We start from the raw sequence: 43,985 nt of genomic DNA, 5'->3' as shown, positions 1-43,985 counted from the left end.
CCTAATTTAATTTTACTATCTAATTCCCATAACGCAGTTTTATTACTATCATATCTAAGTCTTTTTAATGCAGTTTTATAATCAACCCATTCATATTTTGTATGCTCTTGAGACAATTCCAAAATTGTTGTATTCATCCTAGCAGCAAATGTATATTCAGGAATAACCAAACAATTTTCACCCCATATTTTTCTTGCTTCTTTAAAACAGTATGTTGGTATGCTATTTTGTGTATCAAGCACAGAATATTTACAATCCATACCTATGTTTGCTTCTTCATATGCCTCTCGTTTTGCAGATATTATTATAGTTTCATCCTCATCTTCTCCACCACCTGCTATAAATTGCCATACTTTCATATCATTTCTTTTAAATATGCAATATTTTACATTGCCGTTTTCAATATGATATGGAATGACTAATACCTGATATTTTGCTCTTGCCAATATATGTTCACCTCCCTAAATTTTAATTTATCATCTACCCAATTTTCTATTTTATACACAGTGCCATTAGTGTTTTATCACGCCATACTCGTGTTATTATATTTCGCTCAACATTTATACAGCTATATTCTACCATATCTATAATCAAATTGATATTTCATTATTTTATCAATTACAAAATTTCAGTTCAAATTATTTAGAATATTTGTGTCCAATTGACATCTCCTCAAAGCAGATGCACCCGCCAATACAACATTTGAGATATGGAGGTTTTAGGATTCTTCCTAACAAGAATGTATTTGTATATACAAATGCGTATCTTGCAATAGAACCAACCTCATTTTTTAATCTACTTTTGATAACCTGGAATTAATACTTTTCTTCTTTTAACAGATACGAGATACGCTATGCATATCTCGCATCTGATTAGCGGTCGGCAAATGTTCATTCATGCAAGCCTGATGACCACTTGCCTCGTCGCTATAACAAAAAGGGAACCATACTTTAAAAGTATGATTCCCTGATTATTTTTATCAAACCGTAATCGTTACGTTGATGTCTTCCCATTTACCCGCTTTTTTCATGTTTTTATCGAACTTTTTGTACTCTTTCAAGTAGTCCTTAGAAACTGTGAAATTGCCGATGTTTAGGGGCTTTTGACACCATAAACGATTATTTCCCACTTTCTGCGATAGCTGCCTGAGCTGCTGCTAATCTAGCAATTGGTACACGGAATGGTGAACATGATACATAATCAAGACCAATCTTATGGCAGAATTCTACTGAAGATGGATCTCCACCATGTTCTCCACAGATACCTACGTGAAGGTTAGGGTTAACCGGCTTACCAAGTTTGATAGCCATTTCCATTAACTTACCAACACCAACCTGATCTAACTTAGCGAATGGATCATTTTCAAAGATCTTAGCATCATAGTAAGCATCTAAGAACTTACCAGCATCATCTCTTGAGAATCCGTATGTCATCTGTGTTAAATCGTTTGTACCGAAGCAGAAGAAGTCTGCCTGCTTAGCGATTTCGTCAGCTGTAAGAGCTGCTCTAGGGATTTCGATCATTGTACCTACCTGGTATTCAAGTTCAACACCTGCTGCTGCGATTTCAGCATCAGCTGTTGCTACTACGATATCCTTAACATACTTTAATTCCTTAGCATCACATGACAATGGAATCATGATTTCAGGTTTAACTGTCCAATCACTGTGCTTCTTCTGTACATTGATAGCAGCACGGATAACAGCCTTAGTCTGCATCTTAGCAATTTCAGGATATGTAACTGCAAGACGAAGTCCTCTGTGTCCCATCATAGGGTTGAATTCGTGAAGTGAAGAAATAATTGTCTTGATTTCTTCTACTGTCTTACCCTGAGCATCAGCAAGTTTCTTAATATCATCTTCCTCTGTAGGAACGAATTCATGAAGAGGTGGATCTAAGAATCTGATTGTAACTGGGTTTCCTTCAAGAGCTTCATAAAGAGCTTCGAAATCTCCCTGCTGGTATGGAAGAATCTTTTCAAGAGCTGCTTCTCTTTCTTCAACTGTATCTGAACAAATCATTTCTCTGAAAGCTGCAATTCTGTCTTCTTCAAAGAACATATGCTCTGTACGGCAAAGACCGATACCTTCTGCACCAAGTTCTCTAGCTTTCTTAGCATCAGCTGGTGTATCAGCATTTGTTCTAACCTTAAGTGTTCTATATTTATCAGCCCATCCCATGATACGTCCAAATGTGCCTGCGATTGTAGCATCAACTGTAGGGATGATACCATCGTAAATGTTACCTGTTGAACCATCAATTGAGATGTAATCTCCTTCGTGATATTCTTTTCCAGCTAATGTGAACTTCTTGTTAGCTTCGTCCATAGCGATATCACCACAACCTGATACACAGCATGTACCCATACCACGAGCAACAACGGCTGCGTGAGATGTCATACCACCACGTACTGTTAAGATACCCTGTGAAGCCTTCATTCCTGTAATGTCTTCAGGAGATGTTTCAAGACGAACTAAAACAACCTTTTCTCCCTTAGCATTCCATTCAACAGCATCATCAGCTGTAAATACAACCTTACCACAAGCAGCTCCAGGTGAAGCTCCAAGTCCCTTACCAGCTGGTGTAGCAGCCTTAAGAGCAGCAGCATCAAACTGTGGGTGAAGTAATGTATCTAAGTTTCTAGGATCGATCATAGCTACAGCTTCTTCTTCTGTTCTCATGCCTTCATCAACAAGGTCACAAGCAATCTGTAAAGCAGCCTGAGCTGTTCTCTTACCATTTCTTGTCTGTAACATATATAATTTTCTGTTTTCAACTGTAAATTCCATATCCTGCATATCTCTGTAATGGTTTTCAAGTGTTTCACAAACCTTTACAAAGTCAGCGAATGCTTCTGGGAATTCCTGTTCCATCTGAGCGATTGGCATTGGTGTTCTAACACCGGCAACAACGTCTTCACCCTGAGCGTTCTTTAAGAACTCACCCATAAGCTTCTTCTCACCAGTTGCTGGATCTCTTGTAAATGCAACACCTGTACCACAGTCATCACCCATGTTACCAAATGCCATTGACTGTACGTTAACAGCTGTTCCCCATGAATAAGGGATATCGTTGTCACGACGGTAAACGTTAGCACGTGGGTTGTCCCATGATCTAAATACGGCCTTAATAGCTCCCATTAACTGTTCCTTAGGATCATCTGGGAAGTCTTCACCGATTTTTTCTTTGTATTCAGCCTTGAACTGTGCTGCTAATTCCTTTAAGTCATCAGCTGTGAGTTCTACGTCCTGCTGAACACCTCTATCAGCTTTCATCTTGTCGATAAGTTCTTCAAAGTATTTCTTACCAACTTCCATAACTACGTCAGAATACATCTGAATAAATCTTCTGTAGCAGTCCCAAGCCCAACGAGCATTTCCTGACTTTTCAGCAATTGTATTAACAACTGTCTCGTTAAGACCAAGGTTAAGGATAGTATCCATCATACCCGGCATAGAAGCTCTAGCTCCTGAACGAACAGATACGAGGAGAGGATTTTCCTTATCTCCGAACTTCTTACCTGTGATTTCTTCCATTTTAACGATGTATTCGTTAATCTGTCCCTGGATTTCATCATTGATTTCTCTTCCGTCCTCATAATACTGAGTACAAGCTTCTGTTGTGATTGTGAATCCCTGTGGTACAGGAAGACCTAAACCTGTCATTTCTGCAAGGTTTGCACCTTTACCACCGAGGAGCTCACGCATGTTAGCATTACCTTCGCTAAAAAGGTACACCCATTTGTTTGCCATCTGTTCTTCCTCCTAATAAATAATAAGTATTGTATGTCATGAGCTGTAGAATGGCATTCCTTACCAGCTCATACAATCGATTTTTGGTGTTGCCCTGTTTTCCGGATAAAATATGTTCAATAAATGTCTCTTTCTATGTAGTCACGCAGAAAAAGGGCGCACTAGCACCTACGGAACAATTATAACATACAGCGCCTTATAGTCAAGAGAGAACGCTGTTTTTAGTTTAAAAGCCATAGGTTTTTCCTAATAAAATTCTTATCTGTCTCCACAATAAATGTTGTTATTGAGTGTGGAGGTACTTCTGTATTAATTCTTTTTCCGTCAACTGTAACTGCCAGTTTGTGTACTCTGCTTAGTTCGCTTTGAACCACAACCACTGTATTCATTCGGAAACTATAATAATCTCTTAATTCATACGGGTCTAATTCCTTCCAAAACTCCTTTGAGCCCTATGCAGTCTGCACTACTCGCATTATCGGTTCCATGAAAATACCTCTTTTCAAAATATTTCCAAAACCTTCCAAGTTCTTTCCCGTTTGATTAGATTAATTTATATCTGATTAGAAATCCATTTTCTCCTCAAAGTATGCCTTAAGGTCTTCAATTTTTATTCTTTCCTGCTTCATTGTATCTCTGTCACGAACTGTTACGGCACCGTCTTCTTCTGAATCAAAATCATATGTTACACAGAACGGTGTTCCTATTTCATCCTGACGACGATATCTCTTTCCAATTGCTCCTCTGTCATCAAATTCGCAGTTATAATACTTGCTAAGCTGTGCGAATACTTTTTCTGCTCCTTCGTTTAACTTCTTTGACAATGGAAGTACACCAATCTTTACAGGTGCAATAGCCGGATGGAAATGTAACACAGTTCTCATATCCGGTTTTTCTTCTGTACCGATGTTCTCCTCGTCATATGCTGAGCAAAGGAATGCCAATGTGACTCTATCTGCACCAAGTGACGGCTCGATAACGTATGGAACATATCTTTCATGCTTTTCATCATCAAAATATGTTAAATCTTCTTTTGATAAATTCTGATGCTGAGTAAGGTCATAATCTGTTCTGTCTGCAATGCCCCAAAGTTCTCCCCATCCAAATGGGAATAAAAATTCAATATCAGTTGTTCCTTTTGAGTAGAAACATAATTCTTCAGGTGAATGATCTCTAAGTCTCATTTCATCTTCTTTAATACCAAGGTTTAATAACCAGTCACGGCAGAAACCTCTCCAATACTGGAACCAGTCAAGGTCTGTTCCCGGTTCACAGAAAAATTCAAGTTCCATCTGTTCAAATTCTCTTGTTCTGAAAGTGAAGTTACCCGGTGTAATTTCATTTCTGAAAGACTTACCAATCTGTCCGATACCAAATGGAATTTTCTTTCTTGATGTTCTTTGAACGTTCTTAAAGTTTACGAAAATACCCTGTGCTGTTTCAGGTCTTAAGTATACTGTATTCTTTGCATCCTCAGTAACTCCCTGAAATGTCTTAAACATAAGGTTAAATTCACGTATATCTGTAAAATTATGCTTTCCACAGGATGGACAGCAAATATTATTATCTTCTATGTATGAAGCCATCTGTTCATGAGACCATGCATCAATAGACTCTTCAGCCTGGATACCATGCTCATCCATATAATCTTCAATAAGCTTGTCAGCTCTGAATCTTTCATGACATTCCTTACAATCCATTAACGGGTCTGAGAATCCTCCTAAATGTCCTGATGCAACCCATGTCTGTGGGTTCATAAGAATAGCACAATCAACACCTACATTGTATGGATTTTCCTGAACAAACTTCTTCCACCACGCCTTTTTTACATTGTTTTTAAGTTCAACTCCAAGATTTCCGTAGTCCCATGTATTAGCAAGACCTCCGTAAATTTCTGATCCCGGATATACAAATCCTCTGCTTTTTGCCAATGCAACTATCTTATCCATTGTCTTTTCCATTATTACATCTCTCCTTAATATAATTTAGATTTTATCAAATACTTTCAGTATTATTTTTAATATACAATATAACTTAAATTTTCATCAGAATCATCAGTGGTTACTATTCCATCATCATCCACACTGCAATTTGAACTGATATACTTAACATCCTCATCTAACTGAACCTTATATTTTCCTTTAATAATAAGGATATTGGCATCTTCCATAGCCTTGATTTCCTTGGTTGTGGCATCTTTTTTCTTATCCGGTGAAGTAAAATCACCTTTTATTTTGCAATCAGAATTGTCCGCTATCTTTCCCATGAAAAACTCATTGCTTTCAACCTTATTGTATTCTTTAATGTAAGTTGAAAAATCATATGTTGTAGCAAATTCAAGAACTAATGTTGCCACATCGCTTTTAACCTTGAATGTATCTACCGTAATGGCATTTTTCACGGAAGCTTTATTCCCGTCGTTATAATCTGCCACCTCTTTGTTTATGGTATCTTCAAGCTTACTTTCGTCGTAATAGTCCTTGTCAAACTTTTCCGCAACACCGTAAGATACCTTTCCATCTTCCTGTATGTAAACTGCACTCTCGCCCTTGGCAATATCCATATCACCTATTGTGCTTCCACACGCCGTAGCTCCAACAGCTACCACCAGCACAAGAAAAAGAGCTGCTAACTTTTTGTTAATATGCTTCATCTGTTCATTCCTCCTGATATTTGGCAAATACCTTATAAACAGTATCACCTAGATTACAATTTTAAACGCAAACCACCATTATTTCAATACATATTTTGCATAAAAAATTTACAAAAATTCCAACGAATTGAACTTTTTGTCTATCACTTTATCCATGTATGAACCAATAATATGTTTTAGCTGTTTCAAAACTATATCTGTAACTGTAAAGGAAAACAATTTATCTACAGGAGTAACTACAATAAATTGCAGTGCATACACCGTGGAATCTGTTATTATCTCATTATCCGGTACCTTTCCGTGACACTTTTTACATACCATTGTATTACGGTTTATATCAAAATAATCAAGTTCCTGCTTCTCTCCACAATTACCACAGGAGAAAACGTTGGGGTACTCTCCGTTTATAACCAAGGTTTTAAGCTCATATATACAACGTATTAAGTCAACAGGAATCCTGTTTTTAGTTAAAGCTTTCATTGCCATATATAAAAGTTTTAAAGTTTCAGAGGCCTCTATTCCTTCTCTTCCATAGTATCCTGCCAGTTCAAGAAAATACATTCCCATGTACATGCTGTCAATGTCTGTCATGGAATTGCTGAAATAATCGCTAATTTTCATTCCAGTAACCGTATAGGCGTTCCGTCCCCGGTATAAGGTAAATTCACCAAAAGCCATAGGCTGGCTTCCTCCTAGAAACGGACTGTTAGGTTTTCTTGCGCCACGGGCGAAAGCTGTTATTTTTCCAAATTCCTTTGTAATTATAACTAATCTCTTATCGTATTCACCTATAGCCATTGAAGATATTACCATCCCCAGCGCCGTTACTGTTTCTACCATCTTCTTTTCCTTCTGTGTCCTTTATCCTTGCAATAAAGCTTTCCCGTGCTTTATTTATTCTTCTCTCATCAGCATATTTCAAATAATCTTCAATCTTACCTGTTGCTTCAAAAACCTTCCAACTGTTTAAATTATCCATCTTATCCCTCCGTAATACTGCAATTATCAAATTGCTTTTTTCACCTGTTTAAGTGATAAGATTAGGTTCTCCCATGAGATTATTTGTATACTGATTTCTTCAAAGAAAAAACTGGAAAGACCAATTGTTAATTCATTTAACAACTACTTCTCATTTATATAACCGTAATTTTTCATAAGAAGTTCGCTGTCACGCCAATCTTTTCTAACCTTTACCCAAAGCTGAAGATTTACTTTCATTTCCAGCTGTTTTTCTATTTCATATCTGGCATTTGTTCCGATTTTCTTTAACATGCTGCCTTTTTTGCCAATAATAATGCCCTTGTGTGATTCTCTTTCACATATTATTGTTGCCTCAATATCCACAATGTCAGTCTTTGTACGCTTCTTCATTTTTTCAATAGTAACGGCAATTCCGTGAGGGACTTCTTCATTTAATGCATGAAGAGCTTTCTCCCTGATTAACTCCGCCACGATTTGTCTCATAGGCTGGTCTGTCACTGTATCTTCATCATAATACTGTGGGCCTTCCGGCAGATATTTGAAAATCTGTTCAATAACAACATCAACATTTTTGCCTCTTAGGGCTGATGCAGGTATTATTTCATCAAAATCATATATTTTTCTATATGCATCTATAAATGTAAGAATCTCTTCCTGTTTTACGGTGTCTGTCTTGTTAATAACAAGGATAACCGGAACTCCTATTCCTTTAAGTTGCTGGGCAATATGCTGTTCCCCTGCTCCAATAAAGGTGTCCGGTTCCACCAGCCACATAATTAAATCAACTTCCTTTAATGTTTTTTCAGCCACATTTACCATATACTCTCCAAGCTTGTTTTTCGCCTTGTGAATACCCGGTGTGTCTAAAAATACAATCTGACCTTCATCACATGTATAAACAGTCTGAATTTTATTTCTTGTAGTCTGTGGTTTATTTGATGTTATGGCAATCTTCTGTCCGATAATCTGATTCATTAATGTTGACTTTCCAACATTTGGTCTTCCAATAAGTGCCACAAAACCCGATTTAAACTTTGTATTCTTTCCTGAATCCATTTTATACCTCTTATCTTAATTCTTTAATTTCCTTAAATAACTCCCTAGAACCTTCTATGGCACTTTTGCTTCCCACAACGCAGATATTGTTTCTGTCTATTATCTTTTTAACCTTTGGTGCAAGATTTCTTATGTCCTCCGGTGTTGTTGCCAAAACCTTAAGTCTTGTTTTACAAAGGGACTCGTAGGGCACCCCTGCCATATAATTAGTAAATTCCCTTCCGCTTATATCAGCTGCATTTAGTGGTGTATCAAGAAGACTGATTGTGCCGATAATATACTTGCGCATTTCACGCTCATCCACGTTGAAATTTTCTATAAATTCAGGTGCCTTCTTATATACCTCAACTGACTCCTTAAGCTTCGGATCCCTGTATGAGCTAAAGAAACCGTCTCCTGTTTTTCCAATAACACAATTACATCCGTATGCTCCGCCTTTTTCCCTGATATTATTCCATAAATATTTATTTCTCATAATATTTCCCAGAACAAAAAAGCTTCCATCGTACTCTTCCTTCTCACCTTCGTCATTATAATTTCCTGCCATGGTTACATATTGAACCTGACCTGATGTTACAATGGCCTCGTTTTTCTGCTGTGGAACAAACTTCCAGCCGTCAAACTGCTCCTTAAAATCATCTGAACTGTCAAACATATTTTTCTTAAGGTCTACAGTATATTCTTTTACTTTTTCAAAGTTTTCGCCATCACCTGCAAAGTTAAGAATCATATTATCCTTAACAAACACTTTTTTCACAGTGTCATAAAGCATTGCTATAACTTTATCTTTTTTCTCATTAAAATTATCAACAATGTCACTTATAAACTCATAAAATGCCAGTCCAGCGATTTGGTCTCTTAAATAATATGCCTTTGAATAATATGACATTGCCCTAAGCCTTGCCACACTGTCACCACTGCTTACTATTCTTCTGTTCATTCTAAGTTTTAACTCTTCAAGTAATTCTTTAAGACGCTTCTCATTGTCAAACTTTGTTTTCAAAATTACTTCGTTAATGATTTCATATGCAATCTTAATATTCTCATTAAGAGCCTTGAAGTGAATTTCAGTGTTTAATTTAATTTTATTCTCACTTTGACTTACATATAAACCTGTGTCAAAGGCCAGACCACCTAAATTCAAATCTATATCCATATTTAATTCCATATAGTCTCTGTCTGTATCCATGTATGTTAAAAGATACTTCAAAAGACCAATGTATTGGTGGTACTTTTCAGGCATCCGTGAGCAGTCAAAGGCTATATCCACATATCCGATACCGTTAGTAAAAATATCACTGTGAAGCACCGGGATATTTTCCACCTGACTTTTTTTACTAATAAGAGGTCTCGGATTTTTATTAATGTCTGAAATCTCCAAAAGAGGAATAGTTTCTAATTCTTCCTGAGTAGATGGTGTCTTTTGAAACTCCTCTAATTCACGGGTTTCAGTAATTATCTTCTCAATCTCTTCCTTAGACAAACCTGCCTTTTTTGCCTGAAGACTTTCCATTAACCTAGATTCTTTTTCCTCTGTAAGCCCCTTTTTCGGTGCCAGAACCACTACAGAATGATGTGTATTATTTATAAGATATTTCGTAAGAAGTTCTTCAAAATAATTACCTTCAATATTCTTTCTTAACTCATCAAAAATTTTGTTTGTCTCTAAGTGAATAAATGGTTTCTCATCATCATAAATCCAGCTTGCCATAACATCCAGTCCCCACATAAGTCCCTTTGGAATGCTTCCAAAATCAGATTCCTTTGTGTCAAACTCAATGCTGTTAAGACCTGCAAGAAGTGTTGTTTTATCAATGCCATTTTCTACGATTTTCTCTAATGTGTCCTGAACTACCTGAAGGAACCTGTCCTTGTCATCCTTATTAGCACCCTTTACCACAATGCTGTATACAGGCTGAAGTATGTCGTCATCCATAGAGCCTGTCACTGCCTTTCCAATACCTGCATCTATAATTGCCTGTTTAAGTGGAGCTCCCTCTATATCCATTATTGCATATTTAAGTACCTTAAACGCCAGCATAAGTTTTGCGTCAAGGTTGTCTCCTATAACATAATTTGATGTAAGCATTGCACTTTCTTCTTCTATTTCATTATCGGAAATGGCATATTCCTTTACAATCTCATATGTTTTATCAAACGAACTTTGATGTTCAATACTAGAATCAATGTCCAATTTGTCATATTTTCCAAGATAATTTTCATCAATCCAGTCCAATCTTTCACTCATATCCATGTCGCCGTAGAGATAAATAAAGCTGTTTGACGGATGATAATATCTTCTATGGAAATCAAGATATTCCTCATAAGTAAGCTCCGGAATATGCTCCGGGTCGCCACCGGATTCATACTGATATGTTGTATCCGGGAACAATGATTGAGCTGTTACACGGGAAGCAATTCCGTCTATAGATGAATACACACCCTTCATTTCATTGTAAACAATGCCGTTAATTTCTAAAGGCTCATTTTCGTCATTAAGCTCATAATGCCAGCCTTCCTGTTTGAAAATTTTATCTGTTTTATAAATATTTGGATTAAAAACCGCATCCATATATATGTGCATAAGATTTTTAAAATCCTTATCATTGTAGCTTGCCACCGGATATACCGTTCTGTCAGGATAAGTCATGGCATTAAGAAATGTATTAAGTGACCCCTTTACCAGTTCCATAAAAGGATCTCTTAAAGGGAAATTTTTTGAGCCACATAAAACCGTATGTTCTATAATATGAGGCACACCTGTGTCATTGTTTACCGGTGTTCTGAAGCCTATGTTAAAAACCTTGTTGTCATCCTCATTTGACAATAATACAATTCTCGCCCCGGTTTTTTTATGTTTTAAAAGCCATGCATCAGAATTAATTTCTTCAATATACTTATTTATCACTACTTCATATGCATCTTTTTCGTATATGGATTTATTTTTTTCAATAAAATCTTTAAACATTCTTTTCTTACCTTTCATAAAAATATATAAGTCTCCCCCAAAATCATTAAAGACCTACAATATCTATATTACCATAATTTAACTTATCTATCCATAAGAAAAGCTGCTGCCTGATGATTTCATATCACCAAAGCAGCAGCTTTTTAAAACCTATTTAAAATTAATCAAAATATCTTACATATTTTTTCATTCTGTCTACAATTATTACTGCAACAATTATTTTAATTATATCAGGTATTATGTATGGGAATACGCAAAGTCCCAATGTTGCAACTAATCCGTTTTTCATTAAAATCATGAACCATATTGTTCCTATGGCAAAACATATTACATCTCCTACAAGCATTGCTAATGCGGTAACTGCGATTTTTGCCACTCCCTCTAATTTGTTAGCAGCTTTTTCAACAATTAATCCTGTAACAATTGCCGTAAATATAAATCCCACAATATATCCCCCTGTTGGTCCTGCTATAACTGACGGTCCTGATTTTACCTGACCTGCAAAAACCGGAACGCCTATAATTCCTAACAGTATGTAAACTATAACTGAGATTGTTCCTCTCTTTGACCCCAGCAATCCGGCAGTTACGAAAACTGCAAATGTCTGAAGGGTAAATGGAACCGGCTGAACCGGAACTCTTATCCATGAACATACTACTATTAAAGCCGTAAATATTGCTATTAAAACCATGTTTTGTGTTGAAAACAACTTTTCTTTTTGTGTCTGCATATTTTTATCCTCTCTTTTTTATTATTCAAACGTCACAATTTTATTTCATATAGTTCTATTTGTCAACCATTTTATTTTTTAGGTTCACATTTCTTTCCAGCTTTATTGTTTTTAAATTAATAAAATGCTATACTTAATGCATTACAACTTGCTTTTGGAGGCGAACATGAAGGTAAAAGATCAGGTATTAAAACAATTAGAAGATAATAAAGGAACTTATTTTTCAGGCAGTGAACTGGCAGCTGCATTAGGTGTCAGCAGAAATGCCGTATGGAAGGCAATTAAGTCCTTAGAGAAAAGTGGATACCGTATTTCTGCTGTTCCTAATAAAGGATATTGTCTTAACATGGATAATGACATTCTTTCATCCTGGAGCATAAAGCAGCATTTAAACCACGACGGCCTTAACATAACTGTATATGACACAATTTCGTCCACTAATGATGTTTTAAAGGAGCAGGCAGCTCAGGGGGCACCTCACGGAACCGTAATAATTTCTCAGGAACAGACTGCCGGAAAAGGGCGCATGGGAAAGAATTTTTATTCTCCATCAAAAACCGGAATATATTTAAGCATTTTAGTCCGCCCTGACATTCCGGCAGGGGAATCACTGTTTCTTACTACTTCTGCTGCCGTTGCCACTGCCAAAGCCATTGAAGATGTTTCAGATAAAAAAGCTGACATTAAATGGGTTAATGATATATATATATCTGATAAAAAAGTTTGTGGAATATTAACTGAAGCTTCCTTTAATATTGAAACGGGAAAATTAGATTATGCCATTGTAGGAATAGGAATTAACATTTGCTATCCTGACGGTGGATTTCCTGATAACATTAATGATATAGCCACTGCGGTTTTTGACAGCAATACCGATACGGTTAATAAAAGAAGTATCCTTATAGCCCATCTTTTGGATTATTTTATGGACTATTATGAAAATTTTGACAAAAAATCCTACGTGGATGAATACATTAAACGTTCCATGCTTATTGGACGAAGAATCTATATTGTAAACGGTGATGATAAAATACCTGTTACTGCCAAAGAAATCGACAGAGACTGCCGATTAAAGGTAGAATATGAAGATGGTAGCGAGAAATGGCTTTCATCCGGGGAAGTAAGCATTAAAATCAAATAAATCAGCTACCTTTAAGGCTAAATACAAAATACCGGTACGGATTTAATTACCTAAAACCATACCGGTAAAACTTTGGACCTTTTCTGTCAATAATATGCCCTACCATACAATAAGACACTTAGTATGAAATTAATATGTATACACTATAAATATATATAAGGTGTTAAAGATATAGAACTGTTGAATATAACAAAAGCCATAGGCTCTATATCAAGGAAGTATTTTTACACATTCTCCGACATAGCCTGTCGAAATGGCTGACAGAATACCGTCTAAGTTTCAATATGACAAATTAAAAAATAAAAGTATAATCCCTGGATACTTCCGGGAAATACCATAGCTCTTTTGACATAACGTCATGTTAACACGTCATCGTCAGAAAAATCCGGACTTGAAATTTAAATCCATATTTCCACCCCCTGTTCACAATATAACTGATAGGGCAATACACGCCTAAAACATAAGGAAGCATATGTACATTAGTATGTGAAATTATGTGCGCAAATCCATACCTGACATATGTTTTGAATAATACGTTGCCCGTGTTGCCTCATATCGTTATATGTATGTTAACATTTTGTATATGTGATGTCAATATATTTTGTGCCATTTTTATATTTTTTATGTTTATTTCATTGCGTAACCTCTCCGGTTATCATCCAAGGTGACGGCTGTGCAACAAAAATACTGTTTTTGTCTGTTTTTGAAACTGATATCTGCATTACTTCCGTAACATTAACTCCATGTTTTTTCATTAAGTATTTAATGTCTGCTAATATATCAAGTTCTAAGGTATAAACAATAATCTTAATGTTTGGATTAATTTTTAATAAGTTTACAATATCACTTTCAATATCCTGCTTTGTTGCTACTATAAATGCAATTCTTGGCACCGGAAGCTTCTCCAATGTTTCCACCTTTAAGTCAGAAACGATTTCAACATTGTGAACTCCAAACTTAGACGCATTCTCTTCCATGGAGCGAAGGGAACCTGCATCTCTTTCTGCTGCAATAATTACTCCTTCATATGCCACCATTGAAGCCTCTATTACTATACTTTCACCACTTACAATAAGGGCTGTGTCACTAACATCCAGCTCTAACTTATTCATAATAACAGACCTTATTTCGTGACCTACATATTTAACGGTACCTGATGAGAAGTTTTCATTTTTTATTCCAAAAATCATTGATTCTCTGGTATTTTCATTAACAATGAAAATAACCGTAGGACCTGACAACTCATCATCCATCATGTCGCTTACCTTACAGTGCTTCATTTCTCCAGGCTCATATCCCTTTCCAAAATACATTTCATAGTCACCATAGCCTGCTTCCCAGCATTTATATAACATATTAGGATGAGTTTCATCAGCAAAAATTAAAATTCTCTTATGAGTTGCTATTGTTGCAAGAACATTTCTCCTTTTTCCGCAAGTATTAAGAAGCTTGATTTTTTCAGGTGTTACCCCCTGCATATCTGCAACATATTCCATCCATTTAAGCATCTGTGATGTAGAAAATTCCACACAGGATTTTTCTATATTATTCTCCATTTTAGTATCCTCCTTGTCTCCGTTCAAACTTATAGAAATATTATATCACTAAATCAATGTGTAGCAAGAAAAAATATGCTATAATATGTAAATGATATATTTGAAAGGATTAAAAAAATGACAAAAAAACAGCTTGCTTTGGAAATTATTAATCGTTTAAAAAAGGAATATCCTGATGCCTCCTGTACCTTAGACTATAAGGATGCATGGAAGCTTTTAATAAGCGTCCGTCTTGCTGCCCAGTGCACTGATGAGCGGGTAAATAAAATCGTCCCTGATTTATATAAAAAATATCCTACTATTGATGCTATTGCTGAAGCCCCTGTAGAAGAAATAGAAAAAATAGTCCGTCCCTGTGGATTAGGGAAAAGTAAAGCCCGGGATATAAATCTTTGCATGAAAATGTTGAGAGATGACTTTGATTGCAAGGTACCTGACAATATGGAGGATTTGTTGAAGCTTCCGGGAGTTGGCCGTAAAAGTGCTAATCTTATAATGGGTGATGTTTATGGGAAGCCTGCCATTGTTACAGATACCCATTGCATCCGACTTACCAACCGTATGGGATTAGTGGATGGAATAAAGGAACCGAAAAAAGTTGAAATGGCACTTTGGAAAATCATTCCCGGCGAAGAAGGCAGCGACTTTTGTCACCGTCTTGTGTATCATGGCAGGGAAGTATGTACTGCCAGAACCACTCCTCACTGCAACAGATGTTGCCTAAATGATATTTGTAAAAAAAGGATTTAACTTAAATGAAAACCGGTAAAGTATATACATATCAAAAATATGTCACACCTTACCGGTTATTTTATTGATTAATTATTATTTTTTATTGTTACTTTTTTATTTTTAATCTTTTTGCACTTTCATTATCCCTTTCCTCCTAATAAATTTAAATAACTTATTTTCTCATAAAACTCCATACTGACGCATAAGTTCCATTCTTTTCTTTCCCATTGCTATACTGTCTATTTCTTTAGAATATCTGCTTTGTGTTTTTCTCTGTTTCAAATACCTTATTATTCTGTGACAATACGCAACCGGCAATAAATAACTTCTCTTTTGCAAATACTGATATTTCTGCTTCATATATGACTTAGACGGAAATAAAGAGCTTTTTATGGAAAGCCGTACTTTTTTATTTTTCTCTGAAAAGCCTTTATTTGCAGCACTTATGGTGATTTTTGAGCTATGTATCCTTCCCATACTGCTTTTACCAAAAGTTCCTGAATCAAGCATATCCACTAAAAGATTTTCACTGTCTGCCACAATTAACTGTCTGTCTTTTAAAGGAATCTCGCTGCTGTTAAAGCCTAAATATCTGTCACCTATATCAAATAAATTGATAAGGAATCTATATAATCTGTTTTCCTGTGCCACAGTTTCCACATAATCCCAATTAATTAAGGAATTATATTTTTGGGCAAATATCAGCAAATCGCACAGCTGACGTACTCCAAAACCGCAATATATAAAATGTTTGTAACTATGACTTAGTAAAAACAGAAAATGATCTGTTTCATTAAGAGTCCATACCCATCCTGTTCCCGCCTCTCTCTTCTCCGCCTTATCCACTGCTTTTTTAAATCTGTTATTAAGACCTTTAAAAGCGTTATTGTCAGATGGCAACAAGCCAGTATGTATCTCTATTCTTACTTTCGTGATCGAATTATAATAAGCTACTTCATACGGAATCTTTTTTTTGTCCATATTCTCCACGTCATTTTCACATATAAAGCCTTCTTTTTTTAAGATTTCATGGCATTTCATAAAATCTTCTTTATCAATAAGCAAATCTTCATCATTTGAATATCTACAATCCGGCTTAGGATAAAGATTTCTAAGAACAATTCCCTTAACCACCACCGGTTTAATTTCATTTTGTAATAACTTTTTATAAATTTCAAAGAAAAAGCTTGTCCTCTGAGTCTGGGATATCATAAGCAAAATGGTCTGTCTTTTATAAGGTGCAATCTCTTTTTGAAATCTTTCGTAGCTGTTGGTACCGGCAATAAAATCGCACACAATAGGGAGCATACTCTGTTCCCTTGCCATATTTAATACTTCAATAAGCTGCTCTTTTTTATTAATATTTATCTCTATGTTTTCACCATCTGTCCCAAGGGCTCCTTTAACGGCATCCATAAAGATTTTACTATCAGGACTTATCATGTGACACCTCTTTTAAACTCTCTTATACCTTAACAAATAAAATATCACACCAAAGGGGTATGCCATTAACGCAACAATCTTGTTGTGTGCTTTCTTTATTACATCCTTCTCCCCTGCAATTCCTGCTACTGAAATATATCTTATATAATCAAAAAATAACGACCTAAATGTATAATCACTATTTATTTTCTGATTAACATATAACAGATAACCCTTTGGATTATTTTTAATAAGTTTTGACATATTAAATGTATACCCATCCATCTGATATCTGTGTACACACAACGTCCTGTTTAATACCACAAGTTTTCCGTCCCTGTCTATTAAATTATATAAGTATGCCTCGGGTACAAATTTTTCCTTTTGAATTTTAGGAAACTGATACTTCTTAACTTCTGTTGTTCTAAATACCAGCATAGCCTCCCCTTTTAAGCCAAACTTCCTGTATGCCTCCCCTAAAGTAGTCTCAACGTAGCCATCATTTGCTTTTTCTTTCTCAATGTAATACCTGTCATTAAAAGCTTTTCCTCCAGGCTTTTTATCATGTTTTATTTTGATATAACCCGGCAGTTGTTTAACCTTCATTTCCCTTTTTATATCTTTAAACTGAACTTTTTTCTGTGACATAATACCTACAATGTTTTCATTCAGTTTAACTTTTTCCCAACATTTAAGTACCATTTCAATGGCATTTGGGGTAATAACATCATTTGAATCAAGACACATAAATATTTCCGTTGTTGTCATTTCCACAGCCTTGTTATGAGCCATAGACTTTCCTAAGTTGTCCTGCTTCAAATATTCTATCTTTATTTCATTTTCCAGCTGCCACTTTTTTATAAGTTTCTCAGTGCTATCAGTGGAGCCGTCATCAACAACAAGCCACACAAAATCTTTGCACGTCTGTTTTTTTAATGAGCAATATAATCTTTTAATTATATTTCCACGATTATATGTAGGTGTAAAAACCGTAATACTCTCCATTGTTTTCTCCAGTCTGCTAATGATACTGAATCTACTTTTTAATTAACTTTTCACGTGATTTAATCCGATATGAGTTTAACGTTAAACTTTCTTATTTACCTGATATTACCACCGGTGAAAAAAAAAAGTAAAGTTTTATGATATAATTTGTCTTTTTGCAACATTTTTATTTTTTAATTTCCTCAAAATTTGTCTTATTTATCCTGTAAACCCTCTCACAAATATCCAAAACACTTGGTCTGTGGGTTGTTACAATACATATTTTCTTGCTGTCCTTTTTTATTATATTTTTAAGAACCTTTTCCTCGGTATCCACATCCAATGCAGAAGTAGCTTCATCTAACAGTATTACCGGTGCATCTCTGAGAACTGCACGGGCTATTGAAATTCGCTGTGCCTGACCTTCTGAAAGTCCCTGCCCGTTTTCACCGATTATGGTATTTATGCCCTCCGGCAGTTTTTTTACGAAATCATAGGCACAGGCAGTTTTAAGAGCTGCTATTATTTCTTCGTCTGTTGCATCATTTTTAACCATTCTCATATTCTTGACAATGGTATCGGCAAAAATTGTATTGCCCTGAGGTACATACGAAAACATTTCCCTTGTAGCAGCGGAGAGAGCACATTCATTTCCTAAATTATCCCTCATAACACTTTTTCCGGATTGTGGATTTATAAGTCCTAAAATTATTCGCATTATAGTTGTTTTTCCCTCTCCTGAAGGACCTACTATTGCCACAATATTTCCTGACTTTGCCAAAAGGTTTACATTAGATAAAACCTTTTCACCACCCTTATACGTAAAATCAATATTTTCTATTCTGATTTCCAATCCCTTAGAACTGTTTTCCTTTATTTTTTGTGCAGTTTCTTCCTCAATCACCGGCTCCGGCTTAATTTCAGATACTGACATAATTCTTCCTGCACTGGTGGTAGCTGATACCGCCTGAGGAACTAATGATATTAAAGAAGAAAACGAGGAGGACAAACTGTTTGCCAGCTGTATAAACAATGTAAGGGTTCCAAATATAATGGCACCCTTCCACAATCTGTATACTCCCCAGCCCAAACATCCGTAAGATACCAACATTCCCGTAAAAGATAAGAGACTTGTGGCGGTTATGGACATTTTATTGTAATCCATCATTAAATCCTTATATTTTTGCTGTACATTTCTCATCCCTTTTTCAAAAAAATCCACTATTCCAAAACATTTAATTGTCTGTATATTCTGAAAAGAATCTTCCTGATATGTAATAACTTCACTACTTGCTTTTCTAAGTTCCTGACTGTATTTTCTCATTTTTGACAAAATCACCCTGGACATTAGCACTGAAACCGGTGCGCTAAGTAATGCAATAACTGCCATAGTAGGGTCATAATATAAAATAATAACCAACGCTCCTAAAAACTGTGCCCCCTTGGTAATAAGACTGGGAAACCAGCTGATAACACTGTCTGAAACAGTTTTCACATCTCCTGTAAGCCTGTTTATTAAGTCACCGCTTCTATATTCATACAGCGATTCCCAATCAGCTTCCATTACCCTGTCGTAAATTTCTGCCTGAATTTCATTATATACTTTGGTACTGATTAAAACCGTTGCCCTACTGGTTATGGCATTTAACACGATATTTCCTATACCCATGGCAATCATCAGGGAAACAACCCATCCTATTGCCTTTGTATCGTACCCTGTTACAATGTCAATCAGGTATTTACTCATTACACTTCCTGCTAATCCCATAACAGTTGCCAAAACACCTAACACACAATAAAGTAAAATTGCTCCCCAATAGTGTTTCGCATATTTCAGCATCCATTTTGCTTCACCTTTTACCTGAGATATATTATGTTTTTTCATTAATCTCTCCTTAACATTTATAAGACAGGCGAATGTAATTTATCTGTTAATAACCGTACCTGTTCTCTTATTTATATAATACATTTTTCCTTTAATTCTATGTCTTCCCTTTGTGTACTTCTTTCCTGTTTTGCTAAAAAGGTATGTTTTTACACTGTCACTGTAAGCCTGATTTCTTATTACGGAACCATCTCCCTTTGTCAAATATCTGTATCCCTTTACCTTAATCCAACCAGTTCTTAAAGCACCGTTACTTCCTGACAGATAATATTTCTTCTTATCTACTGAAATAAAACCTTTTCTCATTTTTCCGTTGTTCTTGCTAAAATAATACCATTTGCTGTTATGCTTTACCCAGCCTTTTACTTTCTTACCATCTTCCGTAACATAATATGTGGCACCATTTTCCTTTACAAACCTTCCCTTGTTTTGAATAGGGTTTAAACCATAATATGATACAATGGCATTGGCATCTGCCACACCTAACATTTCTCTTTTTGCCTTGGTGCTAAAAAACTTTTCACAGTCTGATTTGCTGGTAACAAATCCATGTTCAATAATTATGCTTGGGATTTTAGTTTTTACTCCGTTTCTTACTATGGAATAATAGTCTGCCCTGGCACCGTTACCGTAATACATGTCATCTGCCTTTCTCAGTAAAAGTCCCAGATTCTTTATGCCCAAATCCTTTAAATTAGCCAAAACCTGTCTGCCTAATGCCTGAGTTTCAATTCGCACATTATCATTGTATCCAGACCTATATGCCGGAAGAATCATGGCTCCGTTTCTGTGAGGATTATCATCTGCATTAATATGCATACTAACTAGAAAGTCGGCATCTAAACGCAATGCATAATTATTTCTTGCCACAAGACAATCCCCTAACTTAAGGGCGCTGCAGCATCTTCCTGTATCTCTTGTCATATATACATTTATATTTTCATATTTATTTAATTCATCCCTGCAGGCATTTGCTATGTCAAGAACTACTTTTTCTTCCCTTAATCCGTTTGCCTTTGCTCCTGTATGTACACTACAATGTCCCGGGTCTAAAACCACTGTTTTAGATTTAGATGGAGATATTTTAGAAATAATACTTTCCTTTGGTATCTTAGAATTATTTTCCGGATTTTTGGTAGTCTCTTCCGGAATAACTGCTGTAGTTTCCTCTGCTGTTCCTCTTTCTGTTTCATTTGCATATGCAGTATATGTATTTTGAACTCCTCCATAAATAGCTGATATTGCAGCTACAAGTGCTATTATTTTTACTAACTTTCTCATTTTAGCCTTATCTCTCCTGTAATTTAATACCATTTTTCAGTCTATAATAATCTTTGCGAATTAAAGCACCATTAATAACGTACCGGCACCTATTAATACACATCCTATTGCTGATTCACTAACATAAATTATGTTTACAGTGTTTTAAGTATAACAAAAATGTCAACATAATTAAACCCGGAAGAACAAGAATAATGTCCTTTCTTCCGGGTTTTTGCATTTATTTGGTTATCTTAACTTTTTTAACTGCCGACCATTTGCCAGCATTCTTGCCATTTATTCCCCTTACCCTGAAATAATATGTCTTTTTCCTGGTAAGTTTTTTAACAGTCACCTTTAATTTAGATGATGTTATTGTCTTTGTTTTATACTTCTTTGCCTTAGAGAACTTTTTATTTAAAGAATACTGAATCTGATATTTCTTTGCATTGCTTGCTTTCTTCCAACTAAGAGTTACTGTCTTTTTCTTTGAATTTTTCGCACTGCTGATTTTTGCCTGACCGATTTTCTTTACAGCCGGCTTTGGTGCTGTTCCTTTTGAAAGAACCAGTTTTTCCAAATTAACAGTGTAGAAATATGAATAATATTCTCCCTTAATCTTTTGCTGTAAATCCTTTGGCAATTCTAATATTTCTTTCTTGCCCGGTACTAAAATGGCAGCCTTGCCTAATATACTGTCATCTACTATTTTAAATACGGTATATTTTATGACTCCATCAGGATGGTCATCGTCAATGTAATGTACGGTATATACACCATAGTCTTTATTATCAGAAGTGCTGTGATACATTTGCAGGTAAACCTCACTAAACCAGTTCATAGATATCACGCCCTTAAACTGATCTATCTCCCCATCACTGTCTAATACCGTTTCATATCCTTTAGTTTCAGGCTTAATATTCTCCTGACCTTCTAGAGGCTTTGCAATTAAATAGGTTTTCCCTGCCTCGATTTCTTTATTTTCCAATATTTCATACATGGAATAATAGCCTGTTTTTTCCATGTTATCATCATACTTTGCATTGCCACCATAATATTTTCCGTCTTTTTTAAACTTATCAAGCCATGCTCCTTCTGAAACATCATATGCCTTAACATTTTCCGGAATCACATGTTTTTCTTTATCCTGCTTAACATTAACCTTTTCTGAAGTCTTTCCCTTTATAGCTATGGCTTTTGTCTTATCACCATTTGAAGCCCCAATTGTTTCTATTACAGGATATCCTTTTTGTGAATACATTTCCATGTCCACGGTGCTCTCTATTGTAAGAATTCCCTTTGTTCCCTCGGCACGCATATTAATCGCTGTTTCCTGTAATTTCTGCTTATTTACCACAAGTTTTCCATCTCCTGAAATGGTAAGATTTCCGCCATATCCGTCTCCCCAGATAAAGATTGACCTTACTTCATTTTCACCTTTTACGTTAATTTTAAAATCATCCCCCATAATATTGGCAACTAGGTTGTACTCTTTCATTTTAACATTATTTAGTGTGAGAGTGTTGTTTTTTTCATTATATGTCACACCATTTACCTTTTCCACCTTAGCCTGTGCAAAATTGGCAAATATAAACTTGTCGGTCTTTTCCGAAATCAATCTTAAATATGACGGCAACTCTCCCTTACCCGGTCCATTGGCTCCTAACACCATCTGAGGCATCATTGTAATCAACAATGCAAGACTTAATAATAAACTTATAACTTTTTCTTTCATAACAAATACTCCTTTCACGTATGTAATATTTTTTGTTTTCGAGAACCGGTTAAATCCGGCACTCCCACCTGTATTTGTATGAATAATATCCCATAAAGTTTACTTTTTTTTAAGTTTACATATGTCTCAAATCGTTATTTTATGGCTTTTTTTTGTTATTTCCACTCATAATAAAACTGAATCAGACCCACTCTGGATTTGGTACCTGTTTTCTCATTTAAGTTGGCAATATGCCTGTACAATGCTGCTCTTGAAATATATAATTCTCCTGCTATATCCTGTACACTTTTGTCGGACGTAAGAAGTTTCATCATCACCTCTTTTTCCCTTGGTGTTAAGGAAAATGTTTCTGAGAATTTTATAAATTTGTCTTTTAAATCTTCCTCCTGAGGCTCTATAGACTCTATATCCTGTCTTATGCCATTATGCATATAGTATATGAATATTGATAAACTTATTAACACAAACATAACCAATGCTACAATGCTATTAACAAAAACGCTTTTTGTTTCAAACAAATTGATGGATAATGTTCCTATAATGGCAGCACATAAATTGTTTACACCACGTCCAAGTCCTGCCCAAAGTTCCATTTTTTTCATATGGAAAGACAGTTCAATAAATGCCGTAGTAAAAAATACTGCGAAAAATCCTGCTGACAGATAAAATACCATAAGACCTACCATGAATCTGCCCCCTGTCATTATAACTAATACGCAAATAGTAGATAACAGAGTCACACAGTACATAATAATACTCATATACCGTCTTTTTCCCATATCAAATAAAATACCTGCCAAAATTCCACTTACTGCCAGCAATAGTCTTGGCAGCTGTCCTATGTCAACCTTTCCTGTGGAATGGAATAATGTAACCACATTATCAAGGGTAGAAAATATACATGCCATGAACAACACCTGAAAAATCAGGGTTATAGCTGCAACTTTTGGTCTTTTGAGTATATCCTGATTTTGCCCCGTTGCTGACACAATATCTTCCGGCTTTTTTAAAGCATAACTTAAAATAACAGCCAGCCATATTATCATCATTACTGACAATACAACAGCCTCTGCCCTGTCATTGTTTATAAGATTGTTATTAATGAACTGAAGGTACAAACCTATGGCATATGAAAAACCAATAGTCTTTGCCAGACTGCCATCTTTAAACAGATTAATTGCCACAAGGTAATGGGTTAAACTGCCTATAATTCCTAACAACACAAAAATAAGGCACCCGGCAATTAATATTAAAACATATGAAAAATGCATAACTATTATCAATACACCGCCAATATACCCTGCTACTGCCAATATGCTTCCTATGTATGGCACCTTACTCTTCACACAGCCTTTAATAAAAGGGAATATGATAAATCCCAATACGCTGGCTCCTAATATGTAACTTTGTGCAATTACCACACCTTTAGAATCAGTTACATATTTCATCATGTTGTCAAACAGATACTCTGTTCCTAAAAATATAAAATTAAATAATGCCAATATAATAACGGCATAAACTCTTTTTTTATTATTAATCATTTCTCTCATTTTTTATCCTGACTTTGCTAATTACTTGATAATAGGTTAGCATAAATTAAGATAAAAAGAAATGCCGGCTACCAAAATGATAACCGACATTGTTTTATTCTTATTTAATTTTACTGTTTACCACTTCCGGCAAATATCTTATTTATAAACACATTTTGAAAATATTTACAACATCTTCTTTTGCAAGAGGTTTAAATGCATATGCCAGTCCTCCCAGCCTTACTGCCTTTTCAGCCATTACTTCAAAATGACTTTCATCAATTCCAATATCAGTAAAACTGCTCTTTAATCCTAATGTTTCAAAAAGGAATTTTTCCATCATTTCAATACCTTTGTTTGCAATTTCCATTGGTGGGAGATTTTCGTCAACTCCAAATACATTTACCGCAAAATCCACGTATTTTGACACTGTAGTTTCGTCAAGACAATATTTCATCCAACGTGGTGTAAGTATTGCCAGACCTAAACCATGAGTTATGTCATATATTGCTGAGAGTTCATGCTCCATTGGATGACAACTCCACGCCTGACGCTTGCCACCATCTATAAATCCGTTTATTGCCCATGAGGATGTCCACAATAGGAAGATACTACTTAACGTCTGTTTTCTGCTCTAATATATCCCATGCATCTCCGTCATAAAAAGCTGCCGCTCCAATGTATTTTGTGCAGTCAATTACAGAACCGCCACCATATGCAAGCAGTACCTTTTTTCCGTACTTACTTAATTCTTCACCTAAATGACCTAGCTGATTTTCTCCAAAATACACCTTAGTAGGTATGTCGTATACAAAATTATTCATATGAAACCTCCTCCTTATTTTTTTCTCTTAATGTGAATTTCCGGTATTGCTACATTATCATATGTGATGTACCCGTCCTTGTCTGTTTTGTCGTCCTTTTCTTCTTCCTTTATTTCTCCTGTATGGATTTCAGGAACTGCAAGGTTTTCACTTTCCACCTCATAATCACCACGTTTTTTTCTTATTTTTTTTATGAGCATTTTTATACCTCCCGAATATACATTTTCTATAAAAAGTTAATGAAGAATGTAACTACTAAACTGTTTAAGAAATCGGCGAATAAACTTCCTACCAATGGAACTAACAGATACGCCTTAACTGATGGCTCGTATTTCTCACACAATGCCTGCATATTTGCCATGGCATTAGGGGTGGCACCCATTCCGAAGCCACATACACCTGAGGATAATACTGCTGCATCATAGTCTCTTCCCATTACATTAAACACTACAAAATATGTGAAGAACAATATAAGAAGTGTCTGTCCTGCCAATAAAATCACCAGTGGAAGTGCCAGTTCTGCTAACTGCCAGATTTTAAGGGTAATCATTGCCATGCCTAAAAACAGTGAAAGGCTTATACCACCAATGTCATTTATTTCACCCATATATATGGTAAATTTTCCTGAATATTCTCCTATGTTACGAATGCAGGCTGCAACAATCATTGCACCTATATATATTGGAAAAGTCATTCCTGTAAGGGACAAAAGCTCTGACACAATGGTACCTATTCCAATGGCAATGATAATCTGGAAAACTGCTGAAGGGTACATACTTGTGTGTCTCTCGTGCTTCTTCTCTTCTTCCACCAACAAGCTGTCATCTTCCTGAACAACTGTATCTAACAGCTTTTTCTTTTCTATTAAACGTCTTCCTACAGGACCACCCATTACGCTTCCTGCAATTAAACCAAATGTAGCTCCTGCGGTACATAACGTAGTGGCTCCGTCAATTCCAAAGTCTTCCAAAACCGGGCCAAAGGCTCCTGCCGTACCATGTCCTCCAACCATTGGAATTGAGCCTGTACACAATCCCACTAACGGACTTATGTTTAGCAATTTTGAAAGTCCTACTGCCAGAAAATTCTGAAATACAATTAAGGTAATAACCAATCCAAGAAATACAATCATTGCTTTTCCGCCACTTCTCAAAACCTTTAGATTTGCCTGAAAGCCTACAGATGTAAAGAAAAATACCATGCATACTTCCTTTAAAATATCGTCAAAGGTAAACTCCGCCACTCCTGTTACATAGCATATACATGTAAATACTGCAAATATTACGCCACCAATAACCGGTGCCGGAATACAAAATCTTTCTAAAAAATTAACTCTCTTTTTTAAAAATTTTCCCAACATCAGAACAAGGACAGCAACTGCCATTGTCTGATACATATCCAATTCTATCTTCATATCAGCTGTTAATTATTTCCTTTCTCTGTTTTAACGTCAATGCCGCATTCTTTGTAATATTCTGCAGCACCTTTGTGAAATGGAATTGAAATTCCTTCCACAGCAGTTTTTTCATCTAAGGAAATATCCACCGGCAGTGCCAGCTGAATTTCTTCCTTCTTATCAAAAAGAATTTTAGTTATATCCTTAACTGTTTTGTCTGATAATTTATCACTTGCCAGAAGAAGTGCTTTAACAGCAACCGTTTTAACATCCTGCTTTTGTCCATTGTATGTGCCTGCCGGAATAGTATATATGTTGTATGATTTGTAAGCTGACTCAAGTTTTTTGATACTTTCATCATCTAATGACAATAGTTCAATATCACACTGCTTCGCCAGTTCACTGATTACTGTAGTGGCTGTTCCTGCTGTACAGAAAAATGCATCAATTTCCATATCTTTTAACTTGTCTGCTGCACTGGTATAATCTAACTGAACTGTTTTTACTAATCTGTCTGTAAGTCCGTAAGCCTGTAAAATCTGTTTTGCACTTTGTTCTGTTCCTGATTCCTTTTCTCCTATGCTGATATTCTTTCCCTGAAGGTCATTTACCGATTTGATGTTTGAATCCTTCCTTACAACAATCTGACATGCCTCGTCATATAATGTTGCAATGGCACTGTATCCACGGTATTTATCGCCACCTGCGAAATTGCCTTCGCCGTAGTACGCATCATTTGTCATATCATTCTGGGCAATTGCCATTTGCAGATAGCCCTTTGATAAAAGTCGGAGATTCGCCGCCGAACCGGCTGTGGTTTTTACCTGCATATCATAGCCGTTGTCCGCCTCACTCACTACTCCTGCGAAAATATCGCTAAATACATGGTATGCACCGCCGATTCCTGCCGCACCAAATCTAATACTACTGCTGTCAGCACTGCACCCTGTAAGGGCAAATATCATTATAAATAAAATAATTAGTCTGTTTCTCACTAGAACACCTCGCTATGTTTTCTTGTTATTATGTATTTTATCATATAATTTGGATAAGACAAAGGGGAATGGTGGAAAGTGGGTGGGGATAGATTTTATGTGAGTCTGTGAAATAAAGTCTGTAAATAGACATTCTATGATAAGTGATGGAGCTGTAAGTTCATGAAATGAGCTTGCAGCTCTTGTTTATATAACTAGCATATAAAAATACCCATGTCAAGGACGCCCGTTTTATAACGGGCGTATATTTATCCTTGATATTGGGTATTTTTTATGCTATTCAGGCAAACGGCCTTCGTACATAATGCTCAGTTCTCCATACACCTGAGCCCAGTTTCTTAAGGTCGTTGTCCATTTCTTCGTTGCTTCAAACGTTGAAAGGTACAGAGCTTTCAACAATGCCTTGTCGCTTGGAAATACACTTCTCTGACGATTAAGTTTCCTGTATGTTGAATTTAAACTTTCAATGGCATTGGTTGTATATATTACTTTTCGGACAGTATCTGAAAATTTGAAAATAGGTGATATTACGTCCCAGTTGTCTTTCCATCTTTTCATTGCGTTTGGATACTTCGGAGTCCATTTTTCAGTCACCCTGTCTAAAGCTTCAAGAGCTTTTTCTTCGTTAACTGCCTGATATATTGTTTTAAGATCTTTTGCAAAAACTTTTCTGTCCTTGTCAGGTACATATTTAAGAGTGTTTCTCACCTGATGAACTATGCATCTTTGATATTCTGTGTTTGGAAAAGCTGCTGATATGGCTTCCTTTATGCCACTTAAACCATCGGCACATATAACAAGAATGTCCTTTACACCTCGGTTTTTTAATTCATTCAATACAGACAACCAGTATTTAGAACTTTCATTATCTCCAACACTTATGCTTAATACATCCTTTTTCCCGTCCACTGTAATGCCGAGAATTACATAGGCCGCAAGCTTTCTTATTATTCCCTCATCCCTTACAGAATAATGGATGGCATCTATGTAAACAACAGGATAAATTTCATCTAACGGTCGGTTTTGCCAGTCCTCGATTTGTGGCATTATTTTATCAGTCACATCAGAAATAAATCCTTCTGATGTTTCAAATCCATAAATATCTTCAATTGTGTCGGAAATCTGCCTTGTTGTCATTCCCTTTGCGTACATTGAGATTATTTTCTGGTCAATGTCTGAAATGTCTTTCTGACGTTTTTTTACAATTTGTGGTTCAAAAGTAGAACGACGGTCCTGTGGAACATCGATTTCCATGGAGCCATAACTACTGTTGACACGCTTCGACTTGTAACCTTTTCGATAATCATCGGATTCTGAACGTTGTGATTTTGAATAACCCAAATGGTCATCCATTTCAGCTTCCATCATTTCTTTGATTGTACCTCCAAGAAGATCTTTTAATGCCTCCTGGATGTCTTCAGCTGTCTGGATGTCATATTCATCCAATAGCTGGTGGATGATGGCACGTTTGCCATCAGTCATTTGTACCTTGTGTACTTTTTTTCTTTCTCTTGCCATAATTAAGGCCTCCTATAATAATAAATTTTATCATAGAAGGCCTATTAATTATATTTAAATATTTAATTTACAGAAAAACTTTCACACTCTCAATTTTTCTCTCATGGCTCCTGACTGTTCCCAGGATTCAGCAGCATCCATTCCTTCCTCCTGCCATAATTTCATTGCCATATTCAACTGGTGCATATCATCCATTGAAACATCTGACTCCTCCAGTTCTTTTTCACACTTTCTGATTTTCGCATCCGCCATTAAATTTTCAATAAATTTAAACATCTTTGTACCTTTCCTTTCTAACATTCACTGATAAGAATAAACCTTACTTGTATGTTTCATTGTAAGTACAATATATCAGAACAGGATGACAGGATATGTCATTGTTGTGAGAAAAAGGACCATTAATTGACTAATTTATTATAATCCTCCTTGCTACTATTAATAACCTTGTCAACCTTATACTTAGATACTTTTGAAGTTTCTTCATTCATCAAAGGTGTGCAAGTAAGATCCTTCAATATAACTGCTAATTTTGCAACAATGTATACCTCTCTCTTTTCCGATTGAGAATATTTTTTAAAGTCCTTTTCTCTATCAACAAGTTTTACAAACTTGTCTAATTTTTCTTTAAATACATTATCATAATCAACTACGATAGCATCCAACTTATTTGCTAATTTTCTTAACTTGTCTAATTCAATTCCTGCTTTTTTCATTTTTTCTGCTAATTCTTCTGCCTCACTTAGGCTTCCTTTAGCAGCCTCAAGGCTTTTACTTCCTTTTCTGCTAAAATAAATTCCTGCTATAGCTGCTGCCGGTGCAAACGTTAAACAGTTTGCAACTGTAGCTCCACCAGCCATACCTAGACCTCCAGCCTTTAATGCTCCTCCTCCTAATGCAGCTAGAGAAGCATTTGTAGCTGCTGCTCCTGATAAAGACGAGATTGCTACTCCTGTTGAAGCTGTTGCCAGACTTGTAAAACCCGTTGATACAGCAAGACCTGCGAGTTCTCCTCCTGCTAATGATATAACTCCACCTTTAACAACATCTCGAACGCTCATAGCTAATACATTTACATTTTCTAACTGATTTTCATCAAATTTTAATTCTTCATCAATTGCTACCTCACCTTCAAAAGAAATATTATTTACTTTTTTATATGTATCGGCAAATTTTACAATATGAGTCCATGTTTCAACTTTATCTTTTCCAAGCTGCTCTAACCTTTCATTTGCTGAAGATTCTTTTTCATCAAATTTATCTCTCGCAGAGTTATAAACTTCCTCTGCCTGTTCCTTAATCGATTTTGATTCTTTCATTTTAATAGCACCAGATACTCCAGTGGTTGCTCCTACGGCTGCTGTTGTTGCAATTGTACCTACGGCTGCCGCTCCAGCAGAAGTTCCTACTACAGTTGCTACAGATGACAATCCTACGGCACCCGCTGCTGCTCCCACTCCGGCACCTACAGCTCCCATTGCCGACACTGCCGCTCCACCTAAAGCTGTACCGGCCGCCGCTGTTCCCACTGCTGCAGCAGCTGGTAGCACAACAGGTGCTGCAACGATTGCACCTACAACTGCACCTGCACCTAATAAAAATTTTTTTAATCCCATGACACTCCTCCTAATCCTCGCTTAATGCCTTAATCAAAGCCTCACCCTGTTGTCTCCAAACGATACCTGTCTGAACCCATTTTTCAATAGCAACAATCTTCTCTTCACTAATGCCTAACTCCTCTGCTAAATTACGAATTTCATTTTTTTCTGCTTCATCATATGATCCATCTACCTCACACAATTGAATTGCTTCCTGAATAAAAAACATTGCTGTTATCTTAGTCGAAAATTCAACAGATATCTTTTTTGATGAATTCCAACACTCATTAATCTTTGCTATTGAATCCTCATCTAGTTTCATCCCAACTGCAGCAATATTAATATATTCAACTTCTTCATCTGCAATTATTCCGTCTGCCTTTACTAGCCTAATCAATCCTTTCAAATAGTTAATTTTGTCATTCTTTTTTTCAATATACATTGCCATTTCTATTCCTCCTTAAAGTATAAATGTTTGATTATCATCTTCCATCATATCTATAAAATTATCATAACTAGATACCTGCTCTGATAAATTATGCTTCTTAATATATTCGCTCGTTGCGAAATCTATTGCATCTTCATTACTTTCATATAATACATTCCTTAAAACATCCAATTCATTAATTTTATTTTGAATATTTTCATAGTCTATCTTTTCTAGTTTTCCTATATATTCATCCATTTTGTAATTTAAATACTCGTATTGAAGTTTCAAATCTTCATACGTAAATCCACCTCTTAGTTCTAGTTCCTTAAGGACGCGCTTCAATAGCATAAACCATGCTACAATATTTAAATGTAAGAAAAATTCTAACATCTGACCAGCAGATCTAATAGCTGCATCTACCCCATCAATTGTACATAAAGTTGCATTACCTATAATCAGCATCCATCTTAAATCCGGATGTTTTGATGTAGGTATGCATTCTTTCCATGGTTTATTTTCAATAAAATATTGCCTAACTGTCCATGAAAATTTGATTATCAAATCACATACAACTACCGGCACCGCCATAGCTCCCATAAAACGTAAATCATACCCATGTTCAAATACCTTTACAGACATTTCAGCAATCGACAATTTATCGTTTTTACCATTATCAAATGATCCAAAGTTACAAAACTGAAACAACTCAAAAAATGGAATCGGTATTCCTGCACCTCTACCTTTGGCACTATGTGATCCGCACATATCAGACAACAAATGTCCAAACCAATTTATAAATCCACAATATAATTTTGCAATAAAGTTTCCACCTCTGAGTTCAAACGAATTGTTAATCGGAACCAATCTTACGAGTTGTCCATTATCAATAAAAGTCGATTTTCCTGTAAATTGATCCAATATTGAAACAAATAATCCAATTATGTCAGGACTATGTCCTAAGCTTTTTAAATGATGATTATCCGGTGATAATTTAATATTCTCCATAAATTTATCACCTGTCGACTGATCATAATTAACTCTATACTTATTTTCTAAATAAGTTATCTTATCCTTAAATTCAGGATATCCCTTTTGGGAAAAGTTTTCAGGTAAACCATTATTTATTAACGCTTTCTTTAATCCCTCACCTTTTAAACCTTTTGCCTTTAATTCATTGTATATTTTAGTATCTTTTGCAAGCATTTTATCCGTTACTTTTTCAAGAATATTATTTGCAGCTTTGTCACTCAAATCTCCTAATTTACTTTGTCTAGGTGCACCAACAAAATATGCGTCAATTAAGCCTGCACATACGCCCGCAAAAGCTGCAATCATATAATCGTACTTATCACATTTAGGTCCTTGAACTACAGCTATTCTCGCCTCTAATTTTTCATAGCTTAATTCAATATCATTCATCCATTTTTTCCTCTTTTAATTCAATTATTTGCTTTTGCAACACATAAACATAACTCCCCAAATAACTGCTTTGAATCAGCATTTAAATACTTTTAAAACATACTTTTACTCCATTCCAACTATCTCAACCTTATCCCCCTGACTCCGTAGCCACATATCTATTCCCTTACCAAATACTTCAGCCTTTATGATGTAATAGTTGCTCCCTTTCTCAATTATTCTGGCTGTTGGAAGGCGATCAAGTATTGCGTCAATGTCATCACCTGTATACTTAAACTTTACATTCCGAAGTTTGCCTCCATACATGAATTGGATTCTTTTCCTAAATTCACCCTCTTCAAATCTGTTTCTGTATGGTATGTAAAATTTTTCTTCTAATACATTAAATTCCTTTATTCGATCAATTCTATAGATTGTGGGGAAAGAATCATTTATCACATCAAAATCTTTTTTTACTTCTTCATCACTTATAAAGGCTGTTAGATAAAAATAATATTCAGAAAACATTATTGCCACCGGCTTCAGCTTCCTTTTAACCATCTCTTTTGTACCTGGCTTTTCATAATTAATGTTAATATATTGTGATTTTTTGATTGCCTGTCCAATCTTCCACATTTTATCCATAACTTCCGTCTTATGTCTCGGTTCAACATAATGAAATTTTTCGTTTTTTATAAGGTCCTGTATATCTTTCTGATTTTTCTTTGAAACACAACATTTAACTAATTTATCTAATATTTCTATCATTTCGTTTTTCAACAAGGCTCTGCTATCTAATAAAATTTTACATATTGCCAGCATCTCCCCGTTGGACAATTCTGTACGATTCTGTTGTTCCAATCTAAATCCCTTTTGATTTCTGTCATAAATAACATCATTGATAATTCCTGTTCGCCCTATTTCCGATTCCATAAAGCATCTGATATCATCAATATCTCTTTGAATACTCCTTTCATTTACACCATAATTGTTAGCTTCTTCTATCTTATTTACAATTTCACCATTGATTAATTTTTTGTATATCCCAAGCACTCTTTGCATCTTATCAGTGCTTTCACTTTGCATATTCGCTCCTCCATCCTTCCATTTATATGAATTATACAAATTTGCATAGACACATATTGTCACTCTAAAAACATATGTCTACTTTTTTCCCAAAATTTACACATTTTTTTATATGAAAAGTTATTTTATATTCCCCACCCTCTTTTCTAATTTTATCACCATACATTAGTCATTTTTTCTCCAACTGACCCTATATTTTTTTAATTTTTCATTGACAAATCCTTTTTCCACCAAATCCGGTGAGCAGATGGTTATTCCCATTAATATGCAGGATGGCATTATTTTAGGCACGGGGCTTGGTAATGACGAATGGAACCAATCTGCTCCCCATGGCTCCGGTCGTATTATGACCCGGGAGGGCATAAAGTCTAATTATACATTATCCTCATACAAAAAAAAGAAATGCAGGTAATTTATTCCTCATGCATAAATAAAAAGACTTTAGATGAAGCACCTTTTGCCTATAGAGAAATCCGGGAAATAATGGATGTTATCGGTGAAACTTTAAAAATAGAAAAGGTAATTACTCTGGTTTACGATTTCAAAGCTGATGATAACTAATTTTTCTTATTTTAAATATTATAAACATTTTAACCTTGGAGAGGGTTTAAGCTAGCCTAAGCCTTTATATTCCATACTTTTCCAAATCTACTTTACCCTCTACCACTTCCACTCCGTCTTCCATCAATCTCTTTGCCTGTTCATTTTCTCCACCAAAAGCAAAGGCCCCTGAAAGTTCTCCTTTGGAATTGACAACTCTAAAGCATGGGATATTTTCAGGGTCCGGATTTTTGTGCAATGCATTTCCTACGGCTCTTGCCATCTTTGGCTCCCCTGCCATTTCCGCAATCCTTCCATAGGTTGCCACATGCCCTTTAGGAATTTTCTTAACAGCTTCGTATATTCTTTTTGTTGGACTGTCAGTAATAATGTCGTAACTTTCGGCTATCATTCTTTTTACATCCTCATCAGGTACATTTCCATCAAGAATTATGGTATTCCAATGTTCTTTATTCTGATGATATCCCGCCACAACTGATTTATATGTCTGTCTCCAGAAATCTCTCCATTGCGGGTCAACCTTCACATTTAAATTAATAACTCCGTCTTTCTCATAAATCCAAAGAAATGCTTTTCTGCTTCCTTTTATTCTTATTAATTGCCAATTAGTATCCTTAAATGGGGTGTCCAAATATGTATTTTCAAATGTTAATCCATAGGATATTGCTTCCTGTCTTGTTTTCATAATCTTATCTGTGCTCCTTTTCATAGATGTTGTCTACACACCCACTATTTCTTTTACTACATGGATATAAACCAGATTTTCTACAGCAGTGTTTCAATCCATTCTGCTTCCTTAAATCCAATTAACACCTCATTACCATCAACAAGCAATGGACGTTTTACTAACATTCCGTTTGTTGACAATAATTTTAATTGTTCATCCTCACTCATTGTCGGCAGTTTATCCTTAAGTTTCATTTCCTTATAAAGCAATCCACTGGTATTGAAAAATTTCTTTAAGGGTAAGCCACTTTCAGAAAACCACTTTTTTAACTCATCATATGACGGATTATTTTCTACAATATGACGTTCCGTGTACTCTATGTTATGCTCATCTAACCATTTTTCTGCCTTTTTACACGTTGAACATTTTGGATAACATATAAATAACCTTTGTTTTGTTTGCATAATTTCATCCTTTCCACACCAATTATTCCCATACATCTCACGACTTCACCAGTCTTCCCGACTAATGCAATTATCCTTCTACATAAAGAGCGTGTACATATGGTAAGCTAATTATAAGTGCTTCATTATTTTTATAGAATTATATCATTCTTCGCCATTTATTGCCACAACTGTAAATACCGCCTTTTTCTGCTTATCAGTCAGTGGTTTTAACATTCTCACTTCAAGCATTCTTTCAACTATAAAAGGAATATTTTCTCCCCATGTAAATGAGTTGCTATTATTGTATCTTACAAGTTTTTCCAAATGTTTGGGATATTTATGCCGGTTTGCCTTGTAGAATCTTTCATCTGTTCTTTTTCCTTCTTCCAGCACAAATTCCGGAATCTGCATATGAGTTTTTACAAAATTGTTTATGGTCTCCACTAAATTTCCGTCTTTTACATTTATAAGTGTAATCTGATTTTTCCCGTCAGCTACATATCCCTTTGCTGATAAATTTGAGAAACTATTTACACTTATCTTGTCTTTCTCACAACCATTTGATATGTACGAATACAAATCCTCCCAATCATCCGGATTATTGTTTCTCCAATCTATACTTCTACCACTGTACATACAGTTATACTGTATACTTTGAAGCACCTGCCTGTTATCTCTCCATACCTGATCAAACATATAACCGCAACCTTTGTATTTATCGTCTAACTTCTTTTTTGTACAATCATCCGTCACATTTGCATAAGCAATAAAATGTCCTCCATCCGGTCTTTTTACTGCAAACTCTTCCCAATTTTCCCAATCATCTCCCAGGGAAATTAATGTCATCATTATTAAATTATATTTCAAATAATTCTTATCATTATTTGGACATATCATTCCCCAGTTATCATCTGCCTTATCAAATTTGTCAAACATGTCCTTAAAAAGATTCTCGCATAAAAAGTCGGCAACATCTTTTTTAATTTTTAACTCTTCTGAAAAATCTTCTCTGACATCTGTTATATACATATTTGTCAGATATTTTGGATTTTTTGAATTATCAATCTGATCAATATATCCCCACTCAACCAGTTTTCTCAGTTCTCCTTCAATATAAGCAATGGGAACTTCCAATTCTTTTGCAATTTCTGTTACTGTCCTTGCCTGATAGTAACAACTCCATGCAATATTTTGCTTTAACCTTGAATCAAACATATCTTTTGTGTCACCACTTTTACCCGGACTTCCACTATGTCCCATACTAACAAAATATACAGGATTTACACTCAAATTACCATTCTTAACCATATCAATTTTCTCCTTCAATCCACTTCTGATGTCAGATAAATGCCATTTTACGGTTCCAACAGAAATATTAAGTTCTTTTGCGATTTCCATTACAGACATATCCTTATAGTATTTCATGTATGTAATTGCCCTTTGTCTATTGGACAACATTCCAATTTCTCTTCGCAGTTTTCTGTATGTTTCTCCACTTTCAATACAATCAAAACCGCTCTCAGACACCGGATATTCTATTTTCATAATGTCTATGTGTTGATTTGCCATTTTTCTGTCAATAAATCTTGCATATACATTACTTGCTATTCTATATACATATCCTTCTATATTTGCAATATTATCCGACTTAAGAAATGACTTATATACCTCCAACACTATGTTTGAAGCAAGTTCTTCTGCATTATCAACATCTCTCATTTTAGACATTGCAAATCCAAATATTTTCTGCTGGTATTCAACTATTAATCTGTCTGCATTTATCTTGTTCACTACTTACCTCCATGATAAACAAATGTGCACTTTTTGTTTTCATTAATATAGTGTGTGGAATAAGAAAATAGGTTGGGTAGAAGTTACATTTAATCCTCTTTTTCCCTTAAATCTTCAATTAATTTGAACACTTCCGGATGTCTTTTTTTCAAATGTTCATCAAGAATATGCCTTCTTTCCTTAAATCTCTCTGCCATTTCAGGATGCTCATCCCTGATTCTTATATGTATTTCTTCTCTATGCTTTTCAAAACGTTCAGCAATGGTCTTTTCATCTTTTCCCGAAATATTAACAATCTCTTTTAGGTGTTCTTCCAGATGTTCTAACCACTCGTCCTCATCAAAAGCATCCATATGTGACCAGCTTCCGTGGAATAGTTTTTCCATGTCTCCTGTTTTCTTTAACTGCTGAATCTGTAGGACAATTTGTTTTTCAATTTGTTCCTCACTTTCAGCACCATATGCCCAGACGAACTCCTGAACCTTATTGTCAGCTCTTTTTCTTGAAGCACTTCTTTCTACATTTTCCACACCGCCTTCTAAAGGATATGGTCTACCAATTCCCATGTCCTTCAAAGCAATATGGATAGTTCTTCTGACTCTTCCGTCTTCAATCATATAGCCCAGTCCCAGTTTTCTAAGCTGCTCGTTAATACTGGCAATATGCTCCGTCATATAAAATCCAATCCCCTTCTCTTCGAGGGACTTGTAAAGCATTGCCAGCCTGTCTGCCGCAGTTATGTCAATACTTCCAACACCACCTGCATCAAGAATTACTGCTTTAGTATCAGATTTAATGCTGTCTTCAATGTCACGCTGTAACACCTGAATATTTCCAAAAAACAGATTACTGCTAAATCTATAAATTACAACACCTTCAATTGCGTGTATCTGGCTTCCTTCCTTCAAATCCCTAAAATGTCTGTGTCCCGGCTGTATTCCAAGAAAACATCTTGAAGGTTTTGAAGTCCTTATAATCATTTCCGTAAAAGAAAGAATTATGCCGATTAAAACTCCATTTATTGTTCCAAGTAAAAGCACGCCGAAAAAAGCTCCCATAAAAATTAAAAATTCAGTTCTGCTTACTTTCCACAATCTTACTGCCAAGTCAAACTCAGTTGCACCCATAAGTGCCGAAATAACTATTGCCGTCAAAATAGGAATAGGAAGATATCCGATAAATCCGGTTCCACAAAGAAGCAACACTATCATAGAAAGTCCTGCCACAATACCTGTAAGCTGAGTTTTTGCCTGATACTGTTCCCCCATTGCCGTACGTGAAACTGAACCGTTAATAGGACAACATCCTGTAAAAGCAGCCATAAAGTTGCCTACAGAAAAAGCTAAAATCTCCTGATTGTCATTTATTCTGTAATTATTTTTCTGAGCAAAGCTGTTCTCTGCCAACAATGTTTCAGCCATAATTACTACTGCCACTGATAAACTTATTGTAATGGTCTGCTGAATGGGAATAGCCGAGAAATCAGGAATACTCCACTTTGGAAGTCCCGGCTCTACTGCATTTAAAGTCTTAATTCCCCAATCTCTTATTGGAAGACTTATTGTGAAAATCGTACCCACAAACATTAAAACTACTGCCATTGGAAATTTAGGCATTATCTTCTTCGAGGCAAAAAGTATTACCAGCGCTATCACTCCCATAATTACTGATGGCATATTTATATTAAGCGCAGTCTTATAGATATGTTCGGCTAATTCGAAAAACTCTCCTGTTCCCGATGTGCCTCCCATAACCTTTGGAATCTGCATTAATATGATTGTTGTACAAATACCTGTTATAAAACCACCCATTACCGGTGCTGAAATGTAATTAACCAGCTTTCCGGCTTTCATAAAATAAAAAGCCAACAACCATAAGGCAACAAAAAACGTCATAACAGGAACTGCTGCCATAGCCTTGTCTGAACCTGCCTCTATATTAAGTGTCAAAAGTGCCGAGCCTACAAGAGCTGCCGGTGCCGCATCCACACCAAATATAAACTGAGGCGATGTAGAAAAAAGTCCAAAAACAAGAATTGGAAATACCGAACCATACAATCCGCAAACTGCAGGCAGACCGGCTATCTGTGCATATCCCATAGAGATAGGAATAGACACCGCCATAATAATAATTCCTGCAATAATGTCCTTTATAAAATTGTCTTTGTTATAATTTCTTAATGTTTGCAATAGTTTTATATTCATTTTAAAGTCCTTCCTTTTTCAAGATACTTATTTTTATATTATATCTTTATTGCCATTAATTTTAAAGGTAATGTGAAATCTCAAAACATACACTGTCTCTATCCCAATGCATGAATGCCACCAATCTAGTAACTACTTGAATCTATATATTAGTTATCGTTTTTTTATATTCCCGATACGCAATTAATATCACAACTTCAAACATTACTAAACAATTCACCTGAAAATCATCGGTGACGTTTAACAATTCTATACTCATCTCATTCCAATCACCCGGTCCATAAATAGGAAACATACAAAATCCTATAACCGCTCCCATAACAAAATAATTACCTATCCAAAAATATTTATTTTCTTCAACTATTTTTATAAAATTATTCTTATTACGGAAAACAATATAACTTATCACTGTCAAAATAACGGAAAAAATTAATGCAACATATATTGTTTTATAATCAATATCGTAATTATATACTCCAAGTATTTCCGAAAAGTTTATATTAAAAATATAAAAAATGCATCCTATAATTTCATAGAAATAAATTAATAAAAATAGTGAATTAGCAATATGATCCGTCTTATGATATTTGGCAATTATACAACCCAATATTAAACCTACAATTGTCCCTAAAAAAATACCCTTTACCGAAAAATCAAGGTACCCTGGAATAAAACATCCTAGCATCATCCCAAAATAAATTACTATTACACTATATTTAAACCTTCGAGATATGTATTTTTCATTTACAATAAGCAATGTTCCTATGATTATTTTAATTATCATTAGTAAAATATCACCATGAATTTGATTATATATTTTTATTATTTCAATCATGCTTCACCTCTATTTAGTCGGTTACTATACCGGATATACATATATTACCATGCCGTCTCCAGTAGAATATTATTTTTCTTATGCTATTCTTTTTTCACATAAGTTAATTCAAGGAATTCCAGCTTGCCCTCTCTTAATGAAAATCTTTAATTTTCTGAATTAATAATTTGATTGAAACACTGCTACTTCTTCGCATTCTCTTCCAGTTCCAGCATGTACTTATCAAAGTCAGACATAAATAATCTGTCCTGAATGACACGATATTTTTCAAATTCAGTTTCAGCTTTTGCCTTGGCAATTTCTGCTGTGATTCTACCTGCATCCTGAAGTACCTCTCTGTCATCTGCCATCAGGAATAGATCCAGTCGTTTCGCCCAATCCTCCATTGTCATCGGAATATGACGTTCTGCACGATCCTCTGCCAAATCCAGATAAGCAGATACAATACGCTCCAGTGAACGCATTTCTTTCTCTGAAAGATAATTCTTCGCAATGCTCACATCGCTTTTTACAATCTTGCCTTCCGGTGCTGCTGCCCAAGTGGTCAATCCCATATGTGGCTTATCTGCATCGGCTCGCTCATAAATCAACTCCGCTGCTGTATGTCCGTGAACTGCATAGTGCATCTTGTTCTGCACTTTTGCAAAGAACTGCTTTGTTGTTTTTGCTGTCCGGTCATAATCAAGAGCTGTAGCATAGATGTCTGTTATCTTCTGATAAAATCTACGCTCGGACAAACGAATTTCACGAATCTGCTCAAGCAAACGGTCAAAGTATTCTACTGTAAGCACAGAACCACCATTCTTCAAACGCTCGTCATCCATGACCCAGCCTTTGATGGTGTAATCCTTCACGATACCATTGACCCACTTACGAAACTGCACTGCCCGTTCATTATTCACCTTGAATCCAACCGCAATAATCATTTGAAGATTATAATGCTTTGTATCACGAGTCACCTGACGGGAACCTTCGGTTTGAACTATCCGGAAATTCCGGATAGTTGAATCTTCCTCAAGCTCTGAGTCGGAATAAATCTTCTTAATATGCTCATTGATTGTACGAACATCCACATCGTACAATGCCGCCATCATCTTCTGTGTCAACCATATATTCTCATCCTCATAGCGCATCTCAATACTGTCCTGCTGGTCGCCAACAGAAGCAACATAGGTCAAATATTCCGCTGCACTGGAACGGATGGTTATTTCGTCTTTCTTCTTTTTCAAAAAGGATTACCTCCTTCTGTATCCTATACTAAACACCTTTTAGTTTCACTCTTTTTTTAATTTTCGTGGACAAGAGGTGGACAAATCGACCATTTTCCCACTTCTAATCCTCGAAACTCCTTTATTTATCGGCTAAGCAAACACACAGTCTCCACATGAAAGGACTGCTGTCTATGAATTACCATCGTGAAAGGAAACATATCCATGAACCTTTTAACGATAGGTCGAGGCTATCGTTAAAAAGTGTCACCACTGAAAACACTTTTTTAACTGTTCTCTACTTTTGAATTGCTTCTATAATATATGTCTTTCCTTGGAAAGGAACCTCATCTCCAATCCAGCAGCCTAAAAGGCTTTTTGCCAATGGCGGAATCTTTGTGGAATTCGGAAGATAATTTACCAGTATTGTTTTTTGTTCATCGGTTTCCTTAATACGAACATTGACTTTTTGACCAATAACTATATACTCTTCTTCAACACTATCTTCAGAGTTTTCTTCTTCTGATATGTCATTGCCATCAACATCCATATCTTCATACTCTTCGGATTCCTCTTCAATCTCTACCCCCTGCTCATCACCTTGTAAAATTCCATAGATGTTATCAATGAGCATATCAGCAATCTCATCCTCATCAAGACAATCTAAAACAACTCCACCGCCTACTGCATTCAAGAATTGCAATGTTGGTCTTATATGTTCCTTGAGTGAAAGCTGTGTGTTTTCCTCTTTGAAGTTTTTGAATGCTTTAACGATGCCATTCAAAATAACCGGATTTGCAGAGAAATTATTACTGTAAAAAATATCGGAAATTTTACTACTAATATCGTTGCTACCTATAATATCCAATTTTTCAAATGGATTTGCTACATTACTTGGATCATAGGTATTTCTTCCAACCCACCAACACTTGGCTATGGAATTTCTAAATAATCCGGCTCTTGTACCACCAGAAAAGAAAAATCTCGATTTTATATTTGATACAGCCTCTTTCTGTGTTTTAGGTGATTTTGTATCATAGTCCCATCTTTTTCTAAGGTAATCGTAATAAACCGAATGGCACAGACCCGCCCACAGTCTTTCATCACAAGCCTGTGACTCTGTCAAAAATGACAAGTGCTGATAAATAATCTTACAGTTCGCAAACTCAACTTCACCTTTTGACATATCAGAATCAATCGGTGCCAACTGGAAATCTTGTATCTCCTTAAATTCGACAAACGGATCTCCTCCACATACCTTCCAAAGCCATTTATTATCCTTTTCTGTGAAATACATGTTGTAAACCATATCGAGGTTTGATTTAAGGATGTCCAGTGCTTCTTTTTTCATAAAATATAGTTTCATTTAAACATCCTCCTCTTCCTCATCAGTTTCAAACAAATCTGCAAATTTTCTCAATGCAGCATTCAACGGTAATTCCATTGCTTCCTGTGCTAATTGCACAGAGGTCTTATCTGAATATAACATCTCATTTTCCAAGTCTACTCCACGTTTCTCATAGGCCTTTGATAAATAAATATACCAATTTGTACCTGCATAATTTTCAATGCCATTCTCTTGCTTTAATTCTTCAAAAACATATACTAAGGCAGGGAAAACCATCATGGAGTTCAATATTGGTTGAAATTCTTCTTTGTCACAGAAACGAGAGTAAATCTCATACTCTTCTAATCCCAAACCGATACCAATTTGTGCAGTTGACAATTCCACCTCCATTGGCTTTGGTTCTGTTGTTAACCGCTTATACACCTTAAAAATTGAACTTGCGCTGTTAAATTCTTCGTAATTCTTTACAATATCAATAGCTGGTATATTTTTATACGCAAGAATACTTCCTTTCGACAGTTCGAATGACAGCCCTTGATAATCATCGTCCCAATTAGAATTCACAAAATGATTAACATCTTTTTTTGTCACTATTAAAACGATAATTTCTATTCTTCCGTTAATTCTTCCAATCGGAATTTCTTTGCTTACGTGATTGGAAATATCATGAATTGTAGTTCTATATGATGTGTTTGCGCATTCAATATGAATCACATATTCAGCATCACCTTCCAGGATCATTTTCTGAAGTTCTTTGTTATCCATTTCTATATCGAAATCAAACAACAGATTATTAACACCATTCATTTTATACTGCACATCTGCATCAAAGACAGAATCAGTGTAATCATCTCTTTCTTCGCTTAGAACTGGATATGTATATAATCTTTTAGTTATGTTCATATACATTTACCTCCATCGCATAATCCCGGTTATCAAGCAAAGTGATTTCAAACTGGACTTTTTCGTTTCCCTTCATACTAGAAAAATCTACACCTTCCGAACTCTTCTTTATTCCTGTGCACCCCATCAACTCTGATGCAGAATGGATGGCCAGTCGATTTGATTTACCATTTTCACCAACTGTAACAATCTCAACATGCCCTGCACAAATATCCCGTGGCAAAATAAAGGAAACTCTATAAGTGTTTCTCGATGTCTTTATAACTCTAACATTCTTAAGTTCTTGGTTTATATCTCCACCATATCTTTTATGTACGGTATCATGTCCACCTTGTTCCGCTCTTCCTTTATGAGAATCCTTTTTACTCCTATGTCTAGTACCACCTAAATTCCGAG

At 35.6% G+C, this 43,985-nt stretch carries 37 protein-coding genes and 1 pseudogene (1 of these 38 running past the window's edge); 3 read left to right on the top strand and 35 right to left on the bottom strand.

From position 1 onward, the window contains the following. From DWW68_RS05600 to DWW68_RS05560, 9 genes are all read right to left on the bottom strand, one after another. A partial coding sequence (locus DWW68_RS05600; protein ID WP_118594975.1) for an NUDIX domain-containing protein occupies positions 1 to 446 on the bottom strand: 446 nt, incomplete at its 3' end. Between the two features lie 672 nt (positions 447 to 1,118). Continuing rightward, positions 1,119 to 3,752 carry a pyruvate, phosphate dikinase gene (gene ppdK, locus DWW68_RS05595; protein ID WP_118589030.1) on the bottom strand — a complete coding sequence of 878 codons (2,634 nt, stop codon included), beginning with the start codon at positions 3,750 to 3,752 and terminating at the stop codon, positions 1,119 to 1,121. 563 nt (positions 3,753 to 4,315) lie between these two features. Further along, entirely contained in the window at positions 4,316 to 5,713 is a 1,398-nt protein-coding gene (locus DWW68_RS05590; RefSeq protein WP_021952479.1) for a glycine--tRNA ligase, read from the bottom strand. A 56-nt stretch (positions 5,714 to 5,769) separates the two neighbouring features. Further along, complete coding sequence (locus tag DWW68_RS05585; protein ID WP_118589031.1) at positions 5,770 to 6,405, bottom strand: hypothetical protein; 636 nt, start codon at positions 6,403 to 6,405, stop codon at positions 5,770 to 5,772. A 108-nt stretch (positions 6,406 to 6,513) separates the two neighbouring features. Beyond that, positions 6,514 to 7,245, bottom strand: coding sequence for a DNA repair protein RecO (gene recO, locus DWW68_RS05580; protein WP_021952481.1), 732 nt, complete (start codon positions 7,243 to 7,245; stop codon positions 6,514 to 6,516). Next, positions 7,190 to 7,384 carry a hypothetical protein gene (locus DWW68_RS05575; RefSeq protein ID WP_021952482.1) on the bottom strand — a complete coding sequence of 65 codons (195 nt, stop codon included), beginning with the start codon at positions 7,382 to 7,384 and terminating at the stop codon, positions 7,190 to 7,192. Before DWW68_RS05575 ends, recO begins: the two co-directional genes overlap by 56 nt. A gap of 143 nt (positions 7,385 to 7,527) precedes the next feature. Next, positions 7,528 to 8,442: a GTPase Era gene (era, locus tag DWW68_RS05570; RefSeq protein ID WP_118589032.1), complete on the bottom strand. Its 915-nt coding sequence runs from the start codon at positions 8,440 to 8,442 to the stop codon at positions 7,528 to 7,530. Between the two features lie 10 nt (positions 8,443 to 8,452). Continuing rightward, positions 8,453 to 11,428: an insulinase family protein gene (locus DWW68_RS05565; RefSeq protein ID WP_118589033.1), complete on the bottom strand. Its 2,976-nt coding sequence runs from the start codon at positions 11,426 to 11,428 to the stop codon at positions 8,453 to 8,455. Between the two features lie 142 nt (positions 11,429 to 11,570). Beyond that, the gene (locus DWW68_RS05560) at positions 11,571 to 12,140 is read right to left on the bottom strand and encodes a biotin transporter BioY (RefSeq protein WP_021952486.1); all 570 of its coding nucleotides are present in this window, start codon (positions 12,138 to 12,140) and stop codon (positions 11,571 to 11,573) included. Between the two features lie 166 nt (positions 12,141 to 12,306). Here DWW68_RS05560 and DWW68_RS05555 point away from each other — a divergent pair, with 166 nt between their 5' ends. Beyond that, the gene (locus DWW68_RS05555) at positions 12,307 to 13,281 is read left to right on the top strand and encodes a biotin--[acetyl-CoA-carboxylase] ligase (RefSeq protein ID WP_021952487.1); all 975 of its coding nucleotides are present in this window, start codon (positions 12,307 to 12,309) and stop codon (positions 13,279 to 13,281) included. A gap of 632 nt (positions 13,282 to 13,913) precedes the next feature. Here the strand turns inward: DWW68_RS05555 and DWW68_RS05550 are convergent. Continuing rightward, the gene (locus tag DWW68_RS05550; RefSeq protein WP_021952488.1) at positions 13,914 to 14,837 is read right to left on the bottom strand and encodes a hypothetical protein; all 924 of its coding nucleotides are present in this window, start codon (positions 14,835 to 14,837) and stop codon (positions 13,914 to 13,916) included. Positions 14,838 to 14,954: 117 nt separating this feature from the next. Here DWW68_RS05550 and nth point away from each other — a divergent pair, with 117 nt between their 5' ends. After that, positions 14,955 to 15,587 (top strand): endonuclease III, encoded by a 633-nt coding sequence (nth, locus tag DWW68_RS05545; RefSeq protein ID WP_118589034.1) that lies wholly within the window; start codon positions 14,955 to 14,957, stop codon positions 15,585 to 15,587. 162 nt (positions 15,588 to 15,749) lie between these two features. Here nth and DWW68_RS05540 read toward each other — a convergent pair whose 3' ends face one another. From DWW68_RS05540 to DWW68_RS05465, 16 genes and pseudogenes are all read right to left on the bottom strand, one after another. Then, the gene (locus DWW68_RS05540; RefSeq protein ID WP_021952490.1) at positions 15,750 to 17,012 is read right to left on the bottom strand and encodes a nucleotidyltransferase family protein; all 1,263 of its coding nucleotides are present in this window, start codon (positions 17,010 to 17,012) and stop codon (positions 15,750 to 15,752) included. A 12-nt stretch (positions 17,013 to 17,024) separates the two neighbouring features. Continuing rightward, a complete protein-coding gene (locus DWW68_RS05535) occupies positions 17,025 to 17,996 on the bottom strand; it encodes a glycosyltransferase family 2 protein (RefSeq protein WP_021952491.1) in 972 nt (323 codons plus the stop codon). A 166-nt stretch (positions 17,997 to 18,162) separates the two neighbouring features. Next, positions 18,163 to 19,860, bottom strand: a complete 1,698-nt coding sequence (locus DWW68_RS05530) for an ABC transporter ATP-binding protein (RefSeq protein ID WP_118589035.1) — start codon at positions 19,858 to 19,860, stop codon at positions 18,163 to 18,165. 39 nt (positions 19,861 to 19,899) lie between these two features. Next, on the bottom strand, positions 19,900 to 21,141 hold the full coding sequence (locus DWW68_RS05525) for an N-acetylmuramoyl-L-alanine amidase (protein ID WP_158576814.1): 1,242 nt from the start codon (positions 21,139 to 21,141) through the stop codon (positions 19,900 to 19,902). Between the two features lie 220 nt (positions 21,142 to 21,361). Beyond that, positions 21,362 to 22,855, bottom strand: coding sequence for a fibronectin type III domain-containing protein (locus DWW68_RS05520; protein ID WP_118589037.1), 1,494 nt, complete (start codon positions 22,853 to 22,855; stop codon positions 21,362 to 21,364). Positions 22,856 to 23,010: 155 nt separating this feature from the next. Beyond that, positions 23,011 to 24,405, bottom strand: a complete 1,395-nt coding sequence (locus DWW68_RS05515) for a helix-turn-helix transcriptional regulator (protein WP_118589038.1) — start codon at positions 24,403 to 24,405, stop codon at positions 23,011 to 23,013. A 142-nt stretch (positions 24,406 to 24,547) separates the two neighbouring features. Further along, positions 24,548 to 25,208: pseudogene (locus DWW68_RS05510) on the bottom strand (iron-containing alcohol dehydrogenase). 14 nt (positions 25,209 to 25,222) lie between these two features. Then, on the bottom strand, positions 25,223 to 25,408 hold the full coding sequence (locus tag DWW68_RS05505; RefSeq protein ID WP_021952498.1) for a hypothetical protein: 186 nt from the start codon (positions 25,406 to 25,408) through the stop codon (positions 25,223 to 25,225). Positions 25,409 to 25,434: 26 nt separating this feature from the next. Then, the gene (gene gltS / locus DWW68_RS05500; protein WP_118589039.1) at positions 25,435 to 26,622 is read right to left on the bottom strand and encodes a sodium/glutamate symporter; all 1,188 of its coding nucleotides are present in this window, start codon (positions 26,620 to 26,622) and stop codon (positions 25,435 to 25,437) included. Positions 26,623 to 26,630: 8 nt separating this feature from the next. Next, a complete protein-coding gene (locus DWW68_RS05495; protein ID WP_279220105.1) occupies positions 26,631 to 27,599 on the bottom strand; it encodes a TAXI family TRAP transporter solute-binding subunit in 969 nt (322 codons plus the stop codon). Between the two features lie 276 nt (positions 27,600 to 27,875). Then, a complete protein-coding gene (locus DWW68_RS05490; protein ID WP_118589041.1) occupies positions 27,876 to 29,117 on the bottom strand; it encodes an IS256 family transposase in 1,242 nt (413 codons plus the stop codon). Positions 29,118 to 29,198: 81 nt separating this feature from the next. Next, positions 29,199 to 29,393, bottom strand: a complete 195-nt coding sequence (locus tag DWW68_RS05485) for a hypothetical protein (protein ID WP_118589042.1) — start codon at positions 29,391 to 29,393, stop codon at positions 29,199 to 29,201. A 122-nt stretch (positions 29,394 to 29,515) separates the two neighbouring features. Then, entirely contained in the window at positions 29,516 to 30,730 is a 1,215-nt protein-coding gene (locus DWW68_RS05480; RefSeq protein WP_118589043.1) for a hypothetical protein, read from the bottom strand. A gap of 10 nt (positions 30,731 to 30,740) precedes the next feature. Next, positions 30,741 to 31,160: a hypothetical protein gene (locus DWW68_RS05475; protein ID WP_118589044.1), complete on the bottom strand. Its 420-nt coding sequence runs from the start codon at positions 31,158 to 31,160 to the stop codon at positions 30,741 to 30,743. A 12-nt stretch (positions 31,161 to 31,172) separates the two neighbouring features. Then, positions 31,173 to 32,561 (bottom strand): hypothetical protein, encoded by a 1,389-nt coding sequence (locus tag DWW68_RS05470; protein WP_118589045.1) that lies wholly within the window; start codon positions 32,559 to 32,561, stop codon positions 31,173 to 31,175. A 105-nt stretch (positions 32,562 to 32,666) separates the two neighbouring features. Then, the gene (locus tag DWW68_RS05465; protein ID WP_118589046.1) at positions 32,667 to 33,626 is read right to left on the bottom strand and encodes a WYL domain-containing protein; all 960 of its coding nucleotides are present in this window, start codon (positions 33,624 to 33,626) and stop codon (positions 32,667 to 32,669) included. 402 nt (positions 33,627 to 34,028) lie between these two features. Between DWW68_RS05465 and DWW68_RS13410 the strand changes: the two genes are divergently transcribed. After that, on the top strand, positions 34,029 to 34,187 hold the full coding sequence (locus DWW68_RS13410) for a hypothetical protein (protein ID WP_158576813.1): 159 nt from the start codon (positions 34,029 to 34,031) through the stop codon (positions 34,185 to 34,187). Positions 34,188 to 34,251: 64 nt separating this feature from the next. Here DWW68_RS13410 and DWW68_RS05455 read toward each other — a convergent pair whose 3' ends face one another. The 9 genes from DWW68_RS05455 to DWW68_RS05415 all read right to left on the bottom strand — a co-directional run. Then, positions 34,252 to 34,872, bottom strand: a complete 621-nt coding sequence (locus DWW68_RS05455; protein ID WP_118589048.1) for a methylated-DNA--[protein]-cysteine S-methyltransferase — start codon at positions 34,870 to 34,872, stop codon at positions 34,252 to 34,254. An 80-nt stretch (positions 34,873 to 34,952) separates the two neighbouring features. Continuing rightward, on the bottom strand, positions 34,953 to 35,318 hold the full coding sequence (locus tag DWW68_RS05450; RefSeq protein WP_118589188.1) for an arsenate reductase family protein: 366 nt from the start codon (positions 35,316 to 35,318) through the stop codon (positions 34,953 to 34,955). Between the two features lie 144 nt (positions 35,319 to 35,462). Further along, a complete protein-coding gene (locus DWW68_RS05445; protein ID WP_118589049.1) occupies positions 35,463 to 37,091 on the bottom strand; it encodes a sigma-70 family RNA polymerase sigma factor in 1,629 nt (542 codons plus the stop codon). A gap of 89 nt (positions 37,092 to 37,180) precedes the next feature. Then, a complete protein-coding gene (locus DWW68_RS05440; protein WP_118589050.1) occupies positions 37,181 to 39,295 on the bottom strand; it encodes a SulP family inorganic anion transporter in 2,115 nt (704 codons plus the stop codon). A 142-nt stretch (positions 39,296 to 39,437) separates the two neighbouring features. Continuing rightward, entirely contained in the window at positions 39,438 to 40,130 is a 693-nt protein-coding gene (locus DWW68_RS05435; RefSeq protein ID WP_118589051.1) for a hypothetical protein, read from the bottom strand. A 182-nt stretch (positions 40,131 to 40,312) separates the two neighbouring features. After that, positions 40,313 to 41,359, bottom strand: a complete 1,047-nt coding sequence (locus tag DWW68_RS05430; protein WP_118589052.1) for a virulence RhuM family protein — start codon at positions 41,357 to 41,359, stop codon at positions 40,313 to 40,315. A gap of 277 nt (positions 41,360 to 41,636) precedes the next feature. Continuing rightward, positions 41,637 to 42,704, bottom strand: coding sequence for a DUF6339 family protein (locus DWW68_RS05425; RefSeq protein ID WP_118589053.1), 1,068 nt, complete (start codon positions 42,702 to 42,704; stop codon positions 41,637 to 41,639). Next, entirely contained in the window at positions 42,705 to 43,589 is an 885-nt protein-coding gene (locus DWW68_RS05420) for a hypothetical protein (protein WP_118589054.1), read from the bottom strand. Then, positions 43,576 to 43,985, bottom strand: partial view of a hypothetical protein gene (locus DWW68_RS05415; RefSeq protein ID WP_118589055.1) — the end only. 1,504 nt of this gene lie beyond the right edge of the window; the window shows 410 of its 1,914 coding nt (coding positions 1,505-1,914); its start codon lies beyond the right edge, outside the window; the stop codon is at positions 43,576 to 43,578. Before DWW68_RS05415 ends, DWW68_RS05420 begins: the two co-directional genes overlap by 14 nt.

The sequence above is a fragment of the Eubacterium sp. AF16-48 genome (assembly GCF_003479405.1).
Lineage (GTDB): Bacteria > Bacillota > Clostridia > Lachnospirales > Lachnospiraceae > Eubacterium_G > Eubacterium_G segne.
Note: the sequence above shows the minus strand (reverse complement) of the source record. Positions and strands in the feature narration are given on the sequence as shown.

Coding starts and splice junctions, on each gene's coding strand:
- ppdK (WP_118589030.1), bottom strand. CDS start 3,752: ATGGCAAACAAATGGGTGTACCTTTTTAGCGAAGGTAATGCTAACATG.
- DWW68_RS05590 (WP_021952479.1), bottom strand. CDS start 5,713: ATGGAAAAGACAATGGATAAGATAGTTGCATTGGCAAAAAGCAGAGGA.
- DWW68_RS05585 (WP_118589031.1), bottom strand. CDS start 6,405: ATGAAGCATATTAACAAAAAGTTAGCAGCTCTTTTTCTTGTGCTGGTG.
- recO (WP_021952481.1), bottom strand. CDS start 7,245: ATGGTAGAAACAGTAACGGCGCTGGGGATGGTAATATCTTCAATGGCT.
- DWW68_RS05575 (WP_021952482.1), bottom strand. CDS start 7,384: ATGGATAATTTAAACAGTTGGAAGGTTTTTGAAGCAACAGGTAAGATT.
- era (WP_118589032.1), bottom strand. CDS start 8,442: ATGGATTCAGGAAAGAATACAAAGTTTAAATCGGGTTTTGTGGCACTT.
- DWW68_RS05565 (WP_118589033.1), bottom strand. CDS start 11,428: ATGAAAGGTAAGAAAAGAATGTTTAAAGATTTTATTGAAAAAAATAAA.
- DWW68_RS05560 (WP_021952486.1), bottom strand. CDS start 12,140: ATGCAGACACAAAAAGAAAAGTTGTTTTCAACACAAAACATGGTTTTA.
- DWW68_RS05555 (WP_021952487.1), top strand. CDS start 12,307: ATGAAGGTAAAAGATCAGGTATTAAAACAATTAGAAGATAATAAAGGA.
- DWW68_RS05550 (WP_021952488.1), bottom strand. CDS start 14,837: ATGGAGAATAATATAGAAAAATCCTGTGTGGAATTTTCTACATCACAG.
- nth (WP_118589034.1), top strand. CDS start 14,955: ATGACAAAAAAACAGCTTGCTTTGGAAATTATTAATCGTTTAAAAAAG.
- DWW68_RS05540 (WP_021952490.1), bottom strand. CDS start 17,012: ATGATAAGTCCTGATAGTAAAATCTTTATGGATGCCGTTAAAGGAGCC.
- DWW68_RS05535 (WP_021952491.1), bottom strand. CDS start 17,996: ATGGAGAGTATTACGGTTTTTACACCTACATATAATCGTGGAAATATA.
- DWW68_RS05530 (WP_118589035.1), bottom strand. CDS start 19,860: ATGAAAAAACATAATATATCTCAGGTAAAAGGTGAAGCAAAATGGATG.
- DWW68_RS05525 (WP_158576814.1), bottom strand. CDS start 21,141: ATGAGAAAGTTAGTAAAAATAATAGCACTTGTAGCTGCAATATCAGCT.
- DWW68_RS05520 (WP_118589037.1), bottom strand. CDS start 22,855: ATGAAAGAAAAAGTTATAAGTTTATTATTAAGTCTTGCATTGTTGATT.
- DWW68_RS05515 (WP_118589038.1), bottom strand. CDS start 24,405: ATGAGAGAAATGATTAATAATAAAAAAAGAGTTTATGCCGTTATTATA.
- DWW68_RS05505 (WP_021952498.1), bottom strand. CDS start 25,408: ATGCTCATAAAAAAAATAAGAAAAAAACGTGGTGATTATGAGGTGGAA.
- gltS (WP_118589039.1), bottom strand. CDS start 26,622: ATGAAGATAGAATTGGATATGTATCAGACAATGGCAGTTGCTGTCCTT.
- DWW68_RS05490 (WP_118589041.1), bottom strand. CDS start 29,117: ATGGCAAGAGAAAGAAAAAAAGTACACAAGGTACAAATGACTGATGGC.
- DWW68_RS05485 (WP_118589042.1), bottom strand. CDS start 29,393: ATGTTTAAATTTATTGAAAATTTAATGGCGGATGCGAAAATCAGAAAG.
- DWW68_RS05480 (WP_118589043.1), bottom strand. CDS start 30,730: ATGGGATTAAAAAAATTTTTATTAGGTGCAGGTGCAGTTGTAGGTGCA.
- DWW68_RS05475 (WP_118589044.1), bottom strand. CDS start 31,160: ATGGCAATGTATATTGAAAAAAAGAATGACAAAATTAACTATTTGAAA.
- DWW68_RS05470 (WP_118589045.1), bottom strand. CDS start 32,561: ATGAATGATATTGAATTAAGCTATGAAAAATTAGAGGCGAGAATAGCT.
- DWW68_RS05465 (WP_118589046.1), bottom strand. CDS start 33,626: ATGCAAAGTGAAAGCACTGATAAGATGCAAAGAGTGCTTGGGATATAC.
- DWW68_RS13410 (WP_158576813.1), top strand. CDS start 34,029: ATGCAGGTAATTTATTCCTCATGCATAAATAAAAAGACTTTAGATGAA.
- DWW68_RS05455 (WP_118589048.1), bottom strand. CDS start 34,872: ATGAAAACAAGACAGGAAGCAATATCCTATGGATTAACATTTGAAAAT.
- DWW68_RS05450 (WP_118589188.1), bottom strand. CDS start 35,318: ATGCAAACAAAACAAAGGTTATTTATATGTTATCCAAAATGTTCAACG.
- DWW68_RS05440 (WP_118589050.1), bottom strand. CDS start 39,295: ATGAATATAAAACTATTGCAAACATTAAGAAATTATAACAAAGACAAT.
- DWW68_RS05435 (WP_118589051.1), bottom strand. CDS start 40,130: ATGATTGAAATAATAAAAATATATAATCAAATTCATGGTGATATTTTA.
- DWW68_RS05425 (WP_118589053.1), bottom strand. CDS start 42,704: ATGAAACTATATTTTATGAAAAAAGAAGCACTGGACATCCTTAAATCA.
- DWW68_RS05420 (WP_118589054.1), bottom strand. CDS start 43,589: ATGAACATAACTAAAAGATTATATACATATCCAGTTCTAAGCGAAGAA.